This is a genomic window from Rathayibacter sp. AY1A7 (genome assembly GCF_002930845.1).
Classification (GTDB): domain Bacteria; phylum Actinomycetota; class Actinomycetes; order Actinomycetales; family Microbacteriaceae; genus Rathayibacter.
In genome coordinates, this window is record NZ_PSTL01000020.1 from 1 (window position 1) to 55148 (window position 55148).

The window sequence follows — 55148 nt, forward strand, 5'->3', positions numbered from 1 at the left end:
GCCGGTGCCCCGCTCCGCGGATGAACACCGGACGACAGTGGGCTCCCGCACGCCCGCGCGGCGTCGGCGCGTGGGGGAGCCCACTGTCGTCCGGTGTTCATCCGCGGAGCGGGGCACCGGCACGTCCGGGTCGCCGTGCCGGTCCTCCGAGCAGGCGCGGCGCCGGCTACCACAGCGCCGCCCGCCCGTGCACGGGGTGGCCCCGGAGGCGCGGCTCGACTGGGATGGAGGGGAGCGGCCCGATCCGGGTGCCGCGGACGGAGGAGCCATGCCCGACCAGGACACGTTCACGAACCCCGCCACCCGGTACCCGGATGTGACTCCGCCGGTCCAGCAGCAGCCCGAGCCCGGGCTGCAGTCGCGGATGACCCCGGTGCCGGACCTCGGCGAGGAGAGCTACCGCGGCACCGGCCGACTCGCGGGCCGCCGCGCGCTCATCACGGGAGCCGACTCCGGGATCGGCGCCGCCGTGGCCATCGCCTTCGCCCGCGAGGGGGCCGACGTCGCCCTCGCCTACCTCCCGAGCGAGGAGGAGGACGCGCAGCACGTGATCGGGCTGATCCGCGCGGAGGGGCGCACCGCCGTGCCGATCCCCGGCGATCTCACGAGTGCCGAGTACTGCACGCGGCTCGTGGCGGAGGCGGTCGAGGGCCTCGGCGGGCTCGACGCGGTGGTCAACGTGGCCGGCAAGCAGATCTGGAAGGAGGACCTGCTCGACATCACCGACGAGCAGTTCGAGGCGACCTTCGCGGTCAACGTCTTCGCTCCGTTCCGGATCATCCGCGCGGCCCTCCCGCACCTGCCCGCGGGCGCCACCATCATCAACACGGCGTCGGCGGAGGCGCACAAGCCCGCCCCCGACCGCCTCGACTACGCGATGACGAAGGGCGCGATCAACAACCTCTCGAAGGGCCTGGCGCAGCAGCTCGCCGCGAAGGGCATCCGCGTGAACGTCGTGGCGCCCGGCCCGACGTGGACCGCCCTGCAGGTGAGCGGCGGCGTCGACCCCGAGAGCCTGCCCGACTTCGGCTCCAGCGAGTCGCCGATGGGCCGTGCCGCGCAGCCCGCCGAGCAGGCCCCGGCCTACGTGTTCCTGGCGTCCGCCGAGTCGAGCTTCGTCGCCGGCGAGACCCTCAACGTGAACGGCGGCATGGTCTCGCCCTGACCCGCCGCGCCGCCGCCGCTCGCTGCTGGACCGCCGAGACGCCTTGGTCCTGCTCGAGACACGGGCTCGCGTCAACCCTCTCCCGAGCGGCGGGGGGCGCGAGGTGCCATGGAGGGACCACTACGAAGGAGCACCATGAGCACCACGACCGTCCTCCCCATCGAGACCTACTCCGACGAGCAGGGCTGGCACAACCGCATCGCCCACGCCCGGGTCCCGCTGAGCCACCACGAGTCGCGCCAGGAGGCGGAGGAGGTCGGCGAGGAGATCGCCGAGCAGCGCGGCGGGGAGCACGTCGTCCTCGGCTGACGGCCGGCGCGGGGCGCGGCATGCCGTGCCCGATCGGGGAACGCGCCCGGCCCGCGGAAGGCGCCGGGCCCGCAAGTCGCGCCCGGCTCGCAGGCGCCCGCTCCGCAGACGCCCCGTCCCGCGGGTGTAGCGCCCTCGACCCCGCCCGGTCAACCTTCTCGACCTCCCGGCCCCCTCCTCCCTAGCGTGGCCCGTCGTGCTCGCTCCCGGGCGCGCGACGAGAGGACGACATGGCCACCACGAGCGACGCCCCCGCGACCGGAGAGGCCGGCGGCACCTCCTTGCGCCGCCGCATCACCGGCGCGCTGCTCTACTTCTTCATCCTCGGCGACGTCCTCGGCGCGGGCATCTACGCCCTCATGGGCACGCTCTCGGCGGAGGTCGGCGGTGCCGTCTGGATGCCCCTCCTGCTCGCGCTCGGCCTCGCGCTGCTGACCGCCGGCTCCTACGCCGAGCTGGTGACCAAGTACCCGAAGGCGGGAGGCGCGGCGGTGTTCGCGCAGCGGGCCTTCAAGCGCCCGATCGTCTCGTTCCTGGTCGGCTTCGCCATGCTCGCGGCCGGAGTGACCAGCGCGGCCGGCCTGTCGCTCGCGTTCGCCGGCGACTACCTCGGCACCTTCCTCGACGTGCCGACCGTGCCGACGGCCATCGTCTTCCTGATCCTCGTCGCGTGCCTCAATGGGCGGGGCGTCGCGGAGTCGCTGCTCAGCAACACGGTGATGACCGTGATCGAGGTCGGCGGCCTGCTGATCGTGATCGGATGCGTCGCGCTGCTCGTGGCGGGCGGAGGCGGCGACCTCGCCCGCACGGTAGAGCTCAGCTCCGAGCAGGCGCCGGCGCTGGCGGTGCTCGGCGCGGCGATCATCGCGTACTACTCCTTCGTCGGCTTCGAGACCTCGGCCAACATCGCCGAGGAGATCCGCGACCCCAGCCGCGTCTACCCGCGCGCGCTGTTCGGCTCGCTGCTGACGGCCGGTGCGGTGTACGTCCTGGTCGGCCTCGCGAGCTCGATCGCGCTGCCCGCCGACGAGCTGTCCGGATCCTCCGCCCCGCTGCTCGACGTCGTGACGGCGAGCGGAGCCGGGGTGCCGGCGTGGCTGTTCAGCCTGATCGCGCTCGTCGCGGTCGCCAACGGAGCGCTGCTGACCATGATCATGGCGAGCCGCGTCACCTACGGCATGGCGAAGGACGGCCTCCTCCCGGACGTGCTCGGCCGGGTGCTGCCGAAGCGCCGCACGCCGTGGGTGGCCATCGCGGTGACCACGCTGGCCGCATGCCTCCTGACCCTGGTCGGCGATCTGGCGACCCTCGCCGAGACCGTGGTGCTGCTCCTCCTGCTGGTGTTCATCAGCACGAACGTCTCGGTGCTCGTGCTGCGGCGCGACAAGGTCGAGCACGACCACTTCCGCGTGTGGACGGCGATCCCCGTGCTCGGCGTCGCCTCGTGCGTGCTGCTCCTCAGCCAGCAGGACCCGATCGTCTGGCTCTACGCGGGGATCCTCCTCGTGGTCGGAGTCCTCGTGCACCTGGCGACCCGCCGCTCCTCCCGCCGCACCGCCTGATCCGCTGACGGTCCCGGCGGGGCCGCCGCTCCGCCGGACCGTCCCTCCCGACCGCCGCGCGATCGGTCAAGCCCCTGGGCGGACGGCCGTCCGAGGCGTGGGATGGAGGGAACGGAAGGAGCACGAATGACCGACACACCCTCCCGCGAGGAGCTGCCGCTCCCCGACTGGAACGACATCCCGCTCGCCACGCTCGCGGAGCGCATCCGCCCGCTCGACGAGGCCGGCCTCGGCGCGCTGCTCGCCTACGAGGAGGCGCACGGGCACCGCCTGCCGGTGACGACGATCCTGCACTCGCGTCTCGAGCAGCTGCGCGGGGGAGCGGAGCCGGCAGGCAGCGTGCCGGAGTCGCTGCCCGAGGTGTCCCGCTCGTCGTCCGGATCGCCGGTCTCGCCGGCGACGTCCGGTCCGCCGATCAATCCGCCCTCGCACGGAGTGCCGACGAACCCGGCTCAGCCGCGCTGACGGCGGCGGGCGGAGTCGCGGTCGCGGCGGCTCCGCCCCCGCCGCGCGCTGCCCAGGGCCTGCCCAGCGCGCACGGGCAGACTGTCCGGAGCCGATGACGGCGACCGGACGAGGGAGCAGTACCCGGAACGCGACAAGACTGACTCGTAGGAGTTGTCATGTCCTGGATCGTCCTCATCCTCTCCGGTGTCCTCGAGGCCGTGTGGGCCACCGCCCTCGGCAAGTCGGAGGGCTTCACGCGGCTCGGCCCGTCGGTCGTCTTCGGAGTCGGCGTCGTCGCGAGCATGGCCGGCCTCGCCTACGCGATGCGCGAGCTGCCCACCGGCACCGCGTACGCGGTCTGGGTCGGGATCGGCGCTTCGCTGACCGTGCTCTACGGCATGTTCTTCGGCGGCGAGGGCTTCTCGCTCGTGCGTACGCTGCTGGTCCTCGGGATCGTCGGCTGCGTCGTCGGCCTGAGGCTCGTGCACTGACCTGGCGGCCGTCCTCTCCTCCGCGACAGGCCGCTCCCGTACGCGACACGCCGACGGAGGCGCGCCGGACTGGCATCTCGCCGAGGGTCCGAGGCCGGTGGTTGCAGGACGCCGCGCGTTCCGCCTAGGCTCGGCGCATCAGGGGAGAACGATCGTTCTACTGTTCTCCCCGCCCCCCAAGGAGGACTCATGCCCACTCGTACCGCACGCACCGCCTGGAACGGCTCGCTCGAGACCGGCGAGGGCCAGGTCGAGCTCTCGAGCTCGAAGATCGGCACCTACGACGTCTCGTTCCCCAAGCGCGCCGCCGACGACGCCAACGGCTCGACCAGCCCCGAGGAGCTCCTCGCGGCCGCCCACTCCGCCTGCTACGCGATGCAGTTCTCGGCCGTCCTCGGCCAGGCCGGCGGCACCGTCGAGGCGCTCGACGTCCGCGCCGACGTCTCGCTCGGCCCGGACTCGGCCGGCGGATTCAAGCTCACCGGCATCAAGCTCGTCGTGAGCGGCGAGGTCTCCGGCATCGACGAGGCCGCCTTCCTCAAGGCCGCCGACGAGGCCAAGGAGACCTGCCCCGTCAGCAAGGCGCTCACCGGGGTCGACATCACGCTCGACGCCACCTTCGAGGGCTGAGCCCCTCCGCACGTCCCGAGCACCCCGTCGCGCATCGCGGCGGGGTGCTCGTGCGTCCGGCGCGGCCGCGGAGCGGCCTATGGAGACCCCCGCCCCCACCGGCCGCCCGGCGCCCCCTGTCGTCAGACCGCCGCCGGCGCGTAGCGGAAGCCGGCGCCGAGGTGCTCCTCCGGCAGCCGGTCGCCGCGGCCGTGCAGCTTCTGGCGGAGGCTGCCCTCGACGTACTCTTCCGGGTACGCGCCGCGGCGGCGCAGCTCCGGCACGATGAACTCCACCACGTCCTCGAAGGTGCCGGGTGTGATCGCGTAGGCGAGGTTGAACCCGTCCACGTCGGTCTCCTCGACCCACTCCTGCAGGTGGTCGGCGACCTCCGCGGGCGAGCCGACGACGAACGGGCCGAGCCCGCCGATCACGCTGAGCTTGGCGATGTCACGGACCTTCCACTCCGAGCCGTCCTCGTTCGCCTCCTGGAAGTTGGCGACGGCCGACTGGATCGCGTTGCTCTTCACGTTGCCGATCGGCTCGTCGAGGTCGTACTGCGACAGGTCGATGCCCATCCAGCCCGACATGAAGACCAGCGCCCCCTCCTCGCTCCCGTAGGAGAGGTAGTCGCGGTGCTTCTCGTGCGCGGCCTCGCTGGTCTCGGCGGTGATGATCGTCAGCAGCGTGTAGATCTTCGCGGAGTAGCGGTCGCGGCCGGCCGCCTCGAGGGCGTCGCGGATGCGCGAGACGGTCGCCTTCAGGCCGGCCTTCGTCGAGGACGCGACGAAGATCGCCTCCGCGTTGCCCGCCGCGAAGCGGATGCCGCGCGGCGACGCTCCCGCCTGGTAGATGACGGGGGTCCGCTGCACCGACGGCTCCGAGAGGTGGATGCCGGGGACGGTGAAGTTCTTGCCGCGGTGCCCGATCTCGTGCACCTTCGCCGGGTCGGTGAACACGCCGGACTCGCGGTCGCGGACGACCGCGTCGTCCTCCCACGACCCCTCCCACAGCTTGTAGAGCACCTCGAGGTACTCGTCGGCGACGTCGTAGCGGTCGTCGTGCTCGAGCTGGTCCTCGTGGCCCATGTTGCGGGCGGCGCTGGGGAGGTAGCCGGTGACGACGTTCCAGCCCACGCGGCCTTTCGTCAGGTGGTCGAGCGTCGACATGCGCCGCGCGAACGGGTACGGGTGCTCGTAGGCGGTGCCCGCGGTGATGCCGAAGCCGAGGTGCTCGGTCGCGGCGGCCATCGCCGAGACGAGGAGGATCGGGTCGTTGACGGGGACCTGCGCGCCGTGGCGGATCGCCGCCTCGTTCGAGCCGCCGTAGACGTCGTAGGTGCCGAGCACGTCGGCGATGAAGATGCCGTCGAACGTGCCGCGCTCGAGCAGCTTCGCCAGGTCGGTCCAGTACGAGAGGTCCTTGTAGCGCCAGGACTGGTCCTGGGGGTGGCGCCACATGCCCGAGGACTGATGGGCGACGCAGTTCATGTCGAAGGCGTTGAAGCGGATCTGGCGGGTCATGGAGTCGATAGTGCCCAGAAGAGCAGCGAACGGGTACCGAGCGCGACGCACGGCGTCACAATGCGACGCCCGTCGAGGCGCCCGGCAGGTCTGGGTGGTCGGCGACGTCCTCGACGAGCTGGCCGACCTCGAGGACCGCATCGGCAGCGCGACGATCGAGAGTCGGAACGGGTGATGCGCCGGGGCGCACCGCCCCCGTCCGCCAACCGGGCGGCTCCTCCTCCTACGCCAGCTCGCGCCCCAGGAAGCGCACGTGCTCGCCGATCTGGAACGCCTCGCCGCCCTCGTGGCCGTTGAAGGGGTAGACGCGGATCTCGCGGGGTCCGGCATAGCGGTTGTAGGAGGCGTAGACGGTGGACGGCGGGCAGATGTCGTCGCGGAGCGCGACTGAGAACAGCGCGGGGGACTGCGCGTAGGGGGCGAAGGAGGTGCCGTCGAAGTACGAGAGGGTGTCGAACACGCGCGCCTCGGCGCCGCGGTGGGTGTGCAGGTACTGCACGATCTCGCCGTACGGCATCGTGTCGACCAGCCGGACGGCGTGCGGGATGTGGGAGAGGAACGGCACGTCGACGATCGCGGCGCGCGCCGACTCCGACTCGCCGAGCAGACCCAGGATCCCGGTGACGGCGAGAGCGATCCCGCCTCCCTGGCTGCCGCCCGAGACGGCCACGCGGGAGGCGTCGACCGCGGGGTGCGCGCGCAGCACGTCGAGCGCGCGGACGGCGTCGGTGAAGACGCGGCGGTAGAAGTGCTCCGCGGGCGACTCGATGCCCTGCGTCATGAAGCCGGAGACGTGCGGCCCGCTGCCCACCGGGTCGGGCGTCGCTCCGGAGCGGTGCCCGGACCCCTGGCCGCGGGTGTCCATGACCAGGTGCGCGTAGCCGGCGGCCGACATCGCGGTCCACTCCGCGAGCTGCCCGCGGCCGCCTCCGTAGCCGATGAAGGTCACGAGCCCGGGGAGGGGGCCCTCGACGCCGCGGGGGAGGATCAGCCACGCGCGGATCGGGTGGCCGCCGAAGCCGGAGTAGGTGACGTCGAAGGTGTCGAGCAGTCCGAAGCCGGCGTCGACCCGCTCGAGGCGCGGCTCGGTCGCGACGGCTCTCGCCTCGGCGATCGTGTCGCGCCAGAACTCGGCGAACCCGGCGGGCTCGGCGATCTCGGGGGCGTACTGCTCGAGGAGGTCGAGCGGGAGGTCGTACTGCGGCATCACGGACTCCTTCTCGGGCAGCGGCGCCCGAGGACCGAGGCTACTGGAGGGACGGGCCCACCTGGGTGCGGCGTGGGAGAACGCCGCAGGGCGGAATGCCGGGGCACCCTCCGCGTTCTCCTCAGCATGACGACGTACGGAATCATCGGAGCAGGCAACATCGGCAGCCAGGTCGCACGGGCGGTCATCGCCCTCGGGGACGAGGTGGTCATCGCGAACTCGCGCGGCCCCGAGACCCTCGCCGACCTCATCGCGGAGCTCGGCCCGAAGGCCCGCGCCGCCACGGCACAGGAGGCGGCCGAGGCCGCCGAGATCGCCGTGGTGACGGTGCCGCTGAAGAACCTCGAGGAGGTGCCGGTCGCCCCGCTCGCCGGCAAGATCGTCCTCGACACGAACAACTACTACTTCGAGCGCGACGGCCGCATCGAGGCGCTCGACAAGGGCGAGACCACGACCAGCGAGATGCTCCAGCAGCACCTCCCGGAGTCGAAGGTCGTCAAGGCGTTCAACCACATCATGGCCGCCGACATCACCACCGACGGCACCCCGGCCGGCACGCCCGACCGCCGCGCTCTCGCGACGTCGAGCGACTACCCCGAGGCGATCCACTTCGTGACCGACCTCTACGACCGGATCGGCTTCGACACCGTCGCGATCACGCCGCTGAGCGAGTCGTGGCGCGTCGAGCGCGACCGCCCCGCCTACGTGGTGCGGCAGAACCGCGAGGAGCTCGAGGCCAACCTCGCGAAGGCCCCCCGCACGGTCTGATCCAGTCTCTCGGAGGGGAGCGGTGCTGCGGCGCCGCTCCCCTTCTGCATGTCCGGACGGCCTCCGGAGGCGCGCCCGGGACGGCCCCCTCGGCGCTCGCCGCCGCCGGGCCTGCGATAGTCGAGAGGACCAGCCACGCACCAGAGAGCCCCGATCGGGCTCCGAGAGGAGAGGCCTGCCATGCCCTCGACACCCCGTTCCGTTCCGTCCCGCTCCGGGCTCTCGCGCCGCAGCGTCGTGATCGGCGGTCTCGCGGTGCTCCCGCTGCTCAGCGCCTGCACGCCCGACTCCTCCGCTCCGGACGACGCCCGGCAGGAGGCGCCCCGCACCCGCACCGCGGTTCCGAGCGGGCCGGTGGCGCTCGCCCCGGACGCGCTCGCCGCGAGCGCGGCCCTGTTCGCCGCGGCTCCGCTGGTCGTCCTGGTCGAGGACGTCGCCGAGTCGCGCCTGCGCGCCGCCCAGGTGAGCATCGCCTGGGGCGTGCCGCTGCTGGTCGGCTCGGCGGGATCCGGAGCGACGGCCGCCCCGACCGCGGACGCCCCGACCGCGGACGCCGCGGCCGCGGGATCCACGGCTTCCAAGACGCCGTCCGATTCGGCGATCCCGTCCGACTCCGCGACCGGATCCGCCACCCCGTCCGTCGCTCCGTCCTCCACCGCTCCGACCTCCGACGCCCTCGCCGCCGAGTTCGCCCGCCTCGGCGTGACCCGCGTGCTCGCGATCGGCGACGTCACCGCGCCCGAGGGCGTCGACGTCGTCGCCTCCGCCTCCGACGCGGCCGCCCTCAGCACTGCGTCCGGCCTGACCGTGACCGACCTGGCGCTCGCCGACCTCGCCGCCGCCGCGCCGTCCACCGCCTCCGACGCTCCCTTCGGCGCCCTCCCGGCCCGAGCCGACGCCCTGACCGGCCTGCACGCCCTCGCCCGCGCGCAGGACGCCGACGTCGCCGCACTGGCGACCGCCCGCGCGGCCGGCGTGCCCGTCACCGTGGTCGACGGCGACGACCTGCTCGCCTCGGGCCTAGCCGTGACCGCGATCGCCGAGGCCGACGCCTCCTGCACGCTGCTGCTCGGCCCCGTGCTCGCCGCCCAGCCCGAGCCCGAGTGGGCCGTGCGCGCGGCCGCGAGCGGCTGGCAGCTGCCGGGCGGCGGCCAGCGGATGTTCGGCGGGCACCTCTTCGTCGCGATCTACGGCACTCCGGGCGCTCCCGTCCTCGGCGTGCTGGGGGAGCAGGGCCTCGAGCCCACGATCGCGCGGGCGGAGGCGGTGGCCGAGCCGTACCGGGCGCTCACCGACAAGCAGGTCGTGCCGAGCCTCGAGATCATCACCACGGTCGCGGCGGGCGACCCCGGCAAGGACGGCGACTACTCCAACGAGCTCGACGCCGCCGACATCCGCCCCTACATCGACGCGGCGCAGGCGGCGGGGATGTACGTGGTGCTCGACCTGCAGTCGGGGCTGACCGACTTCCTCACCCAGGCCAAGCAGTACGCGGACCTGCTGACGCTGCCCAACGTCGGCCTCGCGCTCGACCCGGAGTGGCGCCTGCTGCCCGGCCAGAAGCCGCTGGAGCAGATCGGGCGCGTCTCGGCCGCCGAGGTCGACAGCGTGTCGGAGTGGCTGGCCGACCTGGTGCAGAGCGAGGGGCTGCCGCCGAAGATGTTCGTGCTGCACCAGTTCCGGCTGTCGATGCTGCAGGACCGCGACAGCATCCGCCGTGACCGGCCCGAGCTGGAGTTCCTCATCCACGTCGACGGCCAGGGCTCGCAGCCCGACAAGCAGGCGACCTGGGACGCGCTGCACGAGGGCGCCCCCGAGGGCATCGGCTGGGGCTGGAAGAACTTCTACGACGAGGACGCGCCCATGCTCACCCCCGCCGAGACCATGGCCGAGGTCCGCCCCCTCCCCGACCTCGTCACCTACCAGTAGGCGGATCCCGAGGGCGGGCGTCAGCGGCGCAGGAGCTCGCCGGAGACGACGCCCGCCTCGACCTCCTCGAGGGCACGGCCGCGGGTCTCGGGCACGCGCTTCCAGATGAAGACGAGCGCGAGCAGACCGACGGCGCCGAACAGGAAGAACGTGCCGGTGATGCCGACCCCGGAGACGAGGGTGGGGAAGAACAGGCCGAGCACCGCGTTCGTGATCCAGTGGCAGAAGATCGCGATGCCGACGCCGACTCCGCGGATCCGCAGCGGGAAGATCTCGGACAGCATCACCCAGGTGACGATGTTGAGGAACGTCTGCATGCTCCCCACGAACGCGACGACCAGCACCAGGATCACGTACGGCCGCGCCGGGTTCCCCACGGGGAGCGCGACGGAGGCGATGCCGATCAGGAAGTGCATCGCGGTGGTCAGGGAGTAGCCGAGCAGGAGGGTCGTGCGGCGGTTCATCGTCTGCATGAGCCGCAGCCCGATCAGGCCGCCGATCACGGCGATCGCCCCGGGTGCGATGTTGGCGACGAGCGCGCCGTCGTGGTCGAAGCCCGCCTCCTTCAGCACCGACTGGCCGTAGTACATGATCGAGTTGATGCCGGTGAGCTGCTGGGCGACTCCGATCCCGATGCCGACCAGCAGGATGCGCACCGCCCAGCGCTCGCGCAGCGCCTGCAGCAGGGGGATCCTCGGGCCGTCCTTCGCGCCGATCGAGCGGGCGATGGTCTCCGCCTCCGCATGGGCCCGGTCGGGCGTCCGGATGGTCGTGAGCACGTCGAGCGCCTCGTCGCGGCGGCCGTGCGCGATCAGCCAGCGCGGCGACTCCGGGACCCGGGTCATGCCGAGCAGGAGCGCGGCGGCGGGGAGCGCGGCGACGGCGAGCATGATCCGCCAGACGCCGGGCAGCTCGCCCCAGACGGTGCCGATGACGGCGTTGGCCACGAAGGCGGCGAGCTGGCCGATCACGATCATCAGCTCGTTGCGGCCGGCGAGCGAGCCGCGGATCTCGGAGGGGGAGATCTCGGAGAGGTAGATCGGCACGACCACCGAGGCGCCGCCGACGGCCAGTCCGAGGACCGCCCGCCCGAGGACCATCACGCCGAAGCCCGGCGCCACCACGCAGACCAGGGCGCCGACGAGGAAGAGCACGGCGAGCAGGCGGATCGTGGTCCGCCTCCCGAGGGCGTCGGCGAGGCGTCCGCCCGAGATCGCGCCGATCGCGGCGGCGAAGAGGAGCGAGCTGGTGACGACCCCCTCGGTCAGCGCGGTGAGGCCCAGCTCGGCCGACATCGGCTCGAGGGCGCCGTTGATGACGCCGGTGTCGTAGCCGAAGAGGAGGCCGCCGAGGGTCGCGATGAGCGCGATGAGGCCGAGACGCCGAGTCGGCGCCTCCAGGGAGGTGGTGGTCATCCGCTCACTCTGACGCATGGCCGCGCGGTGAGCGAACCCTGGACCGTCGGGGGAACCCGGTGTAGCGGGTCCCCTCGACGGCCCGGGGCCCCTCGGCGGCAGGGAGGGGGGAGGGAGCGTGCGGAGGGGGTGCTCAGGAGGAGACGCGCGCGCCCTCGCGCAGGCCCTCCTCCTTGGCCTGCTGCACCAGGGCGGCGATGCGGCGGCGCGAGCGCGAGCGCCCGGCGAGCAGCGCCGCGAGGATGAGGGCGACCCCGAGGATCACGAGCAGCTGCGGGACCGGCACGGCGGCGACCGTGATCGACTCCGTCACGGGAGCGGTGGCGACCGGCTCCTGATCGGCGGCGGCGACGGTCGGTGCGATGGTCAGGTCGGCGCCGACCCCGAAGAGGGGCCAGATGCCGTCGAGCTGCACCGAGACGCTGCGCCGGTCGCCGGGCAGCAGCTCCTGCTGGGGCGCGTCGGCCGCGACGACGGGGGCGGTGGCGCCCTGGGCGCTCGCCGTGCCGTCGAGCAGCAGGCGCACGTTGCCGGTGTTCACCACGTCGGCGACGAGCGAGAGGGAGCCGGGCTGGAACGGGTTCCAGGAGAGGCGGTAGTCGCTGGCCAGGTCCTCGACGGAGAAGGAGGGGGTCACCTCGCCGGTCACGCGGGTCATCACGCGGAAGCCGATGCGGCTCTCCACTCCGACGTTCGCGCCTCCCGCCTCGGTGCCCTGCGAGAGCACGGAGGCGGCGATGCCGGCGGCGTGGTCGCCGGGGGTGGCGTTGTCGGGGACCGTCACGGTGAACGGCACCACGCCGCTGCTGCCCGGATCGACGGTCACGGTCTCGGGGGCGGAGATCCACAGCCCGGCGTCGACCGACTCCTGGTCGGAGTTGAGCATGTTGAAGCGGCCGGTGTCGGTGAAGTAGCCGTCGGCGCTGGTGATGCTGAAGGTCACGGGCTGGTCGCTGAGGTTCCGCACGACCGCCTCGTCCGAGGCGCTCGCGCCGGGGGCGAGCTCGAGCTCGACCCACGCGCGCTTGTCGGGGACGCCGTCGGTGGAGGGGCTGACCGCCCAGGTGATCGCTCCGTCGGCCGCGACGGCCGCCGGAGCGACCCCCACGCCGAGGAGGGCGACGACCAGCGCGAGCAGCGCGGGGAGGAGCGGGCGGCGGGGAGCGGCGGAGCGGCGCGGAGCAGTCATCAGAACCTCATGGTCGCACGGGGGAAGCACGACGCGGCCGGGCGGGCGGGCCCGGCCGCGTCGGCCGTGGTGGGATCGCGGCCGAGGGAGTGCGTCCCCCGGCCGCGACGGGTCACTCGAAGAGCGACAGGGTGATGGTGGACGAGTACGCGCCGGCGTCCACGTTCACGGGGGTGCGGAGGAAGAGGTCGGCGTCGGCGCTCCAGGAGCCCTCGGGGTTGACCTGCTGGGAGTTGCTGGCGACGATCGCGAGCAGCTCCTCGTTCTTCAGGCCCAGGCCGTTGGCGCCGCCGTCGATGGCGGTGTCGACGACCTGGCCCGCGGCGACCTCGCCGAGCTCGCCGCCGTCGACGAGAGCCGGGGCCCAGCCCAGGTTCTCGGCGCCGATGATGGAGCCGTCGGCCGAGGTGAAGTCGTCGGCGGTGCCGAGGACGTACCAGGCGGAGTCGGGGGAGACGTCCTCGGCGTCACGGGTGTCGGTGACCGTGACGGTCGGCAGGGTGCCGGTGAACTGGCGGCGGACGTTGTCCGAGCCGTCCTCGGCCAGGGTCGTCGAGTCGCCGGCGACGGTCATCGAGAGGGCGCCGGTCCCGGGGAGGTCGGCGATGTCGACGTTGACGTCGACGTCGTCGCTGCCGTAGTTGGTGTCGGCGGCGAAGGCCGTTCCGGCGACTCCGAGCAGGAGGACGCCTCCGGCCAGTCCGGCGGCTCCGCGGATCAGAAGGGATCGGGTGTTCATGTCGGGTGTTCTCCGTTCTCCGGCCGGCGTCGTCGCCGGCTCGATCTCAGTGGGTGTGGGTCGTGCCCGCGGGTCAGCTGCAGCTTGCCGCGGAGTAGGGGGCGGTCGTGGAGGCCGTGGCCGGCTTCCCGTTGACGAACGCGGTCGCCGTGGCGGTCGCGGATCCGTCGGTCACGCTCGTCGCCCGGGTGGTGAAGGCGGCCGAGACGGTGGCGCCGGGAGCGACGTCGGCGAAGCTCTTGGAGCCCCACGTCGTGCCGATCACGATCTTCGCAGCGAAGGCGTTCGGGTTCGTGACGGTCGCGGTGACGACGATCTTCCCGGCGACGCAGCGCGTCGTGGAGGTCGTGGTCACGGCGATCGCGGGTGTCGAGTCGGTCACGGGGCCGACGGAGGCGGAGGCCGTCGCCGGCGTCCACTGCGGCTTCGCGGCGGTCACGGCCACCGAGATCGTCGCTCCGCGATCGGCGGCGGTGAGCGTGTAGCTCGACGCCGTCGCCCCGCTGATCGCGGTCCCGCCGCGCTTCCACTGGAAGCCGGTCGCCGTCCACGGGGAGGAGGCGGAGGCGGTCAGCGTGCTGCCCACCGTCGCCTTCCCCGTGATCGAGGCTGCGAGCGGCGCGGTGTCGACGATCGTCTGCGCGGCGACGCTGGTGAGGGTCGGGACGACCTTCTGCATGAGCCCGGTCGTCTTGTCGAAGGTCACCCGGTCGATCGTCGTCTCGCGGTGCTGGCCGTCTCCGCCGGGGATGGCGAAGCGGTGGTAGGCGATGTACCAGTCGTCCGTGCCGGGCACGTTGACGATCGAGTTGTGGCCCGTGGCGAGGATGCCCTGCGAGGTGTCCTTCTCGAGGACCACGCCGCGGTAGGTCCACGGTCCGTCGACGCTCGTCGAGGTGGCGTAGCCGACCTTGTAGTTCTCCGAGCCGGTGTCGTCGATCGAGTAGGTGAGGTGGTACAGACCGTCACGGTAGTTCAGGAACGCACCCTCGCGGAAGTCGGTCAGGCCGCTGATCTTCTTGATCGTGCCGGTCTTGATCGAGAGCATGTCGTCGGACAGCTCCCCGTAGAGCGGGTCGCCGTTGCCCCAGAAGAGGTAGCTCTTGCCGGTCTTCGGGTCGGTGAACGCGGCGGGGTCGATCGCCTGGCCGGACCGCACGGACTCGCCGTTGGTGATCATCGCGGTCGGCTGCGCCGTGAACGGGCCCATCGGGCTGTCCGAGACGGCGACTCCGATCGTCTTGCGGTTCAGCGAGGAGTTCTCGCCGGAGAAGTAGAAGTAGTACTTCCCGTTCTTCTCGATGATCGTCGGCGCCCAGGCGTTGCCGGTCGCCCACGGCACGTTGCCGTTCGCGCCGTCGAGCGTCAGGAAGGGCTGCTCCGAGCGGGTCCAGTCGATGAGGTTCTTCGAGGACCAGGCGTAGAAGGTCTTGCCGCCCCAGCCGGCGAAGCCGTCCGAGGTCGCGTACAGGTAGTAGGTGTCGCCGAAGACCGCGATGTTCGGGTCGGCGTTCAGGCCTGCGAGGACCGGGGACTTCATGACGACGGCCTTCAGGGTCCAGGTGGTCGCGGTGCCGCCGGCGGCGGGCGTGAGCACGACCGTCTGCGGGGTGGAGAGGTCGCGGACGGTGCCGGAGGCGGGGCTCGCCGTGACGCCGGCCGCGGTGGAGAAGGTCGGGGTGAGCTTCGTCAGGTCGGTCCCCGGCTTCACCGGGAAGGTGACCGTCCTGCTCGCCGAGTCGACGATCGGGGCCGTCTTCAGGACGTCGCCGCTGAGCGACAGGTCGACCAGGGCCGACGTGTTGCCGGAGGCGGTGAGCACCTCGGAGGCGCTGAGGGCCCGGTTGTAGACCGAGAACTCGCGGATCTGGCCGCGGAAGCGGTTGTCGGCGTCGTAGTTCGAGCGCCCGATGTAGTTCGCCGAGGTGGAGCCGCCGCCGATGTCCTTCGGGTCGGTCGTGACGGTGCCGCTGGCGACCTTCACTCCGTCGAGGTAGATCGTGCCGGTGGTGCCGGAGAGCGTGTACGTCAGGTGCGCCCAGGTGCCGCGGGGGAGGGCCGAGCCGCCGGCGACGGTCTGCTCGGTGGTGTAGTTCCCGGTCGCGATGCTGGTGCGGTAGTTGTTGCCCGAGGTGAAGAGGTAGCCGTCGCCGGCGCCGTTCGTGGTGTTGCCCAGGCCGTAGAGGAAGTAGGCGCCGCCCTGCGCGGGGTCGATCCAGACGTCGGACTGGATGGTGAGGTCCGTCACTCCGGCGAGCAGGTCGTTCGGCAGCTTGACGTAGTCGTCGGTGCCGTCGAGCTGCAGGGCGCCGTCCTTCCAGGTGCCACCCGAGGGCAGCGTGCCGTTCTGGTTGTTGCCCGAGCTGTCGCGCACCGTGGTGCCCGAGCCGCCGTCGAAGGTGTAGCGGAGGATCTCGCCGGCCGCGTTGACCGGCTTCGCGGCGGGGCCGGTGCTGCTGGTGCCGTAGGCGGCCGTCAGGCGCGCCTCTTCAGCGCTCGAGAGGCGGAGCACCGAGCCGTGGCGGAAGGGCTTCGAGAACGAGTACGTGTTCGCGCCGGTGGTGCCGACAGGAAGCGCCGTGAACCGCATGTCCGCGAGGGTGTCGGTGACGTAGGCGGAGTAGCCGAACGAGTCGCCCATGACGACCCAGCGGCCGTCGGGCAGCTGGTAGACGGTGAGGCCCTCGAGGTGGTCGGAGAGGCCGCGGGACTTCTCCTCGCCGAAGCCGATCACGCGGGTCCAGGGGCCGGCGAGACTCGGGGCCTTGTCGACGACCGTGCGCCAGTCGGCGGTGGAGAAGCGGTAGTACGTGTCCCCCTCCTTCGCGATGGTCGTGTCGATGATGCTGCCGCGGCTCCCGCCGCCGGCGGCGGGGTTCTCGTCCAGCCAGACCTTCGGGGTGGAGAAGCCGACGAAGTCGCGCGTGGTCGAGACGTAGACGCGCTGGGCGGAGGCCCCGCCGGTCAGCGTCTTGTCGCGGGCGGCCCAGTAGACGTAGTACTGGCCGGTCGCGTCGTCCCAGATCGCCTCAGGAGCCCAGACGTTGCCCGCGTCGGGGAAGCCGGCGAAGACGATGCTCTGATCGCTCCAGTTCACGAGGTCCGTCGAGCGCCAGACGACGAGGTTCTTGCTCGCGTTGGTCTGGTCCCAGGTGCCGCCGGGAGCGGTGCCCTCGGCGTGCAGGTCGGTGCCGATGATCCAGTACTCGTCGCCGGTGGGGGAGCGCACGAGGTGCGGATCGCGGACGCCGAGGGTGCCGCCGAGGTTGGCGAGCACGGCCTTGTCGTTGTTGAGCTTCGACCAGTGCAGACCGTCGGTGCTGGAGCCGAAGTAGATCTTCTCGTAGTCGGTCGAGGCGAAGTGGGTCCAGAGGTAGCCCGCGTCGTACTCGGTGTCGAGGTCCGCGGGAGCCGCGGTCACCGTGACGGGCAGCTGCCGGGTCGCGGTCGTGCCGGCGATCGTCGCGGTGAGTGTGACGGGCGTGGCGGCGGACCGGCGCTTCACGACTCCGGTCGTGCTGAGCACGGCCGTGTTCGAGGAGGACCAGGCGACGTCGTAGGAGCCGGCCTTCGCGGGCAGCGTCACGTTGCCGCGGACGTCGCCGGAGTTGACGATCGAGAGGGCGTCGAGCGCCTTCTGGGCGTCGGCGTTCACGTCCTTGGCGGGCACGGTGGCGGTGAAGGTGCGGGTGGCCGTGGCCGAGCCGCGGGTGGTCGTGGCGGTCAGCTCGACCGAGGCGACCCCGGTCGCGGGCGGCGTGACGACTCCGCTGGTCGAGACGACCGCGGAGTTGCTCGAGGCCCAGGCGATGGCGGAGCCGTTGGGGCCGGTCGTCGGGAGGGTGAGGTTCGCGGAGACCGAGGAGAGGCTCCCGAGGTCCAGGGCGGCGGAGTCGCGGGAGACGCGCGTGCTGTCCGGGGCCTGGAGGGTCGCGACGTCGGCCGCGCTGAGCGCCGTGCTGTAGACGCGGAAGTCGCGGACCGAGCCGGCGAGGGTCTTGTCCGCCGTGTAGACGGAGCGGCCGATAGCGTTCGCGGTGGTGGTGCCGTTGCCGATCGCGGCGGGAGTGATGGTCACTCCTGTCTGCTGCGCGACCTGGGTGCCGTCGAGGTAGAGGCGTGCGGTGTCGCTCGCGTCGTCGAGCGTGTAGGTGAGGGTCTTCCAGACGCTGCGCGCGAGGTTCGCGTTGGAGTTGACGGTCTGCTCGGTGGTCCAGTTGCCGGTGGCGATCGAGGCCTTGTAGCCGTTGCCCGTCGTGTAGAGGTAGCCGTTCCCGGCGCCGTTCGTCGTGTTGCCGAGGCCCCAGATGAAGTAGGGCGTGCCCTGGTTCGCGTTCACCAGGACCTCGGTGCTGACCGTGATCGAGTTCAGGCCCGCGAGCAGGTCGTCGGGCAGCTTGACGTAATCGTCGGTCCCGTCGAGGGCGACGCCCGCGGCTCCGCGAGGAGCGGCTCCGTTGACGAGCGTGCCGGTGCGGCCCTTGCCCGAGCTGTCGGCGACGGTCGTGCCGCTCGTCTCGTCGAGCGCGTAGCGCAGGACGAGGCTGTCGGAGGGAGCTGCGCTCGCCGACTGGGCCGTCAGAAGGGGGACGGTGAGGGCCACGGCCGTCACGAGGACGAGTGGTCGCAGGAAAGGCTTCATCGCGCTTTGCTCCAGGGTCGGCACCATTGCTGAGGGGAGGGAGTGTGCCGGCTTCGTACGCGGCAATGTTCACGGTAACACTATGTTGACGACAACGTGAAGAGCCTAACCGGATCATTTCCCGACACTCCAGAGGAGAGGCGAACCGGTTCGACGAATCCCGAGTGCGTCCTGGAGCGACGCGGACGCCGATGTCCGGTCGGATCAGCCGCGGTCGACGTCGCGCGAACGGCACAGCGCGCGGTCCATCGCCCTCAGCGTCCGGAAGCCGGCCCGCTCGGCCACGGCCGCGCGAGCCGAGGGCGAGAGCGACGGGCTCGCGGCGAGCAGCGACGCGGCGAGGTGCACGCGCCGCTCGCGGAGGGTCGCGGCCACGGTCGTGCCCCGGCGGTGGAAGGCGCGGTCCAGCGTGGCCCGCGAGACGCGGAGCCGCATCGCGAGAACGCCGGCGGTGAAGTCCGCGTCACCCGCCTCCGCATCGATGACGGCGATCGCGCGGAGGAGGACGCCCTCGAGTCCGTCCTCCGGACGGGCGGGCGGCAGGCTCTGCTTGATCAGGGCCGACGCGGTCGCCTCGAGCGCCCGGCGCAGCTCGCTGAAGCCGGGATCGCCCGCCGCGAGGTCCGCGTTGAGGGTCGCGTTGACGAGGGAGACGAAGGCGCCGCTGTAGCTGTCGGCGGCGAGCAGCGTGCAGGACGGCCCGCCGGACTGTGCGCTCGTGAGGCCGAGCCTGCCCCAGGAGGTCCTCAGCGCCAGCCAGGCGGAGTCCTCCTCCGCCCGGAACCGAGCGGAGTCGTCGCGTCGGAGGAGGGCGAGCCCGCCGGGCCGCAGACGAGCGGCCTCGAGAGGGCCGTCGACGACGATCTCGCCGGCGACCGGGACGATGAGGTCGACCTCGGCCCGGTCGGGGGCGGGGAGGGGCGGGTCGGTCCGGAGCGTGCCGGGTGTGTGCCAGAGGCGGCTCAGCCGGAAGCCGTCGATGGCGAGCACGTCCCCGGCGAGGTGCAGGGGCGGAGCTCCGTCGCTCGCCCAGCCGAGGCTCCTCAGCCACGCCTCCACGCGGGGACCGCTCAGCTGCAGCGTCTCGACGAGACCGCGCGGGGCGGCCGGCTGCTCGGAAGCGGTCACCGGGCTCCTTCGCAGCGGGGACGGGGTGCGCGGGCGGTGACCACGTTAGGCCGGGGGAGGGGCGCCGAGACGGGGTGGCGCGTTCCTCCTCGGACGAGGCGCCCGTCCTCGGCGGGAGGGCGGAGGCGGCCCTCCTCGCCCGCGGTCCGGCAGGACGCGGGCGGAGAGGGCCGCCGGGCGCGGATCAGCGGCAGTCGGTTCTCGCCTTGATCCAGTGGGGGTTCAGCGCGCCGTCTCCCCGGGCGGTGATCCCGGCCGCATCGGGGCCGGTGCTGGCACCGGAGCCGATCTTGGTCCACGTGTTCTGCGCCGTGCTGTAGTACCAGATGTCGCCGTTCGCCTTCACGGAGACGTTCCCATCCGCTCCCTGACCGTAGGTGCGGACGAACCCGGAGTTCTCCGGAACGGTCGCGAGCCGGGTGCCGTACTGCAGGACCCCGTCCTTGATCCAGTGGATCTCGAACGTCCCGCCCGGCCGCTGGGTCAGTCCGGCGGCGCTCGGCTCGGTGCTGGCTCCGGTGCCGACGAGGTCCCAGACGTTGCCCTGCGGGGTGTACCGCCAGATGTCGCCGTTCGACTTCACGGCGATCGTGCCGCGGGTGCCGAGGCCGTAGACGCGGACGAATCCGGAGTTGGTCGGCACCGTGGCCGCTGCGGTGCCGTACTGCAGGACTCCGTTCTTGATCCAGTGGACGTTCAGGGTCCCGGCCGGGTTCGCGGAGATGCCGGCCGCGCTCGGCTCGGTGCTGGCGCCGGTGCCCAGAAGGGTCCACTCGTCGGCCTGGCGGTTGTACCGCCAGACGTCGCCGTTCGACTTGATGGAGACGTTCCCGTCCGCGCCCTGACCGTAGGTGCGGACGAATCCGGAGTTGCTCGGAACGGTCGCAAGCGCCTTGCCGTACTGGAGGACTCCGTCCTTGATCCAGTGCGCGTTGTAGGTTCCGTCCGGCTGCTGCGTGAGCCCGGACGTGCTGGGCTCCGTGGAGGCGCCCGTGCCGAGCTTCTGCCAGCCGTCCGACCGCCGGTACTGCCAGATGTCGCCGTTCGCCTTGACGGAGACGTTGCCGTTCACACCCTGCGAGGAGGTGTGGATGAATCCGGAGTTCTCGGGAACAGTGGCGAGGCCCGTGCTGTACTGCAGGTCGCCGGTCTGGCGGACCGGGAACGGGGCGTTCGTCTTCGCCGAGCCGCCGAAGGCGAGGGCCGAGCCTGTCGAGGGGCCGGCGATGACGCTGCCGGCGGGGATGGTGGCGACTCCGTTCGCGTCGGTCACGAAGGTGTCGGTCCCGCTCCCTCCGAAGCGGAAGCCGGGCGGGGTGTTCACCCGCACAGGGACGTTCGCGACGTTGCCGCCGGTGAGGGTCAGCGTGATCGGCGCCGTGTTGGGCATGCACGCGATCATGGTCGGGATGGAGCTGAACACGAGGGTCTGCGTGGCAGAGGCGGCGGCGGCCGGGGTGGCCGTCGCTGCGGCGATCACGGGCAGGGACCAGGTGGCGCCGGCGACGACGGTGCGTCGCCTCAGCGGACCCTGCTCAGCGGGAGAGTTGTCGGAAGTCACAGTGAAGCTCCTCGGTCTGTCTTCTCGCCGGCGGCCTGCTCGGAGGACGGTCGTCGTCCGCTCGGCCGCTTCGGCGGGTACGACGGGCGCCGTACCGCTGGGGAGTCTTCCCGCGGGCGGGCGGTCGGCCCAAGCGCTCGGGGGCAGGTGAGGAGGAAGTGGCGCTGCCGTGAGGAGGGAGTGGTGAGCTCCGGCGCCGCTCCGAGTCGCGATCGCCCTCCTGACCCGGTGATCCCGTCGGTCGCACGCTGCCGCCGGGGCGCCGCCGGCGCGGTGAGCGGGAGCGTCGCCGTCCGCTGTGACCGGTCCCGTGACAAACGGAGCACGCGCGGGCTGCGAATCACTCCCGTGGTGAGGCGTCAGCGTGCCCGCGAGGAGGGGGCGCCCGATGAGGTCGAGATCGGCCGAGATGTACCGGCGGATGGCCGAGCACTGGAACGGCGTGGAGGCCCGTTCTGGACTGCGGGTCGAGGCGACGGGCTCGCTCGGCTTCGAGATCGCCAGACTGTGGATCCCCGGTGGCTGCGTTCTCGAGCAGAAGCCGCAGTCGCGCTGCCCGCCGGGCGCGCATCTGCTGCTGGTCGTCGAGGGCGGAGGACGCATCCGACAGGGCGGACGGATGCTCGAGTGCGGCAGTGGTGATCTGGTGGTCATCGACGCGGAGCCGCGGACCGGGGCGCGCTTCCCCCGCTCGACCGTGATCTACGCCTGGGTGCTCGGCGAGCGGGCGCTGGAGCAGCGCTGGATCGCTGAGCGCCTCGGCGAGGTCCTGCCGGTCGCCGGCTCCTTCCTGGCCCCGGCGCGGGCGCTGATGAACGGTCTCCTCGACGGCGACCCCGCTCTGGCGGAGCAGCCCGCCGTCGCCCGGGCGGGCGAGGCCTTCCTGAAGGAGCTGGTCGAGGGCTCCGCACCGCGCAGGCGTCCCCGCGCCGAGGAGGTCTACGGGGAGGCCATGGCCCTGATCGAGGAGCGCCACCGCGATCCCGCCTTCACCGCCGCCCGGCTCGCCCGCGAGCTCCTGGTGTCGGAGCTGACGCTGGCCCGCGCGTTCTCCTTCCTCAGGCGGACGGCCGACGACGAGCTCGAGCGGCGCCGGGCGGGCACCCTCCTGCTCCTGATCGGCGGGCGGTCCCTGGCGACCGCCGACTTCGCGCGCGCGTCCGAGGAGGCGGGCTTCGCCTCCGAGGGGAGCGCTCGCCGCGCGCTGTGGCGTATCTCCCAGCGCCGCTGACCGGGACGGTCCCCGTGGCCGTCCTCCCGGTCCGGCGACGGCGTGCGGCCGGATTCCGAGCGCGAGGCGCGGAGGCCTGGGAGATCCGTGCGAACGTCCGGCGGTGATCGACAGATGAGGGATTCTGTTCGTTCGACGCGGAGGAGGCGGGAGATGGGGGCCGCAGAGGAGCGGATGCAGGCGTTCGCTCGCGCCTGGTACGAGCGCGGGACCGGCGCTCCCGGTCTGCGGATGGACGCAGCGGATGGACCGGGACTCGCGCTGACGCGGGTGTGGGGGCCGAACGGGATCAGGGTCGCCCCCTCGCCGTCGGTCGACAGGGCGGACAGGCCGGCGGGCGTTCACATCTCCCTGATCGTCGAGGGCGGGGGAGAGGTCGTCCTCGACGAGGGCGTGCTCGAGGCGACGCCGAACAGCGTCCTGCTCCTCGACGCCAGGGTCCCGGCGCGCATCGACTACCGGCGGCCGACCGTCTCGTACACCTGGAGCTTCGACGCCGCCGTGCTCGAGCACCGGTGGGTCCGCGAGCGGATCAACGAGGTCGTGTCGGTGCGCGAGTCGGTCTGGACGCCTGCCCGTGCCCTCGCCAACAGCCTGATCGAGGGGGATCCGGCCGTGCTCGGGGCCGCCGGCGTGAGGCGGGCGAGCGAACTGCTGCTGGAGGGGATCGTCGAGCACTGCGCTCCGCGGGTCCGGACCCGGAGCGCGGACCAGGTCTACGCGGAGGCGATCCCGGTGATCGAGGCGCGCCACCGCGACCCGGCGTTCTCCGCCGCGGTGCTCGCCCGGGAGCTGCTCGTCTGCCCCCGCATGCTCGCGGAGGCTTTCGCGTTCCTCGGCCGCACGCCGGCGGAGGAGATCGAGACGCGCCGGGCGGGCACCCTCCGGCGCCGGATCGGCCTGCGGCGGCGGGGCCCTGCCGACTTCGCCCGCCTCGCCGAGGAATGCGGCTACGCCACCCGCGAGCAGGCCGCGCTGACGCTCTACCGCTCCGCCTCCTGAGGCCGGCGGAGCGCCCCGGACACGACGGCGCCCCCTCGTCCGCGGAGGGACGAGGGGGCGCCGGGGGAGATCGGGCGGGAGCCCGGTCAGGTCTTGCTGCGGGCCATGACGGCGCGCTGGAGGAGGACGAAGACCAGGAGGATGCCTCCGGTGATGATCGTGGTCGCCTCCGGCGGGATGCCGCCGTCACGGGTGATCAGGACGTTCATCAGGCCGAGCACCAGGGCGCCGACCACCGAGCCGAGCACGAACCCGACGCCGCCGGTGAGCAGCGTGCCGCCGATGACGGTCGCCGCGATGGCGTCGAGCTCCCAGCCGGTGCCGGTGATGTTCTGCGCGCTGCCGAGACGGGCGGTGTAGACCACACCGGCGAGACCGGCGAGCGTGCCGCTGATGATGTAGATGAACAGCTTGGTCCGCACCACCGGGAGGCCCATCAGGGCCGCCGACTGCTCGGAGCCGCCCATCGCGTAGACCGTGCGGCCCAGGCGGGTGCGGTGCAGCACGAAGAACGCGCCGGCCACGACGAGGATCGCGATGATCACGCCGGGGCTGATGACGAAGTCGTTGACCTTCGGGCCGTCGATCAGCTTGATCGGCGTGGCCAGGCTCAGCACGGCCGAGTCCTCGGGGAGGCGCTCCGGGACGGTGCTCAGCATGGAGGCGAGACCGCGGGCCAGGAACATCATCGCGAGCGTCGCGATGAACGGCTGCACGTTGAAGTACTGGATCAGGACGCCGGAGATCACGCCGAACACGGCGCCGATCACGACCATCAGGACCATCACGAGCCAGGGGTTCCAGCCGGCGTTGATCAGGAGCACGCCGCTCACGCTGCTGAACGCGATCACCGCGCCGACCGAGAGGTCGATGCCGCCGGTGAGGATCACGAAGGTGAGGCCCACGGCGAGGATGATCAGGTGCGCGTTGTTGACCAGCAGGTTCGAGATCGTGCTCGCCTGCAGGATCCGGCCGTAGGCGGCCTCGCCGTAGACGATCATCCCGAAGAAGATGATCAGCGCGGCCAGGGTGGGCAGCTTGTCCAGGTGCTGGCTCAGCCAGCCGCGCGCCCCGGAGGTGCGCTTGGTGCTCGCCGGAGGGGCGGAGCGGGTCATCACGGCACTCATGCGGGGATCGCCTCTTTCTGCGGGACGCTGCGGCGCGCCTCGCGACGGGACTTGAAGGCGGAGCGGACGCGCTCGGACTGCAGGAGGCAGAGCGCGACGATGACGATCGCCTTGAAGGCGGGCGTCGCGGAGGACGAGACTCCGAGGAACACGACGGTCTTGTCGAGGGTGGCGATCAGGATCGCGCCCACGGCGGCACCGGTGATGTTGAACTTGCCGCCGGCGAGCGAGGTGCCGCCGATGACGACCGCGAGGATCGCGTCGAGCTCGAGCTGGTAGCCGGTGCGCGAGACGTCGACCGTCATCACGCTCGCCGTGGCGAACACGCCCGCGACTCCGGCGAGGATGCCGCTGCCGATGTAGGCGGTCATCAGCAGGCCCCGGCGGTTGATGCCCGCGAGGCGGGCCGCCTTCGGGTCCATGCCGATGGCCTCGATCATCAGGCCGAGCGCGCTGCGGCGCACCAGGACTCCGACGACCACGACGATCGCGATGGCGAGGAGGAACACGACCGGGAGCCCGAAGACGTACCCGTTCGCGAGCCAGCGGAAGGGCTCGTTGGTGGCGGCGGTGTTCTGGCCGCCGGTGATGACCTTCGCCAGGCCGCGGCCCGCGAGCATCACGACCAGCGTGCTGATGAAGGGCTGGAGGCCCACCACCGAGACGAGGACGCCGTTCACGGCTCCGAGCACGGCGGCCACCAGGAGGGCGACCGCGAAGGCTCCCGCTGCCGCGCCGAGCGAGTCGGGCGCTCCCGCGGAGTTGAGGAACTCCATCGAGACGGCACCGGCGACGACCATGATCGAGCCGACCGAGAGGTCGATGCCCCCGGTCGCGACGACCAGGCACATGCCGACGGCGATCATCAGGATCGGAGCGGCGGCGCGGGCGATGTCGATGACGTTGCCGACGAGGTAGCCGGTGGTGGGGCTGACCGAGACGGCCAGGTAGCCCGGGTCCTTGACGACGTTGACGAGGAGGAGCAGGGCGATCGCCACGACTCCCCAGAAGTACTGGCGGCGGATGATCCCGCCGAGGACGGATCCCCGGGCGGGTCGGGTGTCGCTGCTCATGATGCGGCCTCCTGCGTGGCGCTCTCGAGGACGACGACGTCCTCGTCGACGACTCCCTCTGCGGCGATGGTAGTGACGATCGACTCCGCAGTGACAGCGGGACCGTTGAGGATCTCCGCGATCACGCGGTGGTCCTTCAGGACGATGATGCGGTCGCTGAGGCGGACGACCTCGTCGAGCTCGGACGAGATGAAGACCACGGCGACGCCCTCGCCGGCGAGGGCGACGACCTTCTCCTGGATCTCGGCCTTCGCTCCGACGTCGATGCCGCGGGTCGGCTCGTCGAGGATGAGGATCTCGGGGGCGGTGGCGAGCCAGCGGCCGAGGAGGACCTTCTGCTGGTTGCCGCCGGAGAGCTTGCTGATCGGGCGGTCGGGGTCGGCCGGGCGCACGTTGAGCTCGACGAGGTACTTGCCGACGATCTCGTCCTTCTCCTTCTTGGAGAGGGGGCGGGCCCAGCCGCGCTTGGCCTGCACGCCGAGGATGAGGTTCTCGCGGACCGAGAGGTCGCGGATGATGCCCTCGTCGCGGCGGTTCTCGCTCGAGAACGCGATCTTGTGGGCGAGGCCGGCGGTCGGCGTCGGGACGTCGATCTTCTTGCCGTGCATCGTGATCTCGCCGGTGTCGGGCTTGTCGACGCCGTAGATCAGGCGCGCGAGCTCGGTGCGGCCGGAGCCGAGGAGCCCGGCGAAGCCGACGACCTCGCCGCGGTGCAGCGTCAGGTCGGTGCTCTCGATGGAGCCCTTCTTGCCGATGCCCTTCGCGGTGTAGAGCGGGGCGTCGCGGTAGAGGTGGTCCTGGCTCTCGCGCTCGGAGTCGAGGGAGCGCAGCGCCGCGATGTCCTTGCCGATCATCTTCGAGATCAGCGAGGTGCGGTCGAGCTCGTGGGTCAGGTACTCGCCGACGAAGGTGCCGTTGCGCAGCACCGTCAGGCGGTCGCTGATCGCGTAGACCTGGTCGAGGAAGTGCGAGACGAAGAGGATCGCGACGCCCTCCGCGCGGAGGCGGCGGATGACCACGAAGAGGTTCTCGACCTCGTTCGCGTCCAGGCTCGAGGTCGGCTCGTCGAGGATGAGCACCTTGGAGTCGCTCACCGTCGAGCGGCTGATCGCGACCAGCTGCTGCATCGCGATCGAGAGCGAGGCGAGCGACTGGCGCGTGTTGAGGTGGCCGAGGCCGAGCTTCTCGAGCGCGACCTTCGCGGCCTGGTGCGTGGCCTTCCAGTTGATGCCGAAGGGTCCGCGGACCTCGTAGCCGAGCATCACGTTCTCTCCGATGGAGAGGTTCGTGACCAGGTTGACCTCCTGGTACACGGTGGAGATGCCCGCGGCCTGCGAGTCGGCGGTGCCGGTCAGGCGACGGGTCTCCCCGTCGATCACGATGTCTCCGCTGTCGATGCGGTAGACGCCGGTGAGGGCCTTGATGAGCGTGGACTTGCCGGCGCCGTTCTCACCCATGAGGGTGTGGACCTCGCCCGGGAACAGGCGGAAGTCGACGCCGTCGAGGGCTTTCACGCCGGGGAAGCTGATCGAGATGTTCTTCATCTCGACGATCGGAGGCGAACCTGTCATGTCGCGTCGTTCCGTTCTCGAGCGGGGCGCAGCCGAACAGGTGCGCCGAAGGGTCGGAGCGACCGGGGCCGGCGGGTGGGCCGGCCCCGGTCGCTCCGGGGGAGTGGTGCCGCGTCGAGGAGGACGCCGGGCGACCGGTGGTGCTGAGCGACTAGAACTTGCGGTCGGGCAGCGCGGTGGTGGCGGCCTCGGGCGAGTCGAAGGTCTCGCTCGGGACGACGATCGAGGACTCGACCTTCTCGCCGGCCAGGGTCTTCTCGACCGCGTCGAGGGCGGTCTCGCCGAACAGCGGGTTGTACTCGGCGACGAAGCTCAGCTCGCCGTCGGCCAGCGCCTGCAGGGCGTTCTTGGTGCCGTCGATCGTGGCGATCTTGACGTCGGTGCCGGGGGTGAGGCCGGCCTCCTGGACGGCCTGGACAGCGCCGAGGCCCATCTCGTCGTTCTGTGCGAAGACCAGCTGGACGTCGTTGTTGTTCGACTTCAGGACGGTCTCGAAGACGCTCTTGGCCTCTTCGGTGGACCAGTTCGCGGTCTGCGCGCCGATCTTGGTGAACTTCGAGTCGGCGCCGATGACCTCGTCCCAGCCCTCGTTGCGCTCGTTGACGACCGAGACGCCCGCGGGGCCCTCGAGCGTGAAGTACTTCGCGCCGCTCGGGAAGGTGGTCTTGGCCCAGTCGGCGACCGAGGTGCTGACCGCGATGTTGTCCGGCGCGATGCGGGTCACGTAGAGGTCGGTGTTGTCCGGCTCGATGCCGCGGTCGATCAGGATGACCGGGATCTCGGCCTCCTGGGCGCGCTCGAGCGAGTCCTCCCAGCCGGAGCCCTCCGTGGCGGAGAGCAGGATGATGTCGACGCCCTCGTCCACGAAGGAGGTGAAGGAGTCGATCTGCGACTTCTGGTCTCCGTTGGTGGCGGGTGCGTACTTCAGGTCGAAGCCGGCGTCCTTGGTGAACGTGTCCTCGATGTTGGTCTCGTTCGCCTGGCGCCACGCGCCCTCGGGGCCGACGGCCACGAAGCCGATGGTGGTGAGGTCACCGCTCGAGCCGGAGCCCGAATCGGTGCCGGAACCGCCCGAGCAGCCCGCGAGTCCGAACGCGAGTGCGCCGACTGCTGCGAAACCCAGGAACTGGCCGATTCGCCTCGTCTTGGACATAGATCTCCTCCTTGAGATCGCGGGCACGAAGAGAGTGCCCGAGATGGTGGACCCCGAAGGGCCTCGAATGCGGGCCTAGCGGCCCGAGGTGCGGTGAGTGCAGGATGTGCAGTGGGCGCCGGCCGAAGCAGCGCCACGTCGAAATGTTACCGTGAACAATTCTTGTGACGCAACAGCACGGCGGTGCGCTTCGGTAACGATCCGGTCGCGGGGCCCGCAGGGCCCGATGGCAACCCTCTGCCCGGTGGTCGGGCCCGGGAGTAGCTTCCCTGGCCATGATGCTCCCTCGATCGCGCTCCGTCCCCGCGACGGCCGCGACGGCGGCCCTCGTGCTCGCGCTCTGCGGATGCTCCGCGGACGGCACGGCGGCCCGCCGCGCGGCCGACGCCTTCCTCTCCGCGCTCGCCGACGGCGACGGCGCCGCGGCGTGCGCGCTGCTCACCGGCTCCGCCCGCGAGGCCGTGGAGGACCGGGAGGGCGACTGCCCCGGCGGCGTGCTGGAGCTCGGGATCGCGGAAGACGGAGCAGGGGACGCCGAGGTCTACGGCCGGGCGGCGATCGTGCGCTCCGGCGGCACCGCGGTGTTCCTCACTCCGGGCGACGACGGCTGGCTGGTGCGCGCGGCCGGCTGCGCGCCGGTGGCGGACGCGCCCTTCGACTGCGTCCTGGACGGGAGCTGACGTGCGCACTGCCTCCGCCCTGTACTACGCCGTGATCGTGCTCGGCCTGATCGGGTTCTTCGCCGTCGGGATCCTCGGGAGGTGAGCCGGATGCGCCGCTTCCTGCGCGAGAACGGACTCTCGCTGTTCTTCCTCGCGATCTTCCTGCTCGCTCTCCTCGGGCAGTCGTTCGCCGGGCTCGCCGCGTACAACGACACCCAGGTCGCGGAGGGGCTGCGGGAGGTCGGCTACTGGCGCTTCGTCACCTCCTCCGACTTCGCGATCGACGTCGCCGAGAACTGGCAGTCGGAGTACCTCCAGTTCTTCCTCTACATCGGCGCGACCGTCTGGCTCGTGCAGCGCGGCTCGCCCGAGTCGAAGCGGGTGGGCGAGGAGGGCCTCGAGACCGACGAGCAGCAGAAGGCGGGGGCGTCCGCGGAGGACGACTCGCCGCCCTCGGCGTCCGCCGGCGGCCTGCGGCAGGCGCTGTTCTCGCACTCGCTGCTGCTGGTGATGGGGGCGGTGTTCCTGCTGTCCTGGGCGGCGCAGTCGGTGACGGGCGTCGTGGCCTACAACGAGGAGCAGCTGACGAGCCTGGAGGCGCCCGTCGACTGGCTCGGCTACGTCTCCTCCGCCGACTTCTGGAACCGGACGCTCCAGAACTGGCAGTCGGAGTTCCTCGCGGTGGGCAGCATGGCGGCGCTCGCCGTGTTCCTGCGCGAGCGCGGGTCGAGCGAGTCGAAGAAGGTGGGCGATCCGCACGGACGGACGGGGATCTGAGTGGTCAGGGTGCGTCGGATCGGACGCGGATCTCGTCGCCCTCGAGGGCGAACCGCAGGGACGTGCCGATCGGGAACCGCTCGCGCAGGGCCTCCGGCGCCGCCGACGTCACGGTGAACTGCGCGACCGCGGGGAACGCTCCGGCCGTGCAGCCCTGGAAGAACAGGCCGTCCTGCGGCTCGGCGGTCCGCACGATGGAGAGGCACGAGCCGGCGCTCGAGGAGCGGCGCTGCCGGACGACGGTGAGCCCCGTGTCGGCGGGCAGGCTCTGCCGCACGACGGTGAGCCCGCCGAAGTCCTCGGTGGTGACCGACCCGTCGAACCCCAGTCCCTCCCAGTCGGGGAGGTCGGTGCCGTTCGACAGCGGCAGCACGGCGACCTCGCGGCCGGGCTGCCCGTCCCCGGCGGTGCTGAGGAGGGTGGCCCCCGCGGCGACGGCGGCCGTCGAGGCCAGCGCAGCGAGGAGGAGGAGGCCGCGCCGACGCGATCGGCGGGGCGGGACGTGGCCGAGGGGGTCGGACGCCTCGTCGGCGGAGGCGTCCACGGGAGGTGCCGCGTCCTCCGGCGCCGCGGCCCCGGAGACCGCGGGAACCACCGCGTCCGGCAGTGCGGTGCCGAGGGCGGGACGGACGCGGGCCTCGAGCGCGGAGAGCCGGGCGAGCGCGGCGGGGTCCCGCTCGATGTCGGAGCCTCGGCCGTAGGCGCGCCGCTGCAGCTCCGCGAGCTCGTCCGGTCGCTGATCGTCCACCCCCGGATCCTCGCAGGCCCGGCGTCCGAGCGGGACCCGCCGGCGCGCCGAGGTCCTGGCGGTCGAGCAGCCCGGACGGATCATCGAGACCCGGTGGACGGTGCGGCCGCTCGGCCGGCGGGGGAGGTCAGTCGTCGTCGTCGAGGTCGTCGTCGCGGTCGGCGGCGATCATCTCGACGATCGTGTCGACGGTGAGCCAGGGGCCGTTGCTGACCTCGCCGATCTTCTCGCGGTCCTTGAACACGACGATGCGGTCGCTGAGGCGCACCACCTCCTCCAGCTCGGACGAGATGTAGACGACGGTCACCCCCTCCTTCGCGAGCTGCGCGATGTGCGCCTGGATCTCGACCTTCGACGCCACGTCGATCCCGCGCGCCGGCTCGTCGAGCACGAGCAGCCGCGGACGGGTCGCGAGCCACCGCGCGAGGACCACCTTCTGCTGGTTGCCTCCGGAGAGGTACTTCACCGGGATGTCCGGGTCGGCCGGCGAGATGTTCAGCGCCTCGACGTAGGTGCGCACCAGGGTGTCGGTCTCGGCGGCCGAGAGCGGGTGCGCCCAGCCGCGCAGAGCCTGCAGGCCCAGCACGAGGTTCTCGCGGAGGGAGAGGTCGCCGATGATCCCGTCCTCGCGGCGGTTCTCGCTCGAGTGGGCGATGCGGTGGCGCAGGCCCGACACCGGGTCGGAGATGTGCGCGGGCTGGCCGTCGATCAGCACCTCGCCGGTGTCCGGCTTCTCGACCCCGCTCACCAGCGACGCCAGCTCGGTGCGCCCCGAGCCGCGCAGGCCCGCGAAGCCCACGATCTCGCCGCGGTGCAGCTCCAGATCGGTCGGGCCCACGGCGCCGCGGCGGCCGATCCCGTGCGCGCGGTAGATCGCCGGGCCGACCGGCTGGCGGCGGTGCTCGCGGCGGTCGGAGCCGATCTGCCGCAGCGCATCGATGTCCTTGCCGATCATCTTCGCGATCAGCTCGGCGCGGTCCATGGTGTGCGCCGGGTACTCGCCGACGGTGCCGCCGTCGCGGAGCACCGTCAGCCGGTCGCTGAGGGTGAGGACCTGCTCGAGGAAGTGCGAGACGAACAGGATCGCGACGCCCTGGTCGCGCAGCCTCCGCAGCACCGTGAAGAGGCGGGCCACGTCGCTGAGGTCGAGGCTGGAGGTGGGCTCGTCGAGCACGAGCACGCGCGGACGGTCGACCATCGCGCGGCTGATCGCGACCAGCTGGCGGATCGCCGGCGAGAGCGAGCGCAGCGGCAGGTGAGGGTCGAGGTCCTCCAGGCCCAGCTCGGCGAGCATCTCGGCCGCGCGGTGGTGGGTGCGCGACCAGGAGATGCCGAAGCGGCCGCGGACCTCGTGGCCGAGCATCACGTTCTCGCCGATGCTGAGGTTGTCGGTGAGGCGCTCGTCCTGGAACACGGCCGTGATGCCCGCTGCCTTCGCCTCCGCCGGGCCGCTGAAGCGCCGGGCGACGCCGTCGACGAGGATCTCGCCCGCGTCGGGCTGGTGGATGCCGGTGAGCGTCTTGATCAGCGTGGACTTGCCCGCGCCGTTCTCGCCCATCAGCCCGTGGATCTCGCCCGGCACCAGCCGCAGGTTCCCGTCCTTCAGAGCGGGTCCGGAGGCGAAGGAGACGCGGATGCCGGTCATCTCGACGACGGGTGCCGCGGAGCTCCGGGTCGTCCTCGATGAGATCGCCACGTGCCGTCCTCGGTTCGTGTGCGGCGCGCCGTCAGGGTCCGGCGTGCCAGGGGCTGCCGCCGATGATACGCGAGCGCATGCGGCGGAACGGGAACAGGAGGGTCACGATCGGGGAGCGGCCGTGGAGGAGCGGATCACCAGCTCCGTGGGGATCCGGGTGCGCTGCGGGATCTCCTGGCCGCGGATCCTCGCGTGGATCACCTCGGCGACCGTCGTCCCGAGCTTGTCGAAGTCCTGGCGGACCGTCGTCAGCGGCGGGAGGAAGTGGCGGGCGGTGGGCAGGTCGTCGAAGCCGACGATGCTCATGTCCTCGGGCACGCGGATCCCGCGCTCGACGAGGCCGTGGATCACTCCGAGCGCCATCTCGTCGTTCGCGACGACCATCGCGGTGAAGTCGGGCACCGACTGCAGGCTCGCGGCGAAGTCGTACCCGGAGTCCGGGGTCCAGTCGCCGATGACGATGGGGCGCTCGTGCATTCCCCACGACTTCGCGCGGCTGTGGAAGGCGCGCTCGCGGGCGCGCGCGTCGAGCCAGTCGAGGGGGCCGGAGAGGTGCAGCACGTCGCGGTGGCCGAGGTTGCCCAGGTGGTCGACGGCCTGGAACATGCCGGCCTGCTGGTCGACCGAGACGGTGAGGAAGCTCGGATCCTTGTCGCTCTTCACCACGAGCGTCGGCACGCCGATCTCGACGGTGCGGAGGGTCGCCACGGAGGAGGAGCGCGGCGCGATCACGCAGAGCGCGTCGATCCCGAGGCCCATCAGGTGGGCGATCGCGTCGGTGGGGGTCATCTCGAGGTCCGGCCGCAGCGCGACGGAGGTGATCGAGTACCCCTTCTCGCGGGCGGCGCGCTCGATCGCGCGGAGGGTGCTCGACGGCCCGTACTCGGCGCCGCTCTCGATCATCACGCCGATGCGGTCGGTGCGCTGCGTGACGAGGGAGCGGGCGGCGATGTTCGGCCTGTAGTTGAGCTCGTCGACCGCCTCGAGGACCTTCTGGCGGGTCGACTCCTTGATGTTGGGGTGCCCGCTGAGCACGCGCGACACGGTCATGTGCGAGACGCCCGCGACCGCCGCGACATGGCGGAGGTTCGGCCGATCGGCCATGAGAGGACCTCCTCCGCTCCCCGGGCGGGTGAGCCGCGCCACCCCGGCGCGGACGAGGCTCAGAGGGCTCGGCTGCCGGGGGTGGCACCAGCATAGTCAGGCGGGGCCGACCTCCCGGTGGGCGCCTCCTGAGCGGGCGGGCACCGTCCGTTCCGCTGCGGGATCCGCCGTGGCGCGGGGCGGGCGGGACCGTCCCGGTCGCGTCGCTCTCACTGCGGTCCTCGATGATCGAGGGGGCTCCGGCGCCCCTGCCGCCGGGGAGCTCCGTGAAGCGGAGGACGTGCCGTTCCCTGCTGCGCTCGATGTCGCGGAGGCACGAATCGACTGTCGACTCCGCGTTCGGAGACTCGGAGTAGAAGCTCTTCTCGAGAGAGCACTCGTACGGGCCGTGCTCACGAGCGATGACATGAGCCGTACGGCTGCGGAGAAGGATCTCGGCACGGGCCAGTCGAGCACGCAGGCTCTGCCGCAGCGCTTCATCTGCGTCGCAGACCGCTCGGACGTCCTCGAACGAGACTCCGTCCGCGAACGAGTCGTCCCCGTCGTGCGGAGCCCGCTGGAAGTAGCGGGCGTACCCGGAGAAGCGGTAGTAGTTCTGCGCGGCCAGGTAGCTCGTGCAGGCCTCCCCGTCGGCGATGCCGAGCCCGCGGTCACGGAGGAGCTGGACCTGCTGCTTCCACGACAGGCTCGGTTTCCGTGCCATCGCAGTACCTCGGTGCCGAAGAAAAAGGCCCCTCCCATGTGAGCATCGCGGAGAGGCTTGGGAGGGGGTCGATCGGATCGAATCTACCAGGCGTCCCTCAGCCGTGGTCCCTGCGGCGCCACCCGACCAGCCGGTGGCACGAGTGCTGATCGGACCATCGCCGCAGGACGGAGAGGGCCGACCGCCGCGGCGCCGAACGCTGCGGGTCTTCGAAGGCGCGGGGCGGGCGAGTACTCTCGGGAGCCTCATGGCACGCGACAACGAACCGACCGTCACCCTCACCGATCCGCTCGAGGAGCGCCTGCGCGCGCAGGTCGCCCGCGAGGGGGAGCGCAACGTCGCTCTGCGATCCGCGGCCCTGCTCACTGGCGGGTACGAGGGCGAGTCCTTCCTCCTCACCGTGGGCGGCGAGCACGCCGACGGGATCCTCAAGGGAGCGCCCTCCCTCTACTGGCCCGAGCTCTGGGGTGCCCGCGCGCTCCTCTACGTCTGGGACGACGACGCCGCCGACGCGGTGACCGCCGGACTCGCGAACCCCTCCTGGCGCGTCCGCGAGATGTGCGCCCGCGTCTGCGCCGAGCGCGTGCTGGGCGGGCAGAAGAAGCTGTCCCGCCTGACCACCGACGAGCACCCCCGGGTCCGCGCGGCAGGAGCGCGCGCTCTCGTGGCGGCCGCTCTGGCGGGGATCTCCTCCGGTCGCGACGCGAAGGGCGAGTTCGCGGCGAGCGTCGAGGCCGTCCTGACGGGCATGCTCCGCGACCCGGACCGCGACGTCCGCCGCGCCGCGCAGCAGTCGGCCGACGCGCTGCGGGACGCCCGCTCAGCCTGAGCGGACCGTCCGCCGGCGGTCGAGGCGTCGCGAAGGGCTGCCTCCCGGCTCCGATGACGACCGTTCGTGACGCCTCGGAGCCCCGGGGGCTCAGCCGACCAGGTGCGTCGCGCGCTCGAAGGCGCGCTTCAGCTCGTCGCGCTTGCGGGGCTGGCTCATCGCCCGCTGGCCGGGGCTCCACGAGTCGATGACCGTCGGGCCGTCGACCAGGTACGGCTCGATGTTCTTCTTCCAGCCGCTGGTCGGCGCGGTCCCGGCGTTGACGACGACCCGCAGGTCGGGGAGCAGCGGCAGGAGCCGGCGCAGCTCCATCGCGCCCTGCCGCACCTCGTCCGCATCGGGGACGCCGTCGAGCTGCCACGGCACGATGTTCCAGACCAGGGTGCGGGCGTGCAGTCCGACCTCGTCGCGGAGGGTCCAGGTCGAAGCGGCCGTCGCGTCGTCGTTGTCGACCGAGACGAAGCCGGAGCCGTCGGGGCCGGTCGACATCGGTCCCGGGGCCTCCAGCACGATGAGCGCGCGCGCCTCGACGCCGGCCTCGGCCGGGTCGAAGTCGGGCACCACGGCACCCGGATGCCTGCGGGTGCGCCGGGCGAGGAGCTCCTCGCGGAACGCCCGGAGGGGCTGCACCGAGGGCTCGTCCTCGAGCAGGGCCCGGCGCTCGTCGAGGGCGGAGCGGTCGCGGAAGCCGTACGGCTCGGTCAGGAACACCCTCCGAGGCTAGTCGCGATCCGCCCAGCCGCGGGAGGCGGGCCTGCGGGCGCCCTCCTGGGTGACCCCGGCAGGGCCTGGCTCGCGCCGCCCCCGGCTCCTACGGTCTGACTGCAGTCGAGAATCTGGACCGGAGGGGGTCACCGTGTCGGACGAGCCGTCAGTGAGCATCGGGGTTCCGTACGTCGAAGGGGGGTCGTCGCCGCAGGTGCTGGACGTGTACAGCAGGTCGGTGTCCCCGGCCGAGGACGCCGCTCGGCCGGCCGTCGTGCTGATCCACGGCGGCGGGTGGTTCCGGGGGGACAAGAGCAAGGAGCGGGCGCTCGCGACGATGCTGGTCGACGCCGGCTACCTCGTGTTCGCGGCGGACTACCGCGAGGCTCCGGACTCGGTCTTCCCGGCCAGCAGGGACGACGTGCTCGCCGCGGAGCGGTGGGCGGTCGCGTCCGAGTGGGCGTTCGACCGGAGCAGACTGGCGTTCTTCGGCGGATCGGCGGGCGGGAACCTGGTCGTGGAGGCCGCGATCGCCACCGGTCGGCCCGCCGTCAGCTGGTCGGGGATGTTCGACCTCCTCGGCATCGTCGAGGCGACCGACGACCTCCCGGCCACGCCGACGACGCAGGACCTCGACGCCATGAAGAGCGCCGACATCAACCAGACCGGCCGGAACGACGCCTTCCTGCGCTGGACGATCCTCAACGAGGTCGGGGGCGACCGCGGGCTGCTCACCGCCGCCTCCACGACGCGCCACGCCTCCCCGGACGGCGGGCCGGTGTTCCTGGCCAACTCGCTCGGCGAGTTCGTCCCCGTGAGCGACGCGCAGGCCATGCAGGCGGCGCTCTCCGCGGTCGGAGTCGCCAGCACGCTGCAGCTGATCCCGGGCACCCGTCACGCCGAGGGGTACACGGAGGCGGCCATCGGCCCCTCGCTCGCCTTCCTCCGCGACGCCCTCCCGCCGGCCCGAGCATGACGACGACGGAGTTCGCCGGAGTCGGAAACGTCTTCTACTTCGTCGACGACCTCGACGCCGCGATCGCCTGGTACTCGGCGCGGCTCGGGCGCGAGCCCGTCGTCCGCGGCGGGGCGCTCGTGGCCTACGACCTGGACGGCACCCGCCTGACGCTGCACGAGCGGGACGAGCTGAACCGGCCCGGACCCGACGGCACGAGCCCGTACTGGACGGTCCCCGACGTCGACGCCGTCGTCGCCGACTGGACGGCGAACGGCGCCGTCGCCCACCGCGGTCCGAAGACGGTGTTCACGGGGGAGCGGCTGTGCCAGCTGCTGGACCCGTTCGGCAACCTCTTCTCGGTGCGGCAGGCCGTGCCCCGTGACTGAGGACGTCGCTCCGGCTCCCGCTCCCGCCGCCCCGGCGCAGACGTCCGCGCCGGCGCAGCCGTCGGCCTGGGCGCCCATGGCGATCACCGCCTTCCGCGTGCTGTGGTTCGCCCAGCTGGGCAGCAACATCGGCACCTGGATGCAGACCGTCGGAGCCCAGTGGTACCTGGTCGAGGCGGCCGCGGGCGCGGCGGTCGTCGCGCTCGTGCAGACGGCGAGCCTGGCGCCCTCGATCCTCGTCGCCCTCCCCGCGGGCGTGCTGGCCGACTCGCTCGACCGGCGGCGGCTGCTCATCTGGGGGTCGTCGGCCAGCGCGCTGCTGGCGGCCGCTCTGACGGTCGTGGCGGCGGTCGGCGCGCTGACGCCGTGGACGATCCTGGCCTTCACCTTCCTCCTCGGCATCACCTCCACCCTGACCTCGCCCGCCTGGCAGGCGATCCAGCCGGAGCTCGTGCCCCGGAACCTGATCGCGGCGTCGTCGGCACTCGGAGGCGTGACGGTGAACGGCGCCCGCGCGGTCGGGCCGGCCCTGGCGGGAGTGGTCCTCTCGGCGTTCGGCGCTCCGGTGGTCTTCGGCATCAACGCCCTGAGCTTCATCGGCGCCGTGCTCGCCCTGCTCTGGTGGAAGCGGCCCGCGCAGACCGGCCTCGACGACCGCGAGCAGTTCGGCGCCGCGCTGAAGGGAGGGATCCGGTACGTCGCCTCCGCGCACCTCGTCCGCCGGATCCTCCTCCGCTCCGCGCTCTTCGCCCTGCCCGCCAGTGCGCTCTGGGCGCTGCTGCCGCTCACCGCGAAGCGCCTCCAGCTCGACTCCAGCGGCTACGGCTTCCTCCTCGGGGCCCTCGGGGCCGGTGCCGTGCTCGGCGTGTTCGCCCTGCCGCTCGCCCGCCGGAAGCTCTCGGACGACGTCGTCATCGGGGCGAGCGCCGTGCTGTTCGCGGCGGGGACGCTCGCGGCGGCCTTCCTGCCCCTCGTTCCGGCACTGCTGCTGCTGGTCCTCGCGGGGCTGGCCTGGATCGGCACCCTCACCGTGCTGAACGCGGCGCTGCAGCTCACGCTGCCGCAGTGGGTGCGGTCCCGCGGAGCCTCGATCTACATCCTGGTCTTCATGGGGACCATGGCGGTCGGCTCGATCGGCTGGGGCCTGGCCGCGCAGGTGCTCGGCACCGCGCCCGCGTACGCCGCGGCGGCCGCTCTGCTCCTCCTCGTGGCGGCCAGCGTGCGGGTGCTGCCCCTGCTGCCGGGGACGGGAACCGTCGACCGCAGCATCTCGATGTCGTGGCCCACGCCCACGCTGGTGTTCGAGCCGGAGCCGACGGACGGGCCGGTGATGGTGCAGATCTCGTGGACGGTCCGCCCCGACTCCCTCGCGGACTTCCGATCGGCCATGCGGCTGCTGGAGAGCTCCCGCCGCCGGACCGGCGCCTCGCGCTGGGCGCTCTACCGGAGCGGGGAGGAGGCCGACGTGCAGCTGGAGACGTTCATGGTGCCCTCGTGGGGCGAGTTCCGGCGGCAGGAGACCCAGCGGCTGACCGGCCGCGACCGCGAGATCCGCGCGGCGGCGCTGACGCACGCCGACGGCGATCCCGTCGAGCGGCACTTCTTCCCGAGCGCGACGCCCTCCTCCTGAGAGAGGGAGCGGCGGCGAGCCGTCCCCGTGATCGTCGAGACGGCCGGCGTGCGAGCGGTGTCTCGGCGGCAGGCGGATGTCTCGCCCCGCGTCCCGGGCGCGAGGGCGGAGGTGCGCTGCGGTCAGCCGCCGACGGTGGAGCCGAAGCCGGACTTGCCGGAGGAGCCGAAGCCGCCGGAGAGGGTCGCCTTCGAGCCGACGGTCGAGCCGGCCGGCGCGCGCTGCACGACGTCGGGCTGGGTCGCTCCGCGGGCCGCGAAGCCGCCGGACGCGACGGGCGCCCAGCTGGTCGCCCGCGTCGAGTTCCAGCGCGAGGACGCGAAGATCAGCGGGCCGAGCCAGAAGCCGCCGGCGTAGTGCCCGCGGTACTCGTCGGTGGCCTCGCACAGCTGCTCGGGGTCGTCGCCGACCTCCTCGCCCTGCGCCTGGAGCTGGGCGATCTGCTCCCGCACGTCGGCGAGGCAGTCCTCACGGCTCGCGTAGACGGGGCGCTCGGCGTTCTCGGGGATGACGTAGTCCTGGCCGTCGGCTCCCGTGGCGACGACGCCGTCGGTCGAGGGGCCGCCGTTCGCGAGAGCCACGGCGAGGCCGACCGCGCCGACCGCGACCGCGCCGCCGATGAGCAGGCCGCGGCGGTTCTTCGCGATGCCGCTGATGCCGACGCTCCGGGAGCGGTGGGGAGCGGTGCGGGTGGAGCCGTCGCCGCGGCCGGTGCCGCCGCTCGAGCCGCCGCTCGGCGTGCCGGAGCCCGCCTCGGGCTCGCGGCTGCCCCAGTCGTTCCCGGAGCTCGGCGTCCCGGAATCGCCGGGGGTGCGGTCGTCGTCCGTCATCGGGTCTCCTCGTCCTGCGGGCGGGCCGCGCGGGTGTCCTGCGGCCGGTCGTGCTCGGGGGCGCCGTACTCGGGCGCGGGGGTGCCGGGCGCGGGAGCGCCGTAGGCGGGGGTGGAGGCGTGCCCGGGGCGGGAGGCGGCCGACGCGGCGTCCGCGTCCGTCGCGGCCCCGTCGCTCCGTCCGCCCTCGATGTAGTGGGGCACGAACTCCGCCAGGTCGCCGGTGATCAGGCCGCTCGTCTCGCGCACGTCGATGCCGGCCGGGGTCTCGCCGACGATCCAGCTGCCGATGACGACGGTCTTCCCGTCGACCCGGGCCAGTTCGGCGCGCTCCTGGTGGATGAAGCCCTCGGCGCCGTAGCTCCCGCCGTTCTCGGCGACGACCGAGCCGTCGGCGTCGAGGACCGTCACGTTCGCGCCCTCCCGGCCCAGGCGCGGCTTGCGCACCTGCGCGGTGCCGGGCAGCGGATGCACGGAGGCGGGCAGCAGGTTCGGGTGGCCGCGGAACATCTCCCACAGCACCACCAGCAGCTGCTTGTTGCTGAGCAGGAGCTTCCACGCCGGCTCGACCCAGCGGGTGCGCTCGCGCCGGTCGAGGAGGAGGCCGCCGAACTGCTCGCCGAGCATCCACTCCCACGGGTACAGCTTGAAGACGTGGCGGATCGGCTCACCGTCGCCGTCGAGGAAGCCGGCGCCGTCGAGCTCGTAGCGGATGTCCTCGACGAAGATCAGCTTGGGGTCGAAGCCGGCCTGCGCCGCGGTCTCGGCCATGTAGGCGACGGTGTCGGCGTCCTCGACGATCAGCTCGCCGTCTCCGGAGTCGTGCAGCGACGCGAGGTGCAGGCGGGCGCCCTCGTCGAGGCTCCAGCGCTCGAGGCGGAGGTGGCGCCACTGCTCGACGAGCTGCTCGTGCAGGCTGTTGAACTGGTCGGCGTCGGGCCCCTTCGTCTCGACGAGCCACTGCCACTGGGCCGCGGCCGTCTCGACCAGCGAGGTCGGGGTGTCGGCGTTGAACTCGAGCAGCTTCACCGCGCCCGCGCCGTCGTAGGCGAGGTCGAAGCGGCCGTAGACCGTGGGGTCGTCCTCGTCCCACGAGGTGCGCACCAGGTCGTGGAAGCGGGGCGGGATGCCGAACTCGGCGAAGCGGCCCTTCCGCACCACGAGCTCGCACGCCTCCATGCAGAGGTCGAAGAGCTCCGAGGTCGTGCGCTCGAGCAGGTCGATCTCGGCGGGCTCGAAGGAGTACGCCGCGGACTCGTTCCAGTAGGGGCGGCCGCCCTCGGAGGGGAGGTCGTAGAAGCTGAAGCCGATCTCGTCGCAGCGGGCTCGCCAGTCCGGTCGCGGAGTGAGGGTGTGTCTGCGCATGATGTCCGGCAAGTGTAGGTCGGGCGTCCGCGTGAGGGCAGGGGGTGGCGCCGTCCTCCGCGCTAGCCTCGACGGGAGCGAAAGGCCGTGCCATGACCGCACCCCTCCCGCTCGCGGGCGTCCGCGTCCTCGAGCTCGGCAACTTCATCGCGGCGCCCACCGCGGGCCGGCTGCTCGCCGACTTCGGCGCCGAGGTGATCAAGGTGGAGCGGCCCGGCACGGGGGACGAGCTGCGCCGCTGGCGGCTGCACGAGGGGTCCGAGACCTCGCTCCTCTTCCACACGATCAACCGCAACAAGCGCTCGATCGCGCTCGACCTGCGCACGGACGAGGGGCGGGACGCCGTCCGCCGCCTGGTCGCCGAGTGCGACGTGGTGCTCGAGAACTTCCGGCCCGGCACGCTCGAGCGCTGGGGGATCGGGCCGGCCGTGCTCGACGAGGCCCGGCCCGGCATCGTGATCGGCCGCATCTCCGCGTTCGGGCAGACCGGCCCGCTGTCGGCCCGGCCCGGGTTCGCGGCGGTCGCGGAGGCGATGGGCGGGTTCCGCGAGCTGGTCGGCGACCCGGACCGGCCGCCCGTGCGCGTCGGCGTCTCGATCGGCGACTCGATCGCCGGGCTGTACGCGGGCTACGGAGTGATGATGGCGCTGTTCCAGCGCGAGACCCGCCGCTCCGCGGGGCTGGATCCGGCACCGCTGGCGGAGCGGGTCGTCGACGTCGCGCTGCACGAGGCGATGTTCTCGATGACGGAGTCGCTGATCCCCGACTACCAGGCGCACGGCATCGTCCGGGAGCGCGTCGGCGGGCGGATGGAGGGCATCGCCCCGACCAACGCCTACACCTGCGCCGACGGGGCGAGCATCGTGATCGCGGGGAACGCGGACGCGATCTTCCAGCGGCTGATGGCGGTGATCGGCCGCGCCGACCTGGGCGGGGACCCGGCGCTCGCCTCGAACGAGCAGCGCTGGGCCCGGCGCGACGAGCTGGACGCGGCGATCGGCGCGTGGACGGCGGGCCGCACCGCCGCCGAGGCGCTCGCGGTCCTCGACGACGAGGGCGTCCCCTCCGGCCCGATCTACACGGCCGCCGACATCAGCGCGAGCGAGCAGTACGCGGCGCGCGACATGATCCAGGCCTTCGACGTCGAGGACGCCGGCGGCACCCTGTGCGGCGTGGGCTTCCCGGGGATCGTGCCGGTGCTCGGCGGCCGCTCCCTCCCCATCCGCTCGCTCGCGCCCGACCTGGGCCAGGACACCGAGGAGGTGCTGGGGATGCTCCGGCGGACCGGTCCCGCTGCTCCCTCCGCCGGCGGGGCTGCTGCTGCTCCCTCCGCCGCCGCTGCCGAGGAGGCCGGCCGGTGACCGCGCTCGCCTCCGCGCGCCTGCGCGACGTCACCCTCCGCGACGGCCTGCAGCTCACCGGCAAGCTCCTGACGACCGAGCGCAAGGTCGACCTCGCGCGCACGCTGCTCGCCGCGGGAGTGCCCGAGCTCGAGATCGGCTCGCTCGCGCGCGGCGACCTCGTCCCTCCGATGGCCGACACCCTCGACGTGATCGCCGCGCTCACTCCCGAGGAGCTGGAGCGGTGCTGGGTGTGGGTCGCGACTCCGCGCCACGTCGAGCGTGCGGCCGCCGCGGGGGCGCGCCGCTTCCAGTACTGCTTCTCGGCGTCCGACTCGCACAACCTCGCCAACGTCGGCAGGCCGACCGAGGCGAGCATGGCCGCGATGCCGGAGGCGGTCGCGCTCGCCGAGAGCGTCGGCGGGCGGATCCAGCTGTGCATCGCCACCTCCTTCACCTGCCCGTTCGAGGGCCCGGTCGACCCGGAGCGCGTGCTCGCGATCGCGCGCGACACGCGAGCGGAGGGAGCGGCCGACGTGGTCGTCTGCGACACGCTCGGGCAGGCGCACGCCGGCCAGGTGGCGTCGCTCGTCTCGCGCGTGGCCGCGGAGACCCCGCCCCGCGAGATCGTGTTCCACGGGCACGACACCTGGGGCTCGGGCGTCGCGAACGCGATCGCCGCCGTGCAGGCCGGGGCCTCGGTGGTCGACGGCGCGCTCGGCGGCCTCGGCGGCTGCCCCTTCGCACCGGGCGCCAGCGGCAACACGGCGACCGAGGACCTCCTGTTCGCCCTGCGCCCCGACTGGTTCACGCCCGGCGCGCTCGCGGTCCTCGTCGGCGAGTCGGAGGCGCTGCTCGCCGAGCTCGGCGAGCCCGGCCGCTCGAAGGCCGCGCAGGGCGCCCGCTCGAACGCCCCCGCGTTCCCCTGGGCGCTCTGAGCGGATCGTCCCCCGCCCGCCGGTCCGAAGCGTCGCGAACGGCCGCCTCCCGCCGCGGAGGACGACCGTTCGCGACGCCTCGACAGCGTCATGCGGGGTCAGCGCGCGAGCAGCGCGCCGAGGCGTGCGCGCTCGGCGCGGAGGACGTCGACCAGGAGGGACCCCTCGGGTGCGGCGAGCCAGCGCTCCAGGGCGAGGTCGAAGAGGGCGGAGGCCGCGAGGGCGGCGAGGGCCGCGTCCTCCGGCGCGACTCCGGCGTCGACGAGGGCGGCGCGCATGCTCTCGGCGAGGGCGGCCGACTTCAGGAGCTCGCGCTCGCGCAGCTGCGACTCGGAGCGCACGACGGCACGGCGGGCGGCGATCGGAGCGCGCCAGGTCTGGAGGTCGCCCGAGGCGGCCGCCTCGAGGCCGTGCATCACGAGGTCCATCGGCGCGAGGCCGGCGCTGGCGCCGGCGAGCAGGCGGCCGACGATCTCGGGGAACTCGCGCTCGCGGAGGAAGAGGACGTCGCGCTTGTCGGCGAAGTGGCGGAAGAAGGTGCGGGTGGTGAGCCCGGCGCGCTCCGCGATCGCGGGGACGGTGGTGCCCGCGTAGCCGTGCTCGGCGAAGAGCTCCATCGCCGCCTGCTCGAGGCGGAGGGCGGCATCGGGGGCCCAGCGTGACATCCGCCCAGGATAGCTGACGACACGACGTGTCATCGGGAGTAGTGTGACGACACGTCCTGCCATCACTTCCGACTGGAGCCGCCCGTGCCCGAGAACGCCGCCGCCCTGCTGACCGCCCCGCGGGCCGACCTCGTCGTCCGCCCCGCTCCGATGCCCGTCCCCGGTCCGGGGGAGGTCCTCTTGCGCAACCGCGCCCTGGCCGTGAATCCGGTCGACGAGATGAAGCAGTGGACGGGCGATCTGATGTTCCGGTGGGTGCCGTACCCGGCGGTGCTCGGGGAGGACGTGGCGGGAGTGGTCGAGGCGGTCGGCACTGGAGTGACGCGCTTCGCCGTCGGCGACCGGGTCGTCGCGTACGCGGTCGGGATGGAGCGCGGGCAGCGGAACCGCGACGAGGGCGCCTTCCAGGAGTACACGGTCGTGCGCGAGGACCTGGCGGCGCCGATCCCCGACCGGCTGGGCTTCGAGGAGGCGGCGGTGCTGCCGCTCGCGGTCTCGACGGCGGCGACGGCGCTGTTCCAGCGGGACCACCTCGCCCTGCCGCACCCGAGCGTGCCGGTCCGGCCGACGGGCAGGACAGTCGTGGTCTGGGGCGGGACGACGAGCGTGGGGAGCAACGCGATCCAGCTCGCCGTCGCCTCCGGGCACCGCGTGGCGACGACCGCGTCCCCCCGCAACCACGAGCGGATGCGCGAGCTGGGCGCCGAGATCGTGCTCGACTACCGCAGCCCCTCCGTCGTCGCCGACCTGGTGGCGGCGCTCGCGGGCCATGAGGTCGCGGGGGTGCTCGCGATCGGGACGGGTTCCGGTGCTCCGTCGGTGGCGGTGGCCGCGGGCACCGGAGCGCGACGGGTCGCCCTGGCCAGCCCCTCCGTCTCGTTCGGCTCGCTCCCGCGTCGGCGCGGTGTCAGCGCCGCCTTCGTGCGGACGATGCTGCGCCTGGTCGGCGGCACCGCGGCGCTGCAGATCGCGGCCCGTCGCCGCGGCATCCGCGCCCGCTTCGTCTGGGGCGGCTCGCTGATGACGAACGAGGTGGGGCCGATGCTGTGGCGCGACCACCTGCCGGCGGCGCTCGCCGAGGGCCGTCACGTCTGCGCCCCGGCGCCCGAGGTGGTGGGTGAGGGGCTCGCCGCGCTGCAGCCCGCCCTCGACCGGCTGCACGAGGGTGTGTCGGCGGTGAAGCTGGTCGTCCGCCTCTGAGGGCGGGCTCCGGGAGGCCGGGCTCCGACCGGCCCCGTGCGGAGGGATCGAGCGGGGTCCGGCCCCGAGCGATCAGCCCGGGGATCCGGCCGGGTTCCTCCGGTCCGCCGCCGCCCGCCGCAGCCGCTCCGCCGGAGCCGTGCCGCCGAGTGGCCGCTACGCCGAAGCCTCGGTATCGTGGCGCGCTCCGACGCGACCCGAGGAGATCCCGTGATCCGCCGCACCGCCCCCGGAGCCGCCGCGCTCCTCCTGCTCGCCCTGACCGGCTGCTCCGCCGGGTCGTCGCCCGCGGCGTCCCCGTCCGCCACTCCGGAGCCCGTCGGCGGCCTCGGGGTCGCCGTCTCGGCGCTCTGCGAGCCCGGCTCCGATCCGCAGTGCGTCCCGGTCGGCGGGCAGGACGTCCTCGTCGATCCCGAGGACTTCACCCGCGCGGGCGTCGCCGCGGTCGAGGCCGATCCGAGCACGGGGGTCGTCGACGTCCGGTTCGACGAGGCGGGCGCCGCCCTCCTGCGCCGCGGCTCGCAGGCGGCCATCGACGAGGGGGCCGACGCCCGGCTCCTCCTCCGCGTGGGCGACCGGATCGAGTCTGCGCTCTCCGTCATGCAGCCGATCGAGGGCGACACCGTGCAGATCGTTCCCGCGGAGGGCGACGCGCAGGGGCTGGTCGACCGGATCCTCGCCGGCTGACGCCCGCCTAGGATCGGCGCATGGCGAAGGGTTTCCGCACGGAGCGCACGCAGGCGCTCCTCCTCGCGCAGCCCTGGGCGCTCTCGCTGGTGAGCGCCGTCTTCGTGGCGGGGATGCTCTGGCTGGCGGCGGACGCGGGCTGGGATCTCGGCGCGGTCGTCGGCGGCGGACGCCGGCACGCGCCGCTGTGGCTGGTGCTCCTGCTCGGCCTGCCGCTGTTCGGCGCCGGAGTGGTGCTCGGCGCGGTCCGGCAGGTGCGGCTCCTGCGGCGGCCGGCGGCGCCGCCCGTCCCGAGTCCGGAGGCGGAGCGGCTGCGGCGCGAGGGCCCGGGCTGGCTCAGCCGGCGCGAGGACGAGCGAGCGGCGCAGGGCGGGACCGGGAGCGCGCAGGGCGGCACCGGCGGCACACCGGACGTGATCGGCAGCGCTCCCGACGGCACGGACGACCCTCGCGACGAGGCCCGCTGACCGCGCCTCAGAGGTGCAGCATCCCCCAGTCGATGATCACGGCCAGCGCCGTGTAGGCCGCGGCCACTGCTCCGACCGCCTTGCCCGCGCGGTCGAGGTCGGCCTGCGGGTCCGGACCGGCGTCGGCGACGACCCGGAGCAGCGCTCCGACCAGCGCGATCAGCGTGATCGCCAGGATCCAGACCTTGAGCGACGCGTGCGGATCGACATGCGCGAGCGTCAGCGCGACGACCGGCACCGCCACCACGAGCACCGACGCCAGCACCAGGAGGCAGCCGCGCCGGGTGAGGCCGGTCGGCCCGAAGGAGCCGCCGCGCATCCAGGCGCGCACGCGCTGCCTCCGCGAGGCAGGCGGACCGCCGGCGGAGTCCGCGTCGGTCGAGGGCCCCCAGTCCTGCGCGGTCGTCATCGCGCGGTGCCGGAGCGGTCGGGAGTCGGGCTGGGCCGCATCGGGTCCTCCAGGAGACGAGGGGGCACGTCGGACGGTGGTGCCGACCCCTCAGTCTCGGGAGCGCCTCCGGCAGCGGCAAGCGCCTCTTCCGGACATGTCCGGAAGAGGACGCTCAGGCCCGTCCCTGCAGGATCAGGTTCCAGTACACCCACGGCAGGACGCGGCGGTCGGCGAGATAGGTGAGGCGCCGCTCCTTCGCCAGGCCCGTCCAGAAGGGGACGGTCGGCTTCGGGCGGTAGCGGTCGTCGAACTCGGCGAACACCACGCTCGAGCGCGAGACCACGAAGGGGCAGACGGAGTAGCCGTTGTAGACGCGGGGGAGCGGGCGCCCCTTCTGCGCGGCGACGAGGTTCTTCGCGAGCGTGGTGGTCTGCTGGCGCAGCGCTCCTCCGGACTTCGAGTTGACCGTGGCCGCCGCGTCGCCGAGCCCCCAGACGTCGGGGAACCGCGGGTGCCGCAGGGTCAGCGGGTCGACCTCGACGAAGCCGCCCTCGTCGCCCTCGGCGGCCAGTCCGGTGCCGGCCAGCCAGTCGGGGGCCGACTGCGGGGGCACGGCGTGCAGCACGTCGTACGACAGCGTCTCGCGCGGGCCGTCGGTCGAGCGCCGCGCGCGGTCGGGGCCGGGGAGGGCGGTCGCGCGCTCGTCGACGGCGAGGACGACCCTCCGCTCGGCCGCGTCGACCTCGACCAGCTCGCGGCCGTAGCGGACCTCGATCCCGTACTCCGCCACCTTCCGCTCGAGCTCGGAGTCGATCAGCGGCATCCCGAACAGGGTGGGGGTCGGCACGACGAGCACGACGCGGATGCGGTCGAGGACGCCGGTCGCGCGCCAGTAGTCGCAGGCGAGGTACATCGGCTTCTGCGAGGCGCCGGAGCAGGTGCCGGGGCCGCCGGGCTGCGTGAAGACGACGGTGCCGGAGCGGACCTCGCGGAGCACCTGCGACGCCTTGCGGGCGTACTCGTACTCGTAGTTGGACACTCCGAACGGCGAGTCCATCGCCTCCTGGAGCCCGGGGACCGCGGCCCAGTCCTTCTGGATCCCGGGGCAGACGACGAGCTGCCCGTAGCCGACGGTGCGGCCGGAGAGGAGGGTGACCGTGTGCGCGACCGGGTCGATCGTCTCGACGCGGTCCTGGATCCAGACGACTCCCTTCGGCGTGACCGAGCCCTGGGGCCGGGTCGCCGCGGAGGCGGGTGCGGTGCCGCCCGCGACGTGGGAGAGCATCGGCTGGTAGACGTGGGTCGACCGGGGCTCGATCACCGCGACGTCGTCCACTCCGGAGCGCCGCAGCCGTCCCGCGGTCGAGAGTCCGGCGTTGCCGCCGCCGATGATGAGGACGTCGTGGCGGGCCGCGCCGGGATCGGTCATGGCCTCACCCTAGGGGCGCGCCGGGGCCAGCGGACGGGCTTGCGCAGACCCGCGGAAGGGGGGTGCGCTCGGAGTGCCCCGGGACGGTGATCCCGCACGGCCGCCCGGCTCGCGTCAGGCCGCCTCGAGCGCCTGGATCGCGGTCCTCGCGGTCGCGCAGGGGTAGGAGTCGTACCCGTCGTGGGCGTCGAAGGCGCGGCACTCGGCGCAGCGGAGCCGCACTCCGGCGCCGCCCTCGAGGACGCGCTCGGGGCGGTGCCCGTGCAGGATGACGGCGAGGCTCGCGACGAGGGGGTCGCTGCTCACCAGCGCGCTCCGCAGCGCCTCCGACCGGCGGCGGAGGTAGTCGTCCGCCACGGCGTCGATCGACTGCTCGGGGAGGTCCGGCTCGGGCCAGGAGGCGGGCCGCTCGACGGGCAGGTCGAGCTCGTCGAAGCCCATCGACCAGTCCGGGAAGCGGCGCTGCTCGTGCACGCTGGTCCAGACGGTGACCACTCCCTCGTGCCGCGGGTCGGCGAGGATCCGCGCGTAGAGTGAGCGCACGTCGGACTCCTCGCCCTCGAGCAGCTGCATCACGCGGCGGCCGCGGAAGACGAGCATCCCCGAGACGCCGTGCTCGACGTTGTTGCGGCGGCTCGTCTCGAGCAGCCGGCGGATCTCCCCCGAGCCCAGGTCGCGGTCGAGGGTGCTGACGTAGACGACGGTGAAGACGAGGGAGTCGCGCCGCGGCGAGTGCTCGACGAGGTGGAGCGTCGCGGGGGAGTGGGCGCCGGTCTCGGGGTCCATCAGGGCCGCGACCTCCGGGAACTCGAGCCAGATCAGGTCCTCCGGAGCGCTCGGCTCCACGGCGGTGACCGCCGGGACCGCGTCCAGCCACTGCGTCCGCTGGCGGAGGTCGGCGGCGACCGCCTTCTCGTCGAGCCCGGGCAGGAGGCCTGCGGCGCCGGAGACGAAGAGGCTCGTCGCGGAGTTGAGCAGCAGCGTCACGACCGTCGCGTGGCCGTCGCCGCCGAGCACAGGGAGCTCGACACTGTCGGTGCGGCCGTGGGCGGCGAGCCCGGAGGCGTAGGAGACGAGTGCGTCGGCGACCGCGTCCCCCACCTGGAAGGTCGCGCCGGCGTACTGGATCTGCTTCATAGCCCTACGATGCGCCTGCGGCGGATCCACGGGTAGGGGTACCGGTGCCGGGTGGAGCGTGCAGGGGTCGCGGCTGCTCCCGTCCGAGGAGCACGGAGCGGCGGGACCGCGCCCAGTCGGCCGTCGAGCGGGCCGGCGTCCCCGTGATCCGCTCGACCTCGTCGGTGAGCACGTCGACGCCGTCCAGGCCGCGGCGGGCGACGACTCCGAACTGCCGGCGGAGCCCCTCCGCCTGCCACGCGGACATGCCGGTGAGGCGCAGGACAGCGGCGAACACGCGGCTGGGCAGGTGCAGGTAGCGGACGCGACGGCCGAGCCCCGCGGTCAGCTCGCGGGCGGCGCCGGGCCCGTCGAGCAGAGCCGGTCCGGTGAGGACGGGCTCGGCGCCGGTGTGCCCTCCCGCCTCGAGGACGTGCGCGGCGACCCGGGCGATGTCGGCGGTGTCGATCCACGGGATGACGCCGCGCCCCATCGTCTGCGGGAGCAGGCCGCGCGAGATCGCGGGCGCCGAGGGCTCGAGGTTCGTCAGGAAGCCCGAGGCGTGGAGGATCGTCGCGGGCAGCCCGGAGGCGCGCACCCGCTCGTCGGTCCGCCAGATCGCGCGGCCCCAGGGGAGCGGCGAGTGCTCGGCCGCGTCGCCGCCGGAGAGCTGCACGAGCGCGCGGACGCCCGCCTCCTGGGCGGCGCGGACGGCGGTGGCGCCGTGCTCGGCCTGGCGCGGGGTGGCGGCGGTGACCAGGAAGAGCTGGTCGGCGCCCCGGAGCGCGGCGGTCAGTGCGGCCCCGTCGCCGAGGCCGGCGATCCGTGCGTCGAGGCCGCGGGCCGCGAGGGCCGCCGCCTGCTCGGGCCGGCGGACGATCGCGCGGACGGGCGCGCCGGCCGCCACGAGCCGCTCGAAGGTCTTGCCGCCGACGTCGCCGGTGACTCCGGTGATCGCGATCACGTCGCTCATGATTCCTCCTAGGTATCAACTAACTGATACTCGAAGACTACGCCGCTACGCTCGGTCCATGTCCTCGGAGTTCTCCCTGACCCGCGACGACGTCGACGCGATCGCCGCCTGGACGGTCATCCGCGCCGCCCGCGACCTGGCGAGGCGGGTCGGCGACGCGCTCGCGCCGGCCGGGCTCAGCCCGGTCGAGTTCGGCGTGCTGGCGCAGCTCTCGGCGGCCGACGGGCTGACGCAGGCCGACCTCGCCCGCGCCGTCGGCGTCCGCCCGCAGAGCATGACGGCCCTGGTCGCCGGGCTGGCGGAGCGGGGCCTGCTCGACCGGGGCGCCGAGCGCGGCCGCGGCCGTCACTCCCGGATCGCCCTGACCCCGGCGGGGCGCGACCTCCTCGAGGCCGCCTACCCGCTCGTCCGGGCGGGCAACGCCTGGTTCGGCGGCGAGGAGCGCGCGGACGCCGTCGCGACCGCGCTGCGCCCGCTGCTCGGCGGGCAGGCGGGCCGGGGGCACGAGGTCCCCTGAGTGGAGCGGGCGAGGTGGCTCGGCGGCGGTAGGGGCGGCTCCTCCTCCGAGCGCTCGTGCACACCCGGCCCCCTCGCGGGTGCCACCGGTACCCTGGTGCGGTGCCCCTGACCCTCCCTCCGCTGAGCCGCGCCCGCGCGCGCGCCGCCGCGGCGTACCCGACCCGGCAGCTGCTGACCAAGCGCGCCTCGGGCACGAACGGATGGCTCAGCTCGTGGGGGACGAACGCGCACGGCGAGATCGCCGGCTGCCCGCCGCCGCGCGGCTGACCCGCGACCGCCCCTCCTCCGGAGCCCGCGGCCGCGTCCCCGCGCACGCCCACCCCTCCGGACGGAACCCCTCATGCCGCACCAGCCCCTGCCCGCCGATCAGGCCCCCCACTCGATCTGGCGGGGACTCCGCCAGACCCTCCAGAAGGACACGGTCGGCGGAGCGTTCCTGCTCACCGCGACCCTCCTCGCCCTGATCGTCGCCAACAGCCCCGCGTCCGCGCTCTACAGCGCGGTCCGCGACTTCCGCTTCGGCCCCGAGGCCCTGCACCTCGAGCTGAGCGTCGGGTCGTGGGCGGCCGACGGCCTGCTCGCGATCTTCTTCTTCGTCGTCGGGCTCGAGCTCAAGGAGGAGTTCGTCGCCGGCAAGCTCCGCGACCCGAAGACGGCGCTCGTGCCGATCGTCGCGGCCGTCGGCGGCGTGGCCGTCCCCGCCCTGATCTTCACCGCGGTGAACCTGCCCCGCGGAGGAGCCGCGCTGGACGGCTGGGCGATCCCCGCCGCCACCGACATCGCCTTCGCCGTCGCGGTGATCGCCGTGGTCGGCCGCTTCCTCCCGCCGGCGCTGCGGACGTTCCTCCTCACGCTCGCCGTGGTGGACGACCTCATCGCGATCACGATCATCGCCGTCTTCTACACCGCCGGCATCGACGTGCTGATGCTCCTGCTCGCGCTGGTGCCGCTGGCGGTCTTCGCGGTCTGCGTGCAGCGCGGCGTGCGCGCCTGGTGGGTGCTGATCCCGCTCGGAGTGGCGACGTGGGCGCTCGTGCACGCCTCGGGCATCCACGCGACGGTCGCGGGCGTGCTGCTCGGCTTCACCGTGCCGGTCGTCGCGTCGAGGCGCGCCCGGGTGCAGGTGGGGTCGGACGCGGAGGGGCGCCCGGTCTACGACGGCCTCGCCGCGCACTTCGCCGATCGCTGGAGCGTCCTCTCGACCGCGGTCGCGGTGCCGGTCTTCGCGTTCTTCTCGGCCGGAGTGACGGTCGGCGGAGTCGCGGGCCTGGTCGACTCGTTCCAGGACTCGATCGCCGTGGGCATCATCGCCGGCCTCGTGCTCGGCAAGCCGCTCGGCATCGCCGGGAGCACCTTCCTCCTGACCCGGTTCCGCGGCATCGGCCTGGATCCGTCGCTGCGCTGGGTGGACGTGATCGGCATGGCGTTCGTGGCCGGCATCGGATTCACGGTGTCGCTGCTCGTCGGCGAGCTCTCGTTCGGCGCGGGCAGCGAGTCCGACGACCACGTGAAGGTCGGCGTCCTGGCCGGCTCGTTCCTCGCGGCGGTGATCGGAGGCGCGATCCTCTCGGTCCGCAACCGCCACTACCGCCGCCTGCAGGGCTGACGCCCGGCGGGATCTCGCGGCGCCCGCGGCCCGGGCGGCTCGATCGGCACGCGCCTCCTGCTGGTCGAGCAGCCGCCGCAGGCGGCGCATCGAGATCCCGCGCGGCTCAGCCGTGCAGGCCGTGGATGACCGCGTGGCCGCGGCCGCGGGAGATGAGCAGGCGGTTCACCGGGGTCGTGACGACGAAGGCCAGGGCCAGGGCGCCGGCGAGCGAGCCCCAGAAGAGGCCGGACGAGAGGCCCGCGTCCATCGCTCCGGGGATCGCGAGCACCACCGTGTTGTCGACGACCTCCATCACGGCGATCGAGACGGTGTCGGCCGCCAGCGCGATGCCGACGGCGGCGCGCCACGTCACTCCGGAGCGGAGCACGCCCCGCAGCGTGAGCGCGTAGCCGAACACGAACGCGAGGACGATCGAGAGGGCGACCGTCGCCAGGGCGGGCAGACCCAGGGCGGAGCCGATCACCATGCCGAGGACCTCGCCGATCGCGCAGCCGGTCAGGCAGTGCAGGGTCGCGAGGGCGGCGGCGCGCCAGGTGGTCGGGTGGTGGTGGGCGTGGTCGGTCATGGTGTCTCCTCCGGTTCGGTCCAGGGGAGTGCAACATACCCCCGGGGGGTATATTCCCGACCCGGCCGTCGGAGTCTCCTGCGGCTCCGCAGGCGCGCGAGCCGTTCGCCCGGGCGCGCTACCCTCGCCCCGTGCTCCTCCGAGCACCGCCCCTCGACACCAGGAGCCCCGATGGCCGCCCCCACCGTCCTTTTCGTCTGCATCCACAACGCCGGCCGCTCGCAGATGGCCGCCGGCTACCTCCGCGCCCTCTCCGGCGGCGCCGTCGAGGTCCGCTCCGGCGGCTCCGAGCCCGGCGACAGCATCAACCCGATCGCGATCGAGGCGATGGCGGAGGAGGGCATCGACATCTCGCAGGCCGTCCCGCAGCTGATGACCACCGAGCAGGTCCAGGCCTCCGACGTCGTGATCACGATGGGCTGCGGCGACGTCTGCCCCGTCTTCCCCGGCAAGCGCTACGAGGACTGGGACCTCGCCGACCCGAAGGGCCGACCGCTCGAGGAGGTCCGCTCGATCCGCGACGACATCAGGGCCCGCGTGCAGGCGCTCGTCGCGGAGCTGCTGCCCGCCTGAGCCGGTCGATCCCGTCCGGCCGCGTCAGCGTTCGACGGGAGGCGGGAACATCCGCCCGACCGGAGGCGGGCCCGCCGGGAGCGCCGCGCGCGCCCGGTGCAGGAAGACGGCGGTCATGACGACCCGGGCGCGGGCCGGCGACGAGTCGAGCGGGCCGATCAGCTCCTCGATCCGCGCGAGCCGGTCGTAGAGGGTCTGCCGGCCGATGCCGAGCGCGGACGCCGTCGCCGTTTTGCTCCCCCACAGCGATGCGAAGGCCTCGAGGGTGGCGAGCAGCTCGCCGCGCTGGGCGCGCAGGGGCCCGAGCACCTCCTCGACGAGGTCGTCCGCCTCCGGATCGTCCTGCAGGGAGCTCGCGAACCGCTCCAGGCGGTACTGGCGCGAGTCGACGACTCCGCCCGCGGGCGCCCACTCGCGCGCGCCGCGCACCTCCGCCAGCTCCCGCGGCACCCGCTCCTGCCCGCCGAGCCCGCTGCCGACGCAGAGCAGAGCGTCCGAGTCGAGGGCGGCGCCGAGGCGCAGCAGCTCCGCGCGGCCCTCCTCCATCGCGGCGGCGGTGGCGAACGGCAGCAGCGCCAGCAGCTCGGAGCCGACCACGCAGAGCACCGGGCCGGGATCCGCTCCTGCGCCCGTCAGGAGGCGGAGCAGAGCGCGGAGCCGCCGGTCGTCGTGACCGGTGTCGGCCCGGACGCCGAGGTAGCGCTCCCGGGAGCCGGCGCCGAGGCGGCCGAGGAAGGCGTCGATCTGGAGGTCGGCCGCCGGGTCCGCGCGCTCGACAGATGCGATCGCGAAGAGCTGGGCGGTCAGCCGCTCGGTGACCGACGGCGGGCGGTGCCGGAGCACGGCGATCGCGAGGACGTCCGGCGCCCGGTCGAGCGCGACGGCGACGGCGTGGAGGTCGGCGTCGGCGTGGGCCCGCAGATGCAGGGTGCCCAGGAGGGAGTCGCCCGCGTGCAGCACGTTCGAGAACGTCCCGGCCGTCGGCTCCGTGTCGACGCCCGGCCCGGGCGAGGCGCGGGCGATCTCGTCGCCCGTGAGCGAGACGAGCGAGGCGGAGGCGCCCGTCGCGGAGGCGACGACCTGCAGGAGCTCGTCGACGCCGGCGTCCCCGGAGGCCGCGTCGGCCAGAAGACCGGACACTCTGTCCGCCAGACGGATGCTCCGGAACTTCTGCTCGGTGAGGTGGGTGTTGATGCTCTCGCAGACCTGCACGAAGGGGACGCGCCGGGGCAGGGCGAGCACGGGGAGGCCGAGCTCGTCGGCCGCCGCGACGATCGGCGGCGGCACCGCGGGCAGGCGCGGCGAGAGCTCGAGAGCGAGGGCGCCGACTCCCGCATCCACCAGAGACCGCACGTACTCGCGGCACTCCGCCGGGTCCTGGTCGGTCGAGAGGAGCGCGCCCTCCATCAGGAGCAGCTCGCCTCCGAGGAGGAGGGGCGCGATGTCGAGCTGCTCGCTCGTGTGGGCCCAGCGGATCACGGCGCGCTCGGCGGCCGCGTGCCCGGCGGCCACCACCGGGAGCATGGCGGCGAGGCGCGGATCCCGCATCGCGTCCGACAGCAGGTAGGCCATACAGAACGTCCTCTCGCGTCACGGCGAATTTACACGCGGACGCGCCGCCCGAAACGGGTCCGCACGAGAGTGGAGCCTCACCGGGCGCCCCGCCCTCCCCTTCATCCCCCTCCCCGAGAGGATCCGCCATGAGCACCGACACCCTGCACGGCACCGCCGACGCCGAGGACGCGCTGAGTCCCCTGCCCGACTCCCGACGCACCGCCCGGCTCGACGGGCAGTTCTGGATCTGAGCCGGCGCCAACATCGCCCCCATCAACTGGGTGCTCGGCGCCCTCGGCGTGAACATGGGCCTCGGCCTGGCGGACACCGTCACCGTCCTCGTGCTCGGCAACGTCGTCGGGATGGCGGTGTTCGGCTTCTTCGTCCTCCTCGGCCAGCGGACGGGGGCGACCGGGATGCTCGTGGGACGGGCGATCTTCGGCCGGCGCGGCAACTACGTCCCGGCCGCGATCCAGGCCGTGGTCGTGATCGGCTGGTGCGCCATCAACACCTGGATCGTCCTCGACCTGGTCATCGCGCTCCTCGGCTCCGTCGGCGTCGTCGACCCGGAGCAGGCGAACGTCGGCTGGAAGATCGCGGTGGCGGCGGTGATCATGGCGGTCCAGGTCGCGATCTCCTTCCTCGGCTACCGCGCGATCGCCGCCTTCGAGCGCTGGACCGTCCCGCCGACCCTCCTGGTGCTGGCGATCATGTCGGTCGTCGCCTGGTTCTTCCTCGACATCGACTGGTCCTACGCCGGCCCCGCGGAGGGCGCGCTCACCGGCGGCGACCGCATCGCGGCCATGTCCATCGTGATGACCGCCATCGGCATCGGCTGGGGCCTCACCTGGCTCGCCTACGCCGGCGACTACTCCCGCTTCGTCGGGCC

52 protein-coding genes, 1 pseudogene and 1 riboswitch (1 of these 54 running past the window's edge) are annotated in these 55148 nt (G+C 73.0%); of the genes and pseudogenes, 27 read left to right on the forward strand and 26 right to left on the reverse strand.

Annotation, left to right across the window (positions count from 1 at the left end; all coding sequences use genetic code 11):
* Positions 1–268: 268 nt before the first annotated feature.
* The 6 genes from C5B95_RS13820 (at position 269) to C5B95_RS13845 (ending at position 4604) form a co-directional block, all read left to right on the forward strand.
* Positions 269–1165 (forward strand): SDR family oxidoreductase, encoded by an 897-nt coding sequence (locus C5B95_RS13820; RefSeq protein WP_104349424.1) that lies wholly within the window; start codon positions 269–271, stop codon positions 1163–1165.
* 135 nt (positions 1166–1300) lie between these two features.
* Positions 1301–1474 carry a DUF2188 domain-containing protein gene (locus C5B95_RS13825; RefSeq protein ID WP_159940661.1) on the forward strand — a complete coding sequence of 58 codons (174 nt, stop codon included), beginning with the start codon at positions 1301–1303 and terminating at the stop codon, positions 1472–1474.
* 230 nt (positions 1475–1704) lie between these two features.
* Positions 1705–3036, forward strand: a complete 1332-nt coding sequence (locus C5B95_RS13830) for an APC family permease (RefSeq protein ID WP_104349425.1) — start codon at positions 1705–1707, stop codon at positions 3034–3036.
* Between the two features lie 126 nt (positions 3037–3162).
* Positions 3163–3501: a hypothetical protein gene (locus tag C5B95_RS13835; protein WP_104349426.1), complete on the forward strand. Its 339-nt coding sequence runs from the start codon at positions 3163–3165 to the stop codon at positions 3499–3501.
* Between the two features lie 85 nt (positions 3502–3586).
* Positions 3587–3650, forward strand: a riboswitch (guanidine-III (ykkC-III) riboswitch).
* 9 nt (positions 3651–3659) lie between these two features.
* Positions 3660–3974, forward strand: coding sequence for a multidrug efflux SMR transporter (locus C5B95_RS13840; RefSeq protein WP_104349427.1), 315 nt, complete (start codon positions 3660–3662; stop codon positions 3972–3974).
* A gap of 189 nt (positions 3975–4163) precedes the next feature.
* The gene (locus tag C5B95_RS13845) at positions 4164–4604 is read left to right on the forward strand and encodes an OsmC family peroxiredoxin (protein WP_104247811.1); all 441 of its coding nucleotides are present in this window, start codon (positions 4164–4166) and stop codon (positions 4602–4604) included.
* Between the two features lie 122 nt (positions 4605–4726).
* Here C5B95_RS13845 and C5B95_RS13850 read toward each other — a convergent pair whose 3' ends face one another.
* Positions 4727–6106 carry an LLM class flavin-dependent oxidoreductase gene (locus tag C5B95_RS13850; RefSeq protein WP_104247810.1) on the reverse strand — a complete coding sequence of 460 codons (1380 nt, stop codon included), beginning with the start codon at positions 6104–6106 and terminating at the stop codon, positions 4727–4729.
* 10 nt (positions 6107–6116) lie between these two features.
* Here C5B95_RS13850 and C5B95_RS17600 point away from each other — a divergent pair, with 10 nt between their 5' ends.
* Entirely contained in the window at positions 6117–6281 is a 165-nt protein-coding gene (locus tag C5B95_RS17600; protein ID WP_181068086.1) for a hypothetical protein, read from the forward strand.
* Between the two features lie 48 nt (positions 6282–6329).
* Here the strand turns inward: C5B95_RS17600 and C5B95_RS13855 are convergent, their stop codons facing one another.
* Complete coding sequence (locus C5B95_RS13855) at positions 6330–7313, reverse strand: acetylxylan esterase (RefSeq protein WP_104222380.1); 984 nt, start codon at positions 7311–7313, stop codon at positions 6330–6332.
* 126 nt (positions 7314–7439) lie between these two features.
* On the opposite strand from C5B95_RS13855, the gene C5B95_RS13860 reads away from it, so the two are divergent.
* A complete protein-coding gene (locus tag C5B95_RS13860) occupies positions 7440–8081 on the forward strand; it encodes an NADPH-dependent F420 reductase (RefSeq protein ID WP_104227021.1) in 642 nt (213 codons plus the stop codon).
* Between the two features lie 180 nt (positions 8082–8261).
* Positions 8262–10010: a hypothetical protein gene (locus C5B95_RS13865; RefSeq protein ID WP_104349428.1), complete on the forward strand. Its 1749-nt coding sequence runs from the start codon at positions 8262–8264 to the stop codon at positions 10008–10010.
* Between the two features lie 20 nt (positions 10011–10030).
* Here the strand turns inward: C5B95_RS13865 and C5B95_RS13870 are convergent, their stop codons facing one another.
* From C5B95_RS13870 to C5B95_RS13895, 6 genes are all read right to left on the reverse strand, one after another.
* Positions 10031–11425 carry a sugar porter family MFS transporter gene (locus C5B95_RS13870; RefSeq protein WP_258060020.1) on the reverse strand — a complete coding sequence of 465 codons (1395 nt, stop codon included), beginning with the start codon at positions 11423–11425 and terminating at the stop codon, positions 10031–10033.
* Between the two features lie 133 nt (positions 11426–11558).
* Entirely contained in the window at positions 11559–12614 is a 1056-nt protein-coding gene (locus C5B95_RS13875; protein ID WP_104234333.1) for a WxL protein peptidoglycan domain-containing protein, read from the reverse strand.
* A 112-nt stretch (positions 12615–12726) separates the two neighbouring features.
* The gene (locus C5B95_RS13880) at positions 12727–13353 is read right to left on the reverse strand and encodes a hypothetical protein (RefSeq protein ID WP_104349429.1); all 627 of its coding nucleotides are present in this window, start codon (positions 13351–13353) and stop codon (positions 12727–12729) included.
* A 73-nt stretch (positions 13354–13426) separates the two neighbouring features.
* The gene (locus tag C5B95_RS13885) at positions 13427–17995 is read right to left on the reverse strand and encodes a family 43 glycosylhydrolase (RefSeq protein ID WP_181068087.1); all 4569 of its coding nucleotides are present in this window, start codon (positions 17993–17995) and stop codon (positions 13427–13429) included.
* Positions 17996–18199: 204 nt separating this feature from the next.
* A complete protein-coding gene (locus C5B95_RS13890; RefSeq protein WP_104349431.1) occupies positions 18200–19123 on the reverse strand; it encodes a helix-turn-helix domain-containing protein in 924 nt (307 codons plus the stop codon).
* Between the two features lie 184 nt (positions 19124–19307).
* Complete coding sequence (locus C5B95_RS13895; protein WP_104267488.1) at positions 19308–20684, reverse strand: hypothetical protein; 1377 nt, start codon at positions 20682–20684, stop codon at positions 19308–19310.
* 388 nt (positions 20685–21072) lie between these two features.
* Between C5B95_RS13895 and C5B95_RS13900 the strand changes: the two genes are divergently transcribed.
* Positions 21073–21915, forward strand: coding sequence for a hypothetical protein (locus C5B95_RS13900; RefSeq protein WP_104349432.1), 843 nt, complete (start codon positions 21073–21075; stop codon positions 21913–21915).
* 153 nt (positions 21916–22068) lie between these two features.
* Entirely contained in the window at positions 22069–22917 is an 849-nt protein-coding gene (locus C5B95_RS13905; protein ID WP_104349433.1) for a hypothetical protein, read from the forward strand.
* 86 nt (positions 22918–23003) lie between these two features.
* Here C5B95_RS13905 and C5B95_RS13910 read toward each other — a convergent pair whose 3' ends face one another.
* The 4 genes from C5B95_RS13910 to C5B95_RS13925 all read right to left on the reverse strand — a co-directional run bounded on the left by C5B95_RS13910 (position 23004) and on the right by C5B95_RS13925 (position 27841).
* Entirely contained in the window at positions 23004–24044 is a 1041-nt protein-coding gene (locus C5B95_RS13910) for a sugar ABC transporter permease (RefSeq protein ID WP_104349434.1), read from the reverse strand.
* Complete coding sequence (locus C5B95_RS13915; protein ID WP_104238658.1) at positions 24041–25117, reverse strand: ABC transporter permease; 1077 nt, start codon at positions 25115–25117, stop codon at positions 24041–24043. Before C5B95_RS13915 ends, C5B95_RS13910 begins: the two co-directional genes overlap by 4 nt.
* Positions 25114–26688 (reverse strand): sugar ABC transporter ATP-binding protein, encoded by a 1575-nt coding sequence (locus C5B95_RS13920; RefSeq protein ID WP_104222393.1) that lies wholly within the window; start codon positions 26686–26688, stop codon positions 25114–25116. Before C5B95_RS13920 ends, C5B95_RS13915 begins: the two co-directional genes overlap by 4 nt.
* Positions 26689–26839: 151 nt before the next feature.
* Positions 26840–27841, reverse strand: a complete 1002-nt coding sequence (locus C5B95_RS13925; protein ID WP_104349435.1) for an ABC transporter substrate-binding protein — start codon at positions 27839–27841, stop codon at positions 26840–26842.
* A 275-nt stretch (positions 27842–28116) separates the two neighbouring features.
* On the opposite strand from C5B95_RS13925, the gene C5B95_RS13930 reads away from it, so the two are divergent.
* Positions 28117–28521: a hypothetical protein gene (locus C5B95_RS13930; protein ID WP_104349436.1), complete on the forward strand. Its 405-nt coding sequence runs from the start codon at positions 28117–28119 to the stop codon at positions 28519–28521.
* A gap of 90 nt (positions 28522–28611) precedes the next feature.
* A complete protein-coding gene (locus C5B95_RS13935; protein ID WP_104227010.1) occupies positions 28612–29280 on the forward strand; it encodes a DUF6766 family protein in 669 nt (222 codons plus the stop codon).
* Between the two features lie 4 nt (positions 29281–29284).
* Here C5B95_RS13935 and C5B95_RS13940 read toward each other — a convergent pair whose 3' ends face one another.
* From C5B95_RS13940 to C5B95_RS18105, 4 genes and pseudogenes are all read right to left on the reverse strand, one after another.
* On the reverse strand, positions 29285–30028 hold the full coding sequence (locus C5B95_RS13940) for a hypothetical protein (RefSeq protein ID WP_104349437.1): 744 nt from the start codon (positions 30026–30028) through the stop codon (positions 29285–29287).
* Positions 30029–30155: 127 nt separating this feature from the next.
* Complete coding sequence (locus C5B95_RS13945; protein WP_104227030.1) at positions 30156–31673, reverse strand: sugar ABC transporter ATP-binding protein; 1518 nt, start codon at positions 31671–31673, stop codon at positions 30156–30158.
* 153 nt (positions 31674–31826) lie between these two features.
* Positions 31827–32828, reverse strand: a complete 1002-nt coding sequence (locus C5B95_RS13950) for a LacI family DNA-binding transcriptional regulator (protein ID WP_104222399.1) — start codon at positions 32826–32828, stop codon at positions 31827–31829.
* Positions 32829–33129: 301 nt separating this feature from the next.
* A pseudogene (locus tag C5B95_RS18105) lies at positions 33130–33780 on the reverse strand (Abi family protein); the annotation flags it as partial.
* Between C5B95_RS18105 and C5B95_RS13960 the strand changes: the two are divergent.
* Positions 33779–34360 (forward strand): HEAT repeat domain-containing protein, encoded by a 582-nt coding sequence (locus C5B95_RS13960; protein ID WP_244230570.1) that lies wholly within the window; start codon positions 33779–33781, stop codon positions 34358–34360. The pseudogene C5B95_RS18105 and the gene C5B95_RS13960 overlap by 2 nt on opposite strands.
* Positions 34361–34450: 90 nt before the next feature.
* Here the strand turns inward: C5B95_RS13960 and C5B95_RS13965 are convergent, their stop codons facing one another.
* On the reverse strand, positions 34451–35071 hold the full coding sequence (locus C5B95_RS13965; RefSeq protein WP_104261075.1) for a hypothetical protein: 621 nt from the start codon (positions 35069–35071) through the stop codon (positions 34451–34453).
* A 232-nt stretch (positions 35072–35303) separates the two neighbouring features.
* Between C5B95_RS13965 and C5B95_RS13970 the strand changes: the two genes are divergently transcribed.
* From C5B95_RS13970 to C5B95_RS13980, 3 genes are read left to right on the forward strand one after another with little or no spacing between them, the layout of a single operon-like run.
* Complete coding sequence (locus tag C5B95_RS13970; RefSeq protein WP_159940689.1) at positions 35304–36041, forward strand: alpha/beta hydrolase; 738 nt, start codon at positions 35304–35306, stop codon at positions 36039–36041.
* Positions 36038–36409, forward strand: a complete 372-nt coding sequence (locus C5B95_RS13975) for a VOC family protein (protein ID WP_104250023.1) — start codon at positions 36038–36040, stop codon at positions 36407–36409. Before C5B95_RS13970 ends, C5B95_RS13975 begins: the two co-directional genes overlap by 4 nt.
* Positions 36402–38039, forward strand: a complete 1638-nt coding sequence (locus tag C5B95_RS13980; RefSeq protein ID WP_244229506.1) for an MFS transporter — start codon at positions 36402–36404, stop codon at positions 38037–38039. Before C5B95_RS13975 ends, C5B95_RS13980 begins: the two co-directional genes overlap by 8 nt.
* Before the next feature lie 122 nt (positions 38040–38161).
* On the opposite strand, the gene C5B95_RS13985 is transcribed toward C5B95_RS13980, so the two are convergent.
* Complete coding sequence (locus C5B95_RS13985) at positions 38162–38869, reverse strand: hypothetical protein (RefSeq protein ID WP_104292575.1); 708 nt, start codon at positions 38867–38869, stop codon at positions 38162–38164.
* Positions 38866–40233: a glutathionylspermidine synthase family protein gene (locus C5B95_RS13990; RefSeq protein ID WP_104292574.1), complete on the reverse strand. Its 1368-nt coding sequence runs from the start codon at positions 40231–40233 to the stop codon at positions 38866–38868. Before C5B95_RS13990 ends, C5B95_RS13985 begins: the two co-directional genes overlap by 4 nt.
* A gap of 92 nt (positions 40234–40325) precedes the next feature.
* Here C5B95_RS13990 and C5B95_RS13995 point away from each other — a divergent pair, with 92 nt between their 5' ends.
* Complete coding sequence (locus C5B95_RS13995; protein ID WP_104349438.1) at positions 40326–41594, forward strand: CaiB/BaiF CoA-transferase family protein; 1269 nt, start codon at positions 40326–40328, stop codon at positions 41592–41594.
* Complete coding sequence (locus tag C5B95_RS14000; RefSeq protein WP_181068088.1) at positions 41591–42511, forward strand: hydroxymethylglutaryl-CoA lyase; 921 nt, start codon at positions 41591–41593, stop codon at positions 42509–42511. Before C5B95_RS13995 ends, C5B95_RS14000 begins: the two co-directional genes overlap by 4 nt.
* Before the next feature lie 98 nt (positions 42512–42609).
* On the opposite strand, the gene C5B95_RS14005 is transcribed toward C5B95_RS14000, so the two are convergent.
* Positions 42610–43176 carry a TetR/AcrR family transcriptional regulator gene (locus tag C5B95_RS14005; protein WP_181068089.1) on the reverse strand — a complete coding sequence of 189 codons (567 nt, stop codon included), beginning with the start codon at positions 43174–43176 and terminating at the stop codon, positions 42610–42612.
* Positions 43177–43260: 84 nt separating this feature from the next.
* Here C5B95_RS14005 and C5B95_RS14010 point away from each other — a divergent pair, with 84 nt between their 5' ends.
* The 3 genes from C5B95_RS14010 to C5B95_RS14020 all read left to right on the forward strand — a co-directional run bounded on the left by C5B95_RS14010 (position 43261) and on the right by C5B95_RS14020 (position 45530).
* Positions 43261–44376, forward strand: coding sequence for a zinc-binding alcohol dehydrogenase family protein (locus tag C5B95_RS14010; RefSeq protein WP_104349440.1), 1116 nt, complete (start codon positions 43261–43263; stop codon positions 44374–44376).
* Between the two features lie 210 nt (positions 44377–44586).
* Entirely contained in the window at positions 44587–45063 is a 477-nt protein-coding gene (locus C5B95_RS14015) for a hypothetical protein (protein ID WP_104349441.1), read from the forward strand.
* 20 nt (positions 45064–45083) lie between these two features.
* A complete protein-coding gene (locus tag C5B95_RS14020; RefSeq protein WP_104247793.1) occupies positions 45084–45530 on the forward strand; it encodes a hypothetical protein in 447 nt (148 codons plus the stop codon).
* A 7-nt stretch (positions 45531–45537) separates the two neighbouring features.
* Here the strand turns inward: C5B95_RS14020 and C5B95_RS14025 are convergent, their stop codons facing one another.
* The 4 genes from C5B95_RS14025 to C5B95_RS14040 form a co-directional block, all read right to left on the reverse strand.
* Entirely contained in the window at positions 45538–45861 is a 324-nt protein-coding gene (locus tag C5B95_RS14025) for a hypothetical protein (protein WP_104305349.1), read from the reverse strand.
* A 232-nt stretch (positions 45862–46093) separates the two neighbouring features.
* Entirely contained in the window at positions 46094–47350 is a 1257-nt protein-coding gene (locus C5B95_RS14030; protein WP_104349442.1) for an NAD(P)/FAD-dependent oxidoreductase, read from the reverse strand.
* A 114-nt stretch (positions 47351–47464) separates the two neighbouring features.
* Entirely contained in the window at positions 47465–48487 is a 1023-nt protein-coding gene (locus C5B95_RS14035; protein ID WP_104257740.1) for a BLUF domain-containing protein, read from the reverse strand.
* Between the two features lie 4 nt (positions 48488–48491).
* Positions 48492–49439 (reverse strand): NAD(P)H-binding protein, encoded by a 948-nt coding sequence (locus C5B95_RS14040; RefSeq protein WP_104349443.1) that lies wholly within the window; start codon positions 49437–49439, stop codon positions 48492–48494.
* Between the two features lie 58 nt (positions 49440–49497).
* Here C5B95_RS14040 and C5B95_RS14045 point away from each other — a divergent pair, with 58 nt between their 5' ends.
* From C5B95_RS14045 to nhaA, 3 genes are all read left to right on the forward strand, one after another.
* Positions 49498–49956, forward strand: a complete 459-nt coding sequence (locus C5B95_RS14045; protein ID WP_181068090.1) for a MarR family winged helix-turn-helix transcriptional regulator — start codon at positions 49498–49500, stop codon at positions 49954–49956.
* 101 nt (positions 49957–50057) lie between these two features.
* Positions 50058–50225: a hypothetical protein gene (locus C5B95_RS17605; RefSeq protein ID WP_181027217.1), complete on the forward strand. Its 168-nt coding sequence runs from the start codon at positions 50058–50060 to the stop codon at positions 50223–50225.
* 73 nt (positions 50226–50298) lie between these two features.
* On the forward strand, positions 50299–51564 hold the full coding sequence (nhaA, locus tag C5B95_RS14050) for a Na+/H+ antiporter NhaA (protein WP_104335976.1): 1266 nt from the start codon (positions 50299–50301) through the stop codon (positions 51562–51564).
* Positions 51565–51670: 106 nt separating this feature from the next.
* Here the strand turns inward: nhaA and C5B95_RS14055 are convergent, their stop codons facing one another.
* On the reverse strand, positions 51671–52132 hold the full coding sequence (locus C5B95_RS14055) for a DUF4396 domain-containing protein (protein ID WP_104349445.1): 462 nt from the start codon (positions 52130–52132) through the stop codon (positions 51671–51673).
* 171 nt (positions 52133–52303) lie between these two features.
* On the opposite strand from C5B95_RS14055, the gene C5B95_RS14060 reads away from it, so the two are divergent.
* Positions 52304–52705, forward strand: a complete 402-nt coding sequence (locus C5B95_RS14060; RefSeq protein WP_104222419.1) for an arsenate reductase ArsC — start codon at positions 52304–52306, stop codon at positions 52703–52705.
* A gap of 24 nt (positions 52706–52729) precedes the next feature.
* Here the strand turns inward: C5B95_RS14060 and C5B95_RS14065 are convergent, their stop codons facing one another.
* On the reverse strand, positions 52730–54277 hold the full coding sequence (locus C5B95_RS14065) for a PucR family transcriptional regulator (RefSeq protein WP_104349446.1): 1548 nt from the start codon (positions 54275–54277) through the stop codon (positions 52730–52732).
* 263 nt (positions 54278–54540) lie between these two features.
* Between C5B95_RS14065 and C5B95_RS14070 the strand changes: the two genes are divergently transcribed.
* Positions 54541–55148, forward strand: the beginning of a protein-coding gene (locus C5B95_RS14070) for a purine-cytosine permease family protein (protein WP_374953146.1). Its footprint extends 727 nt past the window's final position; 608 of the gene's 1335 nt are visible here — the first part of the coding sequence; it begins with the start codon at positions 54541–54543; its stop codon lies beyond the right edge, outside the window.

What these genes read in the sequence shown, in the direction of transcription:
- C5B95_RS13820 (WP_104349424.1), top strand. Translation starts at nt 269, where the DNA reads ATGCCCGACCAGGACACGTTCACGAACCCCGCCACCCGGTACCCGGAT.
- C5B95_RS13825 (WP_159940661.1), top strand. Translation starts at nt 1,301, where the DNA reads ATGAGCACCACGACCGTCCTCCCCATCGAGACCTACTCCGACGAGCAG.
- C5B95_RS13830 (WP_104349425.1), top strand. Translation starts at nt 1,705, where the DNA reads ATGGCCACCACGAGCGACGCCCCCGCGACCGGAGAGGCCGGCGGCACC.
- C5B95_RS13835 (WP_104349426.1), top strand. Translation starts at nt 3,163, where the DNA reads ATGACCGACACACCCTCCCGCGAGGAGCTGCCGCTCCCCGACTGGAAC.
- C5B95_RS13840 (WP_104349427.1), top strand. Translation starts at nt 3,660, where the DNA reads ATGTCCTGGATCGTCCTCATCCTCTCCGGTGTCCTCGAGGCCGTGTGG.
- C5B95_RS13845 (WP_104247811.1), top strand. Translation starts at nt 4,164, where the DNA reads ATGCCCACTCGTACCGCACGCACCGCCTGGAACGGCTCGCTCGAGACC.
- C5B95_RS13850 (WP_104247810.1), bottom strand. Translation starts at nt 6,106, where the DNA reads ATGACCCGCCAGATCCGCTTCAACGCCTTCGACATGAACTGCGTCGCC.
- C5B95_RS13855 (WP_104222380.1), bottom strand. Translation starts at nt 7,313, where the DNA reads ATGCCGCAGTACGACCTCCCGCTCGACCTCCTCGAGCAGTACGCCCCC.
- C5B95_RS13860 (WP_104227021.1), top strand. Translation starts at nt 7,440, where the DNA reads ATGACGACGTACGGAATCATCGGAGCAGGCAACATCGGCAGCCAGGTC.
- C5B95_RS13865 (WP_104349428.1), top strand. Translation starts at nt 8,262, where the DNA reads ATGCCCTCGACACCCCGTTCCGTTCCGTCCCGCTCCGGGCTCTCGCGC.
- C5B95_RS13870 (WP_258060020.1), bottom strand. Translation starts at nt 11,425, where the DNA reads ATGACCACCACCTCCCTGGAGGCGCCGACTCGGCGTCTCGGCCTCATC.
- C5B95_RS13875 (WP_104234333.1), bottom strand. Translation starts at nt 12,614, where the DNA reads ATGACTGCTCCGCGCCGCTCCGCCGCTCCCCGCCGCCCGCTCCTCCCC.
- C5B95_RS13880 (WP_104349429.1), bottom strand. Translation starts at nt 13,353, where the DNA reads ATGAACACCCGATCCCTTCTGATCCGCGGAGCCGCCGGACTGGCCGGA.
- C5B95_RS13885 (WP_181068087.1), bottom strand. Translation starts at nt 17,995, where the DNA reads ATGAAGCCTTTCCTGCGACCACTCGTCCTCGTGACGGCCGTGGCCCTC.
- C5B95_RS13900 (WP_104349432.1), top strand. Translation starts at nt 21,073, where the DNA reads ATGAGGTCGAGATCGGCCGAGATGTACCGGCGGATGGCCGAGCACTGG.
- C5B95_RS13905 (WP_104349433.1), top strand. Translation starts at nt 22,069, where the DNA reads ATGGGGGCCGCAGAGGAGCGGATGCAGGCGTTCGCTCGCGCCTGGTAC.
- C5B95_RS13910 (WP_104349434.1), bottom strand. Translation starts at nt 24,044, where the DNA reads ATGAGTGCCGTGATGACCCGCTCCGCCCCTCCGGCGAGCACCAAGCGC.
- C5B95_RS13915 (WP_104238658.1), bottom strand. Translation starts at nt 25,117, where the DNA reads ATGAGCAGCGACACCCGACCCGCCCGGGGATCCGTCCTCGGCGGGATC.
- C5B95_RS13920 (WP_104222393.1), bottom strand. Translation starts at nt 26,688, where the DNA reads ATGACAGGTTCGCCTCCGATCGTCGAGATGAAGAACATCTCGATCAGC.
- C5B95_RS13925 (WP_104349435.1), bottom strand. Translation starts at nt 27,841, where the DNA reads ATGTCCAAGACGAGGCGAATCGGCCAGTTCCTGGGTTTCGCAGCAGTC.
- C5B95_RS13930 (WP_104349436.1), top strand. Translation starts at nt 28,117, where the DNA reads ATGATGCTCCCTCGATCGCGCTCCGTCCCCGCGACGGCCGCGACGGCG.
- C5B95_RS13935 (WP_104227010.1), top strand. Translation starts at nt 28,612, where the DNA reads ATGCGCCGCTTCCTGCGCGAGAACGGACTCTCGCTGTTCTTCCTCGCG.
- C5B95_RS13945 (WP_104227030.1), bottom strand. Translation starts at nt 31,673, where the DNA reads ATGACCGGCATCCGCGTCTCCTTCGCCTCCGGACCCGCTCTGAAGGAC.
- C5B95_RS13950 (WP_104222399.1), bottom strand. Translation starts at nt 32,828, where the DNA reads ATGGCCGATCGGCCGAACCTCCGCCATGTCGCGGCGGTCGCGGGCGTC.
- C5B95_RS13960 (WP_244230570.1), top strand. Translation starts at nt 33,779, where the DNA reads ATGGCACGCGACAACGAACCGACCGTCACCCTCACCGATCCGCTCGAG.
- C5B95_RS13975 (WP_104250023.1), top strand. Translation starts at nt 36,038, where the DNA reads ATGACGACGACGGAGTTCGCCGGAGTCGGAAACGTCTTCTACTTCGTC.
- C5B95_RS13985 (WP_104292575.1), bottom strand. Translation starts at nt 38,869, where the DNA reads ATGACGGACGACGACCGCACCCCCGGCGATTCCGGGACGCCGAGCTCC.
- C5B95_RS13990 (WP_104292574.1), bottom strand. Translation starts at nt 40,233, where the DNA reads ATGCGCAGACACACCCTCACTCCGCGACCGGACTGGCGAGCCCGCTGC.
- C5B95_RS13995 (WP_104349438.1), top strand. Translation starts at nt 40,326, where the DNA reads ATGACCGCACCCCTCCCGCTCGCGGGCGTCCGCGTCCTCGAGCTCGGC.
- C5B95_RS14005 (WP_181068089.1), bottom strand. Translation starts at nt 43,176, where the DNA reads ATGTCACGCTGGGCCCCCGATGCCGCCCTCCGCCTCGAGCAGGCGGCG.
- C5B95_RS14020 (WP_104247793.1), top strand. Translation starts at nt 45,084, where the DNA reads ATGGCGAAGGGTTTCCGCACGGAGCGCACGCAGGCGCTCCTCCTCGCG.
- C5B95_RS14030 (WP_104349442.1), bottom strand. Translation starts at nt 47,350, where the DNA reads ATGACCGATCCCGGCGCGGCCCGCCACGACGTCCTCATCATCGGCGGC.
- C5B95_RS14035 (WP_104257740.1), bottom strand. Translation starts at nt 48,487, where the DNA reads ATGAAGCAGATCCAGTACGCCGGCGCGACCTTCCAGGTGGGGGACGCG.
- C5B95_RS14040 (WP_104349443.1), bottom strand. Translation starts at nt 49,439, where the DNA reads ATGAGCGACGTGATCGCGATCACCGGAGTCACCGGCGACGTCGGCGGC.
- C5B95_RS14045 (WP_181068090.1), top strand. Translation starts at nt 49,498, where the DNA reads ATGTCCTCGGAGTTCTCCCTGACCCGCGACGACGTCGACGCGATCGCC.
- nhaA (WP_104335976.1), top strand. Translation starts at nt 50,299, where the DNA reads ATGCCGCACCAGCCCCTGCCCGCCGATCAGGCCCCCCACTCGATCTGG.
- C5B95_RS14055 (WP_104349445.1), bottom strand. Translation starts at nt 52,132, where the DNA reads ATGACCGACCACGCCCACCACCACCCGACCACCTGGCGCGCCGCCGCC.
- C5B95_RS14060 (WP_104222419.1), top strand. Translation starts at nt 52,304, where the DNA reads ATGGCCGCCCCCACCGTCCTTTTCGTCTGCATCCACAACGCCGGCCGC.
- C5B95_RS14065 (WP_104349446.1), bottom strand. Translation starts at nt 54,277, where the DNA reads ATGGCCTACCTGCTGTCGGACGCGATGCGGGATCCGCGCCTCGCCGCC.